Genomic DNA, 55269 nt, shown 5'->3' on the forward strand with positions numbered 1-55269 from the left:
TTATCGGCAGCGAGGGCTAGGCATAAAGGTTAATGCCCGAAGACGCGACATATTGCAGTGGCGTTTCGCTTAGACTCGGCATATCAGCGTTCGCGTCACCGGTAGCGAAAAGCCCACCTTGGGCGTCACCGCGAGAGCCGGGTTGGCCTTGTTGCTCGCCGGATTGCTGCTGGAATTGATCCTGTTCACCGACGGAGGTCTCGCCGAGGGCGATGCCGCTATCGGCCAGGGCCTCACGTAGCTGCGGAATGGCCGCTTCCAGCGCATGGCGCACCGCGCCATGCGGCGAGAAGAACTGCAGGTTGGCTTGCTGCTGGTCGTTCATCTTGAGCGAGACGTTCATCGGCCCGAGCTCGGCGGGGTGCAGCCGCAATTCGACTTGCTGGTCACCGCGCTGTGCCATGCGCACGACCTGCTGTCCCAGCGACTGCCCCCATTCGGCCATGCCGACCTGGGGCGTGAGTGTCGCGGTGGCGGATGCGCCAGCGGCGCTGGCCGCAGCACTGGCATTGGCGGCGGTGCCGGCGGTGGCGTTACCGGAGGCGGCATTGTGGCCCAGATTGGTGAACAGCGATGAGTCGCTGCCTTGGCGTTCCAGGCTCTGCTGGCCGGTCAGCGTGTCGCCACGCTGTGTGTCGGCCACAGCTTGTGCCTGTTGGACCAGGGTGGCACCGAAGGCCGCCGTCGGGGAGACCTGGCCATTGCCTTGTGATGACTGCCCCGTGGCGCTCTGTGCATTCTGCATCAGTTGGGCGAGGGACTGTGTGTCCTGGCCTTTACCTGTGTTCGACGCGGCATTGGTAAGCTGGGCCATGAAGTCCTGTCGTGAGAGAGTATCGCCCGCGCTGTCCTGCATACCGCTGGAGGATTGCGTGCCGCTTGAGGATTGCATGCCGCTTGAGGATTGCTGAATGAGCAGCATGCGTTGTTGGATGTCGTTGAGCGAAAGTTCGCCACTTTGGCTGCCGAGTGCACCGCCGGCTCCTCCCTGAGCTTGCGCGGTGCCCTTGGCATTGGCTGCGGCATTCGTCGGTAGCTGCGCGGCGAGTAACGCCGCCAGAGCGTCGGTGGAGAGTTCCGAATCGCCTTGTGACGCATCACCGCCCATCGCTTGTTGTATTTCCGCCAGGCGTTGAGTGAGGGCGTCGAACTGATCGGCGTCGCCGCTTTCGAGCCAGTCGCTGAGCAGCTTGGCGTCATCGCTGTCTTGCATCAACTCGTTGAGCGCCGCGACGAGGCCGCTACCGTCCTGGCTCGGAGTGTCCTTGGACAGCAAGGCGGTGCTGGCATCGCTCTTGGCATCCGAGCCGCTGCGGGCCTTGCCCAGGAGGCTCGCGAACGGCGAGGCGCTGTCGTCGACATTTCTACCGCCACGCGTCTCGCCCGCGTTGCCGAGGTTGGTCGCGGAGGCTTGTTGACTGCCTTGAAGGTTGGTGAGCAGGGCAATATCCATGAGCATGCCTCGTCAAAAGCGGTTATTGGAATGTGTCGTGTTCGTCGAGGTGGTATCGAGGCCACGGTCGTTTTCCTGCTGGCGCGACATGCGCGCCGACATCTCATCGAAGAGCTGCTGCTCACGCCGCGTGGCGCGTTTCTGCTCGACCTGTTCACGGCGTGACACCAGCGTATCGTAAGTATTGAGCTTGCGCCGCTCGCCTTGCCATGCTTGTTGCTGGCGATCGAGCTGGCGCTGCTGGTCGTTGAGCACCTTACGCTGGCTGGCGATGGCCTGATCGAGTGAAGTCAGAAATTGTTGGTAATTGTGCCAGTTGGCGGGCTCGATGCCCTTTTCCATGCTCTTGTCGAGACGCTGACGGTACTCGTGCCGATAGTTCAAGAGCTGGTCCAGGCGCTGTTGCGTTTCCTGCAGGCTGCGCCGGGAATGCCCCACCGACTGCGCCGCCTGATCGCAGGTTTCCTGCGCCAGTTCCTTGAGTGTGGTAAGCGGTGAGCGTGCGTTCATGAGAACTCCTTACCGCAATGCAGAGTGAATGACATCAACGCGTCTCCGGGAATAGCGATGCCAAGGCATCCAGGGTCGTGGTGACATCGGCTTGTTCGTAGATTCCCTGCTGGAGGAAACCCTCGAGGCGCGGATAAAGGGTGACGGCGCGGTCGAGCTGCGGGTCGTGCCCCGCGGCGTAAGCGCCGACGCTGATCAGGTCACGATTGCGTTGATAACGCGAAAAAAGCTGCTTGAAGCGTTGTGCCCGGCGCTGGTGGGCGCCCTCGGTGATCTCGGTCATCGCGCGGCTGATCGACGCTTCGATATCGATGGCGGGGTAGTGCCCGCTTTCTGCCAGGTCCCGCGAAAGCACGACGTGGCCATCGAGGATGGCGCGTGCGGCATCGGCGATGGGGTCCTGCTGGTCGTCGCCCTCGGTCAGCACGGTATAAAAGGCGGTGATCGAGCCGCCACCGGGTTTGCCGTTACCGGCGCGTTCGACGAGCCCTGGCAGGCGTGCGAAGACGGACGGCGGATAGCCCTTGGTCGCGGGCGGCTCGCCGACGGCCAGGGCGATCTCGCGCATGGCCATGGCGTAGCGTGTCAGGGAGTCCATGATCAACAGGACGTTACGTCCTTCGTCACGGAAGCCTTCGGCGATGCGCGTGGCATAGGCGGCACCTTGCAGACGCTGCAACGGCGAGACATCGGCGGGCGCGGCGACGACCACGGCGCGCTCGCGCCCCTCGGCACCGAGGATATTCTCGATGAAGTCCTTGACCTCGCGGCCACGCTCGCCGATCAGTCCGACGACGATGACATCGGCCTGGGTGTAGCGTGACATCATGCCTAGCAAGACACTCTTGCCGACCCCTGAGCCGGCGAAAAGCCCCATACGCTGGCCACGCCCGACGCTCAACAAGCCATTGATGGCGCGAATGCCGACATCGATGACGGACTCGATGGGAGCGCGGTCGAGTGGGTTGATGGGGGGCGTGCTCAGGGGCGCATGGGGAGCGTGTTCCAGCGAGCCTTTGCCGTCGAGGGCGCGGCCGTTGCCGTCCAGCACGCGTCCGAGGAGTGCATCGCCGAGCGGGAAGCGGCGTGCGCTGGCAGCATCGCGCTGGTTGTTGCCCAGCATCAGTATGCGCGCTCCCGGCACCAGGCCTTGAGTGTCGCCAAGCGGCATGAGAAACAGTCGATCGCCGGCAAAGCCTACGACTTCGGCTTCGGCATAGTCGGTATGCCCATGCTGAGCGAGTTCCACCAGGCAAGCACTGCCCAGGGGCAGGCGCAGCCCCGTCGCTTCGAGTACCAGGCCGGTGGCACGTACGACCTTGCCGTGGGGGCGGCGTGAATCCAGCCCCTCGATACGCTGCGTGACCTTGCCCAAGGCACGCTGCCAATGGGCGCCATGAGAGGTCACGTTGTGTGCGTCGGCAAGGTGCGTTTCAGTCATCACCGGCCTCCTGCTGGCCCGTTGCCGGGGAGGGCGCGACATGGCGCTGACGACGCTGGTTCAACGCGGCCTGCCAGCGGGTCTCGAGCGTGGCGTCGAGTCCGCCGGTGGCGCTCTCGGCACGACAACCGCCGCGTTGCAGCGTGGCGTCTTCATGTAGCGTCCACTGGGCGGTTTCGAGCTCGTTGCCCACGTGCTCGTTGACCAGGGCCAAGTCGTCGGGGTGCAGCCACACTTGGCAGGGGCCATCGAGCACGGGCTCTTCGTGGAGTAGTTGACGGACGAGCGTCACGACATGCTCGGGTGTGGCGTCGAGTGCTTCGTCGGCGAGGTGCTTGCCGGTCAGCATGGCCAACTCGACGAGTTGGTCGGCGAGTTGGGTGTCGATCGTATCCAGTGCGGTGCGGAACTCGCCGGCCAGTTGGCCGAGTGGGGCGAGGGCGGCGTCGAGCTGGCGTTTGGCTTCCTGTTCGCCGGCTTCGCGGCCTTCCTGGAGGCCTTGTTCATAGCCGGCCTGACGACCTTCTTCGAAGCCGGCATCATAGCCTTCGCGATAGGCGCTCTCGCGGGTCTTGTCGTGCAGCGCCTGACGCTCTTCGATGAGGCGCTGACGCTGCTGTCGCCGGCGTTGTTCGAAGCGTTGCGCACGATCGAACTGATCGCCGCCATCGCCACGCGGCAACTCCTCCATGTGCCAGGGGCGCCAGCGTTGGTCGTCCGGCGTATGAATGACGTCGTCGGATAGCGGCTTGTCAGACATAACTGTCGTCCCCTCCGCTGAGTACTATTTCGCCGTTGTCGGCCAGGCGTCGTACCACCTGCAGGATTGCTTTTTGCTCGGTCTCGACCTGGGAAACGCGTACCGGGCCGCGTGCTTCGAGGTCTTCGCGCATCAGCGCGGCTGCGCGTTGCGACATGTTCTGGGTGATCTTGTCGATCAGCGCTTCTTGAGCACCCTTGAGGGCCACCACCAGCGAGTTGGTGTCGACTTCCTTGAGGATGAGCTGGATGCCACGATCGTCGATGTCGAGGATGTTCTCGAACAGGAACATCTCGTCGATGATGCGCTGCGCGAGGTCGTCGTTGTGAGCCCGGACGGCGTCGATGACGACTTCTTCCTGCGACGAGTTCATCAGGTTGAGGATCTCGGCCGCCGTTCTCACGCCGCCCATCTTGCTGCGCTTGACGTTCTGGCCGTCGAGCATGCTGCCGAGCACTTCGGTGAGTTCCTGCAATGCCGCCGGCTGAACGCCGTTGAAGGTGGCGATACGCAGCACGACGTCGTTGCGCAGCTTGTCGTCGAGCTGCTCGAGTACATCGGCGGCCAGGTTGCGATCCAGGTGGATGACGATGGTAGCGATGATCTGCGGGTGCTCGTCGCGGATCAGCTCGGAGACGGTGGTGCTTTCCATCAAGTTCAGCGCGTCGATGCCCGAGGCGGAGCCGGTCGTCTCGAGGATGTCCTCGATCAGGCTGTTGGCGCGCTCGCTGCCCAGCGCCTTGGTGAGCACGGTGCGAATGTGCTCGCTGCTGTGCAGGTTGACGGCAGAGAACTGCTCCACTTCATCGTGGAACTCGCTCAGCGCTTCTTCCATCTCCTCGTGCGAGATCTGGCTCAAGGAGGCCATCTCCAGGCTGATTTCCTGGACCTCCTTGTTGTTCAAGTACTTGAATACCTCGGCGGCGCTGTCCTCGTCCAACGAGAGCAGCAGAATTGCGCTTCGGCGAGCGCCACTCATCTTACTCATGGGAATCCATCCACCCTCTGACGATCATGGCGACGAGACGCGGGTCTTCCTGAGCCATCTCACGTACGTCACGGAGATTTTGTTCGTAGCCGGCCGAACGCCGCTCGCGACGTTTCTGGACCGGCACCTGCGGTTCTTCTTCGGGGCCTGCTGTCTCGGCTTGAGTCGTTGCGTAGGCGTCGGCACCACCGCCCGCACCGGCACCTGTGGCCGCACCTGCGGTCGCACCGGCAGGGCTCGGCGTGGCCGGCGTAAAGGCAGGCCGGTCGGTCTGGCGCTGAATCAGTGGGCGCAGCACCTTGAACCACAAGAACAGGGCGACCAGCGCGATCAGCAGATATTTACCCAGCGTGGCGGCCAGTGACCACATCATCGGAGACTCCCACCATTGCGGCTCGGCCGGTTCCTCGGTGGTGTCGTTGAAGGGCGAATTGACGACCTCTAGCTGATCGCCACGTGCTGCCGAGAAGCCCATGGCCTGCTGCACGAGGCTGCGGATGCTGGCGATTTCGTCATCATCCAAGGGCACTTGCGTCGGGTTGCCGTCTTCGTCGACGCCGTCGCGGTAATTGACCACGATGGCGGCATTGAGACGCTCGATGGCACCTGTCTGGTGCTGAACGTGCTCGACCTCATGATCGACTTCGTAGTTGATGGTGTTGTCGTGGCTGGTACGCCCCTGGGCGGCGTTTTCCTGATCTGCGACGTCTTCGTCACCTTCGGCCTGTGCGTCATCACCTTGAGCGTCGTCGTCTTCGCCATCATCGCCTTCCTGCGGCGCGTTGATGGGGGACGCTGCAGCACCGGGCGGTTGGTTGCTCAAGGCGCCGGGAATCCCCATGGCCAGGTCGGCATCGCCGCTGTAGCTGATGCTCGATTGCTCGCTGCGCACGGCGGCTTCATTGGGCGCCTGGTTGGGGGAGTAGGTTTCGCTGGTGCCTTCGCGCTTGGAGAAGTCGAGCTGAGCGGAGACCTCAGCCTTGACGTTATCCGCGCCGAGGATGGGGGCCAGGATCGACTCGATGCGTTCGGCATAGTTGCGCTCGACGCGGGATACGTAATCCAGTTGTGTGCCGCTGAGTGCGTCGTTGCCATCGCTGGCAGGGGAGAGCAGGCGACCTGCTTGATCGACGATGGATACATCACCGGTCGCCAGCTCGGAAACGCTGCTCGAGACCAGATGCATGATGGCTTGCACCTGGCCTTCGCCGAGAACGCGGCCGCGCTGTAGATCGAGCATGACGGAGGCACTGGCAGGCTCGCTTTCGCGCACGAATACCGAAGGCTTGGCCATGGCGAGGTGAATGCGAGCATGGGAGACTGGACCAAGGTCTTCGATGGTACGCGCGAGTTCGCCCTCGAGCGCGCGCTGGTAGTTAACGTGTTCGGCGAACTGGCTGATACCGAACGACTGCTCGTCCATCAGCTCGTAGCCCACGCCGGAGGCTTCCGGCAGGCCTTGTTCGGCGAGCTGCATACGCAGCTTGTTGACCCTGTCGGCGGGCACCAGCAGCGCCTGGCCGTTCTCGCTGAACTCGTAGGGCACGCCCATGGTGTCGAGCTCTGCGACGATCTTGCCGCCATCTTCCTGGGTGAGCGTCGAATAAAGCACGCGGTAATCGGGCGAGCTTGCCCACATCAACAGCGCTGCGATGACCGCGACGGACGCGGCGGCGGCGATAATCAGCGGTACGCGCGGGTTACTGCGCAGTCGGTCGACAAACGATTGGGCGTTGCCCGAGGCGGCGTTGCCTTGACGTTGTCCTGACGTACCTTGATTGGCCTCGGTCGAGGAGGATGCTGCTGTGCTCATGTCATCCTCCGGCAACGCCGGGGTAGGCACTGAAAAGGTCCAGCGGCAAGCATGGGGGTGTCCAACTCCAAAATTCGGCGCATCGTTTCCTCGTGACGGTGCGATCGATACCGTCACAAGGCGTATGTATGATGACCGCCATTATGTGCAGTCAAGAAAACCCTAAAGGGTGGAAAAGCCGATGTTTTAGGTCTCAATTGCAGATATGATGCAAGCCAGGTTGCTGATAGGGTTCATCAACGTATTCCAGAGCTGTTCGATCAGCGGAGAGGCGGAGAATAGTCATGAGTGCACCGGCCATTTCCCAGGCACTTCAGCAAATGCAGTCCATGGCCAATCAGGCGGGCCAGGCGCCTGGGACCCAGGTCAATACGTCGGTCGGCAGCGGTGGTTTTACCGGCGAATTGCATAGTGCGATTTCACGCATCAATAGCTTAAAGCAGAGCGCCAATACGCAGGCGGAAGCCTTTGAGGCGGGGGCTCCCGGCGTGGAGCTCAACGATGTGATGGTCGATATGCAAAAGGCGAGCATCGCCTTCGAAATGGGCAAGCAGGTGCGTAACCGCGTGGTGACTGCCTATAAAGATGTCATGAATATGCAGGTGTGACGTGCCTGTGGGCATGTATCGCTGATATCGCCTGCGGCACCGTCTTCCCCGACGGTGCGACGCATCGTTGCTCTTTTCGTGAGCCGGTGCCTACCTACCGATAATGCCGCAAGAAGCGCGCATCGATATAGCGCTTGAGCCGCAAGGCCAGGCGACCGCCTCGCCAGCGTTCCCCGTAAAGCGCCAATCCCTTGTCGTGCATGTCCACGATGGCCAGTGCCGTTGCCGGTGGGTGGTAGTCGCGTAGTGGCGTGCCATTCTGCAAGGCAATCAGGTTCTGCAATAGCACCGGGCCTTGACGGACACCTTCGATACCGCGTTTGGGAAGGCTGTGGTCGATCAGCGAGGCGCAGTCGCCGACGGCGAAGATTGTCGGGTGTTCTTCGCTTTGTAGCGTCGCCTTGATACGGATGCCGTTGTCGTCGAGTGCCAGTGGCAGGTCGGCGACGCAGTACGCGGGGCGCAATCCCGTGGCGAGAACGATGTCATCGGGCGAGACATCGAGGCTGTCGAGCCATCCGGCGCCGCCGTCGAGCACCACATCGGGGTACCAGTCGACGCCCAGACGCGCGAGTTGACGGCTGGCCCAGCGGGACGCGGCGTCCGGTGCGGCAGGCAAGAGGCGGGCGTGGCGCGTGACTAGCCGAATGTCGTTGGCGACCCCGAGGCGCTGGCTCAGTCCCGCCAGATTGGCAGCCATTTCCACGCCGGAAGGCCCGCCGCCGACCACGACCATATGCAAAGCCTGGCGTTGCCGTGCGGCATCGAGCACATGCTGGTACAGCGCGTCGAGGCGCTCGATGGGCTTGACGTGCCAGTAGCGTGTGTTTCCCCAACTGGGCACGGTCGCACCGCTCGGGGTTGGCGGGACGACGTCGCTGCCCACATTGAGTGAGAGTACGTCGAAGTCGATATGATGTCCGTCGGCCAGAAAGACATGCTTGGCGTGCACGTCGAGCGCCACGAAGGGTGCTGTGACATGCTCGATGCCATGGCGTGCGGAAAGGGCAGCCACGTCGAGGCTGCAGGCATCGCGCGGCGCACCGCCGAGCAGTCGTGCGGCCATGCCTGAATACCAGAAGCGCGTGGGGGCCACGAGCGTGATGCGATAGCCGGCGCGACGTAACGCGGTCGCGTGTTTCAGCAAGTGGAGGTGCGTGTGACCGGCACCCACCAGCACCAGATGCGTCGTCATGAAGGCGTGTTTCCTCGGGCCAGGCGGTTGTCGCGAGACACGTCGCGGCGACCATGCATTTCACTCTAGACGATATTGGCGCCGTGACGCATGACTTACTTTGCGCCAGCATCCCTGCCTTGCCAGGCGGAAAGCGAATACAGTGCTAGCCCCAACCAGATGAGCACGAAGGTCACGAGTTGCAGGGTGCCCAATGGCTCGCGAAAGATCAGCAGTGCGATCAAGAATTGCAGTGTGGGGTTGATATACATCAAGAATCCCACTGTCGACAGCCGCAGTCGCCGCGCGGCCCCGGCGAAGGCCAGCAATGGCAGAGCCGTCAGAGCACCGCTGGCGATCAGCAGCGTGGTGTTGTGCGCGGTATCCCCGAAATGGGATAGGCCGGCAATCTCGAACCAGGCGACGGCGAGCAAGCCGAGGGGCAGCAATATGAGTGTCTCGACGAACAGCCCCGAAAGGCCATCCAGGCTAATCTGTTTGCGCAATAGACCATAGGTACCGAAGCTTAGCGCAAGACAGATGCTGATCCACGGCAAGCCGCCTAGCCCCACCAGTTGAACGCCGATGGCGATGATGGCAATGGCCACGGCGGCGCCTTGCAGCCGCGACATGCGTTCGCGCAGCACCAGCATGCCCAGGGCCACATTGACCAGCGGTGTCATGAAATAACCCAGGCTGGCCTGGAGGACGTGGTGGGTTTCCACGGCGTAGATGTAAAGCCCCCAGTTGAAGCCAATGAGCAGGGCGCAGCCCAGCACGCGCCCCAGCAGGCGCGGCGCGCGCAAGGCGGCGTTGACCGGTTGCCAGCGTCCCAAAAGGGTGACGACCAGGGCCAGGAACAGGCACGCCCAGAGGATGCGGTGGGTGAGGATTTCCCAGGCGGGCACGCCTTCGAAAAGCGCGAAAAAGAGCGGAAAGCAGCCCCATAGCGTATAGGCGATCACGCCGAACGAAACGCCTTTGACCGCGTCTTTATCGGCGGCGGTCGTCGATGCGAAAGACGTGTCTTGCGGGGCGCGCTCTTTAGCGCTCTCTTTGGCACTTTCTCGAGCCATGGGGACCTCGGTATGGGCGGCAAAACGAATAGGCGAGCGCTAATCTAACATGGGAGATAAGGGACTTGCCGCCGCCCTGAGCTGGCCTTCAGACTGAATCATCAAACCGGGAGGTGTGTGATGAGTGAATTGCGTACGACCCTGGTGCAGGCCGACCTGCGCTGGGAAGATCCCCAAGCCAATTGCCGCATGCTCGAAGAGAGCCTGGGCACGCTCTCGGCGGACGATACGGACCTGATCGTGCTGCCGGAAATGTTCGCCACGGGGTTCACCATGAATTCCCGCGAGATGGCCGAGCCCATGGCGCAGAGCGCCACCGTCGGCTGGATGGTCGAACAAGCCCGCCAGCGTGGTTGCGTTGTGACCGGCAGCGTGGCTGTGGTCGAGGACGGCGAGTATTTCAATCGTCTGATCTGGGCGCGCCCGGATGGCGATATCACGCATTACGATAAGCGCCACCTGTTCCGCATGGCCGGCGAGCATGAGCGCTATGGCATGGGCAGTGAGCGTGTCATTGTCGAGCTCAAGGGCTTTCGCATCCTGTTGAGTGTCTGCTATGACCTGCGATTTCCCGTATGGCTGCGCCAGCAGCCCGCGCCGGGCGAGCATTTCGAGTATGATGCGCTGCTGTGCGTCGCCAACTGGCCCGCGCCCCGTCGTCAGCCTTGGCGGACCCTGCTACAGGCACGTGCCGTCGAAAACCTCTGCTATGTGATCGGCGTCAACCGCGTAGGGGAAGACGCCAAGGGGCTGGCGTACGCGGGCGATTCGATGCTCGTCGACTTCAAGGGCGAGCCCTTGATCGATGAGCCGCGCGACGCGCCTTTCATGCGCACCGATCGCCTGGATCGCCAGGCGCTGAGTGCGTTCCGTGACAAATTTCCGGCCTGGATGGACGCCGATCGTTTCCAGGTCGAGGAGTGAATTTCCTGCATGCGTCTCGACCGTTTTTTAAGTGAAAGTACCGAGCTGACGCGCTCGCTGGCCAAGAAAGCCCTGCACCGCGGCGAGGTCGAGGTGGATGGTGAAGTGATCAAGAATGCCGCCTTTAAACTCGATGACAAACAGGACGTACGCTGGATGGGGGCGCCGTTGGCCCTGGTCGGTGTGCGCTATCTGATGCTCAACAAGCCTACGGGCTATGAGTGCACGACACGGCCTGGACGCTATCCTTCGGTGGTCGAACTGCTGGATGTCACCAAGCGCGAGCGCCTGCACATCGCCGGGCGCCTGGATGTGGACACCACCGGGCTGGTGCTGATCACCGAAGACGGGCAATGGTCGCATCGACTGACATCCCCCAAGCGACGTTGTGACAAGCACTATCTGGTGACGCTGGCCCAGCCGCTGGCGGACGGGGCGGAAGATTCCCTGGCGGCGGGGTTGATGCTGGCAGGGGAAGACAAGCCGACATTGCCCGCGCGTCTCGAGCGACTGCCGACGCCGGCCGAAGACGAGAGGATTCAGGTGCGTCTGATCATTCAGGAAGGCCGCTACCATCAGATCAAGCGCATGTTCGCGGCGCTGGGTAACGAGGTCGTGGCACTGCATCGCGAACGGATCGGCGACATCGTCCTCGACTCAGCGTTAGCGCCGGGCGAGTGGCGAGAAATGACTGAGGTGGAAATCGCTTCCATCTAGTTTATACCGTTATCTATTTTAGCGCTTATCGCTTCTTAACCTGTCGAGCCCGCCACAAGTAGCTAAAAGGTCGTCAAATATCGAAATGCAGTCCCGAAGCGTCGAGGAGGCGCTTCGTATAGGGCGCCTGAGGCTGCTGAAGTAGCGTCTCACAGTCGCCTTGCTCGACGATCTCCCCGTCCTTGAGGACGACGATGCGGTGTGCCATGGCGCGCACCACGGCGAGGTCGTGGCTGATGAACAGGTAGCTAAGCCCGCGTCGTGCCTGGAGATCGCGCAGCAAGCCGATGAGCTGTTTTTGCACGCTGCGATCGAGCGCGGAGGTCGGTTCGTCGAGTACCACCAGATCGGGCTCGAGAATGATGGCGCGTGCCACGGCGATACGCTGGCGCTGGCCCCCCGAGAACTCGTGCGGATAGCGTGCCGCGCAATTCGCCGGCAGGCCGACTTCCTCGAGGGTGGTGGCGACCCGCTGCTCGACTTCCTCATCGCTGAGCTTGGGGTGATGGAAGCGCAACCCTTCGCTGACGATATCCATGACCGGCATGCGCGGCGAGAGCGAACCGTAAGGATCCTGGAAGACGACCTGAAAGCGACGTCGACGACGGCGTAACGCGTTGCCGCGTAACGCATCCAGACGTTCGCCATCGAAGACGATCTCGCCGTCAGCAGCGGTCAGACGTAGAAGCGCCAATGCCAGGGTCGTCTTGCCGGAGCCGGATTCCCCGACCAGGCCCAGGGTTTCACCGCGCGCCAGGGTGATATCCAGTGGTTGGACGGCTACGAACGGAGCGGGACGACGCCCGAACCAGGACTTGCTCCGCGCGAAGGAGACACCGAGGCGGTGTGCCTCGAGCAGCATCGTGCGAGACTCCGGCAGCGGCGCGGCGTGGCCTTCCGGGTTGGCGGCGAGCAGGTGCTGAGTATAAGCCGCGCGAGGGGCGTCGAAGACGCGTGTGACGCTACCGCTTTCGACCAGCCGGCCGTGCTGCATGACATGCACGCTGTCGGCATGGCGGCGCACCAGATTGAGGTCGTGGGTGATGAACAGCATGGCCATGCCATTGGCATCGCGTAACCGGGCCAGCAAGGCCAGGATTTCCTGTTGAACGGTGACATCGAGCGCCGTTGTCGGCTCATCGGCGATGAGCAGTCGTGGTGCGTTGGCGATGGCCATGGCGATCACCACGCGCTGACGTTGTCCGCCCGAAAGCTGATGGGGATGCGCCTCGAGCATTTCGTCGGGACGTGGCAACTGTACTTCTACGAGCAGTTCGCGGGCGCGCTGGCGGGCGTCACGGCCGCGCAGTCCTTGATGAAGACGTAGCGTTTCGCCGAGCTGCTTGCCGACCGTGTGCAAGGGGTTGAGCGAGGTCGTCGGCTCCTGGAAGACGAAGCCGACCTGGCCGCCGCGCAGCGTGTTCCAGCGCCGCGGCGATAGCCCTTCGAGGGATTGTCCGCAGAGCCGGCGTCCGCCCTCGACGCGCGCGCCGGGCGGCAGCAGATCGAGGGCGCCCAAGGCGGAGACCGACTTGCCAGAGCCCGATTCGCCAACCAGCGCCGCGGTTTCGCCACGCCGTATGGTCAGCGACAGGTCCTCGACGACGCGCATGTCGCCGAAGGCGATGCTCAGCGTATCGAGTTCGAAGACGACGTCGTCATTGGCCATGCGCGGTTCTCCCGGGTAGATCGTCGCTATCGGTGGAAGTCGACGGAGTGCTGCTGGGCACGTGGCGCGGGTCGAAGGCGTCACGCAATCCTTCGCCGATGAAGACCAGCAGCGAAAGCATGATCCCCAGGCTCAGGAAGGCCGTGATGCCGAGCCAAGGGGCCTGCAGATTGTTCTTGCCCTGGGCGACGAGTTCGCCCAGCGAGGGCGAGCCTGGCGGTAGGCCGAAGCCCAGGAAATCCAGCGCGGTGAGGGTGGTGATCGCGCCGGTGAACAGAAACGGGATGAAGGTCAGGGTGGCGACCATGGCGTTGGGCAGCACATGGCGCCACATGATCAGGCGCGATGGCAGTCCCATGGCGCGCGCCGCGCGCACGTACTCGAGGTTGCGTGCGCGCAGGAATTCGGCGCGCACGATGTCGACCAGCCCCAGCCAGGAAAACAGCAGCATGATGCCCAGCAGCCACCACAGGTTGGGCTGTACCAGGCTGGCGAGGATAATCAGCAGGAACAGCACCGGCATGCCCGACCAGATCTCGATGATGCGCTGGCCGATCAAGTCGACCTTACCGCCGAAATAGCCCTGTACGCCGCCGAACAACACGCCCAGCGCCATGGAGCCCAGCGTCAGTACCACGGCGAAGACCACCGACAAACGAAAGCCGTAGATCACCCGGGCGAAGACGTCGCGGCCATGGTCGTCGGTTCCCAGCCAGTGGCGTGCCGAAGGCGGTGAAGGGGCGGGCCCCTGCAGCTCGCGATCCAGCGTGTTATAGGAGAAGGGCACGGCCGGCCATAGCATCCAGCCCTGTGAGGCGATGCTTTCACGTACGGCGGGGTCGCGATAGTCGGCCGTCGTGGGGAAAAAGCCACCGAACTCGGTTTCGGGATAATCGAACACCACCGGGGCATACCATTGGCCCTGGTAGTGCATGACAATGGGCTTGTCGTTGGCGATTAGTTCCGCGCCCAGGCTGACGATCAGCAGCAGAGCGAAGGCCCACAGCGACCACCAGGCGCGCCGGTTGCCGCGGAAGATCTGCCAGCGGCGGCGAGCGATGGGAGACGGGTGTGCGCGTATGCGAAGTGTCATCATGCCTCCCGCGTCGCGAAGTCGATGCGCGGGTCGACCCACACATAGGTGAGGTCCGAGATCAGTTTGAGTACCAGCCCGATCAAGGTATAGAGATAAAGTGTGCCGAAGATGACCGGGTAATCGCGCTGCATGACGGCCTCGAAGCCGAGCAGGCCGAGGCCGTCGAGCGAGAAGATGACCTCGATCAGCAGCGACCCGGTGAAGAAGATGCCCACCAATGCCGAGGGAAGCCCCGCGATGATGATCAGCATGGCGTTGCGGAACACATGTCCGTAGAGCACGCGGCCCTCGCTGGCGCCCTTGGCACGCGCGGTGAGGACGTATTGTTTGTGGATTTCATCGAGGAAGCTGTTCTTGGTCAGCATGGTGAGCGTGGCGAAGCTGCCGATGGCCGAGGCCAGCACGGGCAGCGCGATGTGCCAGAAATAATCCTGGATCTTGCCCCACCACGACAGATCGGCGAAGTCGGGCGAGGTCAGCCCGCGCAGTGGAAACCAGTCCAGATAGCTGCCGCCGGCGAATACCACGATCAGGAAGATGGCGAACAGGAAGCCCGGCACAGCATATCCCACGATGATCAGCCCCGAGGTCCAGACATCGAAGCGCGAGCCGTGGCGCAGGGCCTTGCGTATACCGAGCGGTATCGAGATCGAGTACACCAGCAGCGTCGTCCAGAGTCCCAGCGAGATGGACACCGGGAGGCGTTCGACGATCAGGTCGATCACCGGCCGCCCGCGAAAGAAGCTATCGCCGAGATCGAAGGTGGCGTAATCGGCCAGCATGCCAAAGAAACGTTCCACGGGAGGCTTGTCGAAGCCGAATTGCTTCTCCAGTGCCGCTTCGAGACGTGGGTCGATGCCGCGCGCGTTGCGAGTGTCGCCGCTGGAGGTCTCGCCGCCGCCTTCCAGGCGCGTGCTGGCGTTGCTGTCCATGCCCTCGAAGCGCGCCAGCATTTGGTCGATGGGGCCGCCCGGCGCGACCTGCACGATCATGAAGTTGAGTAGCAGGATGCCCAACAGGGTGGGGATCATCAGTAGCAGGCGGCGTAGGACGTAGTTGGCCATGGTCGATATCCTTCCTTAGCGTTCGCCGCGTTGGCGTTGTTCTATCCGCGACGCACGCTGTGGATCGACCCACCAGCTCGATAGATCGAAGGTGTATTCGGGGAAGGGCTGGGGGTAGCCGAACTTGTCCCACAGCGCCACGCGGGTGCCGTCGAGGTGCCATTGAGGAATGACGTAGAAACCCCAGCGCAGCACCCGGTCGAGGGCGTGTGCGGTGGTGTCCAGCTCTTGCCGGCTGTCGGCGCGAATCAAGTTGTCGACGAGGTCGTCGATAGCGGGGTTCTGCAGCCCGATCAAGTTGCGGCTGCGCGGCGCGTCGGCGTAGTCGCTGGTCCAGAATTCACGCTGTTCGTTACCCGGATTGGCGGACTGCGGGAAACTGCCGAGGATCAGGTCGAAATCGAAGTTGCGCTGGCGCGTCAGGAACTGGTTGACGTCGACCACGCGCAGGTTGGCCTGAATACCGAGGCGCTCGAGGTTTTGGATCAGCGGCAGGGTCACGCGCTCGAACTGGGTGTCGTAGAGCAGAAATTCGAGGCGCAGCGGTCGCTGGGTCTCGCGGTTGATCAGGGTGCCGTCTTGGATTTCGTAGCCGGCGTCGCGCAGCAGCCCCAGTGCCTTCTTCAGGCGGGGTCGCAGCCCCTCGGGTCGGGGCGCGGGCAAGGGGGTGTCGAAGACATCCTGCGGTAAGCGGTCCCGGTAGGGCGCGAGTAACGCGCGTTCGGCGTCGCTGGGCAGGCCGCTGGCCTCCATCTCGGAGCTTTCGAAGTAGCTATCGGTTTCCTCGTAGGCGCCGTAGAAGAGATGCGTGTTGAGCCAGTCGAAGTCGGTGGCCAGGGTCAACGCTTGGCGCACGCGGCGATCCTGGAATTTCTCGCGCCGCAGGTTCATGACGAAGGCTTGCATCCCGGCGGGCTGTGCATCGGGGACGACCATGCGCTTGATGAAGCCTTCCTTGCGAGCGGGGGTGTCGTAAGCGGTGGCCCAGTTCTTGGCGCTGCTTTCGCGTCGCAGGTCGAGATTGCCGGCCTTGAAGGCCTCCAGCGCTACGGTCTGGTCCCGGTAGTAGTCGAAGACCAGACGGTCGATATTGTGACGGCCGCGGTTGATGGGCAGGTCGCGTCCCCAGTAGTCCTCGACGCGGCGATAGACGATACGGCGGCCTGGGGACAGGCTTTCGACTGCGTAGGGGCCGGACCCCAGCGGCTTATCCAGCGTCGGCGCGGCGAAATCGCGTGCGGCCCAATAGTGCTTGGGCAGCACCGGGAGCTGGCCGAGGATCAAGGGCAATTCACGTGAATTGTTGTCGCTGAATTCGAAACGCACGGTGTCGTCATCCAGCGCTTCGATCTTGTCGACATCAGCGTAGTAAGCGCGATAGAACGGCTGGCCTTCGTCTCGCAGCAGGCGAAAGCTGAATACCACGTCTTCTGCGGTCACGGGGTGGCCGTCGTGGAAACGCGCTTCCGGGCGCAGGTCGACTTCCATCCAGTGGCGGCCGGGGTCTAGGCGAATGCCCCCCGCCAGCAGCCCATACATGGTGAAGGGCTCATCGGCGCTGGCTTCCATCAAGGTGTCGTAGACGTGATTCAGGCCGTCGGCCGGATTGCCCTGGATGATGAAGGGGTTGGTCGAGTCGAAGCTACCCTGTGCGGCTTGCCGCAATTCGCCGCCCTTGGGGGCATCCGGATTGGTGTAGGGCAGGTGCGAGAAGTCATCGGGCAGCGCCGGCGCGTCGTAGAGCGAAATTCCCGCGACGGTTGGCACGTCGGCGGCCGGTAAGGCCAGCGCCGCGAGGCTAATCGCCCATAGGCAAGAACCCAGCAGCAAGTTGAAAGCGAACGAGGGCATCAACCGATTCCTTGAAGCAAGATGCGCAGAGGCTGGTGAAGCACCGGCCCGCTCGCTAGCCTACCCCAGCGGTGTCGCGCTGAGTAGAGGTATCGCTCAATGCGCTCAGCGCGAGGCCTGGCGCAAGGTCAGGCGTTGCCCGGGTTGCAGATAGGCGCTTCGATCAAGCTGGTTCCAGCGGGCCAGTGCGTCGACGCTGACATCATGGCGCGCGGCAATACGTGACAGGCTGTCGCCCGGTTTGACGGTCACTTCGCGGGTGGTGTCACGACTGGCCAAGCTGGCGGACTGACCAGTGGTCGGGATGATCAGTGATTGACCAATACGCAGCAAGTCGCCGTCGAGGCCATTCTGCTGACGTAGGACACCGACAGGAATGTCATGCCGCGCGGCGATGCCGGAGAGTGTATCGCCGCGTTTGACCACGTAATGCGCCTTGGGCTGACGCTTCTCGGCGGGCAGCGTATCGAGCTTGGCGAGAAAGCGCTGGCGGCTGTCGGCGGGAATTACCAACTTGGCATTCTGATTGGGGCGTGTCGCCTCGCGTCTAAGTGCCGGGTTCAGTTCGCGCAGGCGTTGCTCGCTGACCCCGGCGAGCCGCGCGGCATCGGTCAGCGCGAGTTGGCCTTTGGCTTGTACCTGAGCAATGGCGGGGCGATCGGGAATATCGGGCAGGGTGACCGAATAGCGTTGCGGGTCGGATACCACTGCCGCCAACGCCAGCAGCTTGGGAACATAATCCATGGTCTGCCCGGGTAGCGAGAGGTGCCAGTAATCGATGGGCTTGCCTTGGGCGGCGGCCTGCTCACGCGCACGATTGACCGTGCCCGCGCCAGCATTGTAAGCCGCCAGGGCAAGCTCGAGATCGCCGTCATACCACTGTGTGGCGAGTGTCTGCAGATAATCGAGCGCGGCCTTCGTCGAGGCCATGACATCCCGACGGCCGTCATACCACCAGGTATCGTTGAGCCCCATCGCCTCGCCGGTGCCCGGCATGAACTGCCATAGTCCTGCAGCGCCGCCGGCATGGGCGGCGGTGGGATCGTAGGCGCTCTCGATGAAGGGCAAAAGGGCCAGCTCGGTGGGCATGTCGCGCGCTTCGAGCTGCCGGGTGACCCAGCGTAACCAGGGGCGCGCATTCTGGGCCATGCTCGAGACGTATTGAGGGTGCACGGCAAAATAGTCGAGCCATTCCTTGACGCGCGGATTCTCGATGTCGTGGGGCAGGCCGAAGCCGGTTTTAAGGCGTGTCCAGGTATCGGCCTGTGCGGCGCTTTGAAGCTCCAGTGCTTGCCAGAAGGTCGTATGTTGCGCCGATGTAGCCGCGTCGTCGCCGGTCGGTGAGCCGCTGGCCGCTAGCGCGGGCAGGGGCAAGGTGGTCAGGAAAAGACCTCCCGCCAAGCCAAGGACTTGGCGGCGGGTCGATCGAACGTGCATGGGAAGCAAACCTCTCGAGGACTTAGACGGCAGCCGGTGATGGCGTTGCTAGAAACGGTTTTTCCATTCGCGCAACGTGGCGAAGGCACTGCTGGCGTCGTCGGCGTTACCTTGCTCGGCCACTGCGCTGAGCAGGCCGGGTTGGTCGATGCGCAAGAAGGGATTGATCTGGCGCTCGACGCCGATGTTGGTGGGTAGCGTGGGGCGCTCCAGCCGGCGTGCCTTTTCGCACTCTTCGAGATAGGCATCCCGCGTGGGGTTATCGGGCTCGGCCGCCTGAGAGAAGTGCAGGTTGGCCAGCGTATATTCGTGGCCCGCGAACACCATGGTGTCATCGGGCAATGCAGCAAGGCGCTCGAGCGAGCGTTGCATTTGCGCCGGCTCACCTTCGAACAAGCGCCCGCACCCGGCCGAGAACATCACGTCGCCGCAGAACAGTAGTCCCGGCGTTCCGGGGGCATAGAACGCGATATGGTCGAGCGTATGGCCAGGGACTGCGAAGACTTCGAAGCGCCGACCCTGCACGCGGAAGTCGTCGCCGTCGCCAACGACTTCTTCAACGGCGGGGATGGCCGAATTGTCAGGGCCTATCACGCGCGGCCCGTAGCGTTTGACCAGCGTTTCGATGCCGCCGGTGTGATCGTGATGATGGTGGGTGACCAGAATCGCCACCAGGTTCAGGTTTTCACGCTCCAGGTATTCGATGACGGGTTGCGCATCGCCGGGATCGACGATCGCTACCTTATCGCTGGCATCCTGACGGAGCAGCCAGATATAGTTGTCCTGGAACGCAGGAAGTGGAATCACGGTCAACATAATACGCTAGACCTCGGCAAACGTCGGAAACACGCCTGTCACGCCATGCGCGATGGCGGACGACAGCGTAAAATGCGATAACCTTGGGGGGAATGGGCCGTCGTGTCAAATTCGCATATGCCAATGACGCTGGCGCAAGCCGTCCGCGAGGGGCGCCGCTTCTGGGGCTCTGAAGACGGCGTTGCCTTATGGCAGGCACAGCGTGCGTGTCTGGGGCCGCTCTGTGAATCGCGCTTTGGCTCTCATAGCCTGCAGCTCGGCATGGCGTCGCGGTTGACCGATATGTGCCCTATTCGGCATGCGATGAGTTGGGCGCCGACGCGCGCCTTGGCTCAGGATGACGCCACCTTGGTGTGCGACCCCAGTGCCTTGCCGCTTGCCGATGAAAGCCTCGACCTCGTGCTGGTGCACCATCTGTTGGAGGTGATGCCCGACGCGCACCACCTGCTGCGTGAGGCAGCACGTGTCACGCGCGATGATGGCTTGCTGGTCATGATGGGTTGGAACCCCTTCGGTGCCGATGTTCTGGGGCATTTGTCTCCTGCCAGTCGGCGGCGTTGGCCTTGCAAGGGTCGCTGGCGACGCAGCGGCCGGCTGCGGGAGTGGTTGGCGTTTGTCGATTTCGAGATCGACCGCGTAGACTACTGCGGCTTTCGCCTGCCTGGCGGGCATGTTCATAACCTGGGGCTCGAAACGCTGGGGCGTCGCTATAACCTGCCCTTTGGGGAGTGCTATCTGATCGTGGCCCGGCGTAAGAAGATCCCTGTACAGCCGCTGCGTACCTCGCTGCGCCGCGATTCGATGACGGGCAGTTGGCTCGGCCCTGCCGCGCTTCATCGCGATCACAGCGCGCGCTCGGATCGCGCTACGCACGCCCACGACGATAGGATGGCCGAGGTTGACTGACACTCCCACTGTGGGCGACATGCCCCGCGTGACCATTTATACCGACGGCGCCTGTCGCGGTAACCCTGGCCCCGGCGGCTGGGGGGCGGTGCTGCGTTATGGGCAGCACGAGAAAACCCTCAATGGCGGCGAGGCCGAGACCACCAACAACCGCATGGAACTGACGGCCGCGATTCAGGCGCTGCGGATCTTGACGCGTTCCTGCGAAGTGGCGCTATGGACCGATTCCGAGTACCTGCGCAAGGGGATTACCCAGTGGGTCCATGGCTGGATCAAGCGTGGTTGGAAGACCGCCGCCAAGCAGCCGGTCAAGAACGCCGAGCTGTGGCGTGAACTACTCGAGGAAACTCAGCGCCATCGGATCGAATGGCACTGGGTCAAAGGACACAGTGGCCACGAAGGTAACGAACTGGCCGATACGCTCGCCAACGCCGCCACCGATGATGTTCAGGCGGCTCAGCGGCGGGCCATGGCAGGAGAAGAGTAAGCAATGCGTCAGATCGTACTGGACACCGAAACGACCGGTATCGACCCCAAGGAAGGCCATCGCTTGATCGAGATCGGGGCGGTGGAGGTGGTCAATCGCCGACTGACCGGCAACAACTTCCATCAATACATCAACCCCGAGCGCGATATCGAGCCCGAGGCCGTGGAGATACATGGTATCACCAATGAGCGCGTCGCCGACGAGCCGGTGTTCGCGGATGTCGCCGATGCCTTCTGGGAATACATCCGCGGCGCCGAGCTGGTGATCCACAACGCGGCGTTCGACGTCGGCTTCATCGATCACGAATTCGGCCTGCTGCATAACAAGCGTGGCGGGCCGCGGTTGGGGCCGGTCGCCGAGCACTGCGGTGTGCTCGATACGCTGGGCATGGCGCGCAAGCTGCACCCTGGGCAGCGCAATAGCCTGGATGCGCTGTGCAAGCGGTATGATATCGATAACGGTCGCCGGGTTCTCCACGGCGCGTTGCTGGATGCGGAAATTCTGTCCGATGTCTACCTGGCGATGACCGGGGGGCAGACGGCACTTTCGTTAGCCGGTGTCGAAGCTGCCGCTGGCGACGATGCGGAGAGGGAGAATAGCGTCAGCGGCATACGGCGTGTGGCGCGGGAAGGGCTGACGATAGCGGTGACGCAGCCTAGCGAAGCGGAATTGAGTGCCCATCGAGCCAAGCTCGATAGCATTCGCCAGGCGGCGGGCGAATGTCATTGGGATGCGTTGGACGAGGCGACGCAGGGGCCGTCATGACGACTACGTCGACACCGGCATTCGTGAGAGAGCTTCCCGGCGCGGAGACGCCGCCTTGGGGCTATTGGATTCGTTTCGGTGAAACGGGTATCGCGCCCGGCGAAGAGGGGGGGATTCTGCAGGCGCCCGGTGCCTGGCCGGAGCAGGCCATGCCGCTGGGAATGTGGCAAGGCTTGCCGGTTGCGATGGCGCACGAGAGTGGCGAGGCGAGCTGGCCTGCAGCGCGTGATTGGCTGGCGCGTTTGCCTGCTGCGCAGGGCGATCTACTGGCCACGGCGCTGCAGGTGTCCGCCTGGGCGCGTGATCATCGTTTTTGCGGGCGCTGCGGGACGCCGATGCAGCGTCTATCGCACGAGTTTGCCATGCAGTGCAAGGCTTGCGGTCATCGCAGCTATCCGCGCATCTCGCCGTGCATCATTACCCTGGTTACCCATGGGCAGGATCTGTTGCTGGCACGCAACGGGCGTTTCCCTGCGCGGCGTTATTCCACCCTGGCGGGGTTCATCGAGCCGGGGGAAACCGCCGAAAACGCCGTACGTCGTGAAGTTCACGAGGAAGTCGGCGTCGAGATCGGGCGAGTGCGTTTCTTTCGCAGCCAATCATGGCCGTTTCCGCATTCACTGATGCTGGGGTTCTTCGCCGAAGCGGCCAGCCGACGTATCCGCATCGATGGCGTGGAGATCGCCGATGCTGCCTGGTTCACGCCGCGCCATTTACCGGAGCTGCCCCCCAGCCATTCGATCTCGCGTCAATTGATCGAGACGCACCTCAGCGCGGTGGCGATGCGCTGAGAGACGTGATGGTGTGAAAAGGTGGCGAGGAATTAGCCGCTGGGGAACAGGCTAGTGAGCTTGGTGGCCAGCATGACATTACCGGCGGCCTTCAGTTTGCCGCTCATGAAGGCCTGCATACCGTTGATCTCGCCGCTCATCACGCCTCTCAGCGTTTCGGTGTCGGTGGTTAGGCTGACGGAAGGGTCGTCGTGCTCGCCTTGTTGAACGTCCAGGGTACCGTCCTGAACTTGAAGGTAATAGTCTTCTGCATCGCTGATATGAAACTGGAAAATATCATTCATGCCCCTGGCGGCGGCAGGATCGAAGCGCGACTGAAGTTTTTCGATGACGGTGCTGGCGTCGGCCATGATCGGTCACTCTATGGTGTTGATGGAAGCTCCCAGCCTATTTCAAACAAATGTTTCATACAAGGGCTGTATCGATTGTCATCCAAGCATGAGGAAGCGACGTGATTGAATGGATAGCGGAATACGCCCTGTTCGCCGCCAAACTGGCGACACTGGTCATCGCCCTGGGCGTACTGGTTGTGCTGGTGGTGTCCCTCAAGCAGCGCGCCAGCGGACAAGGCGAGGACAACCGTCTGCGCGTGGTGGCATTGAATGAACGTCAGCGGCGGCGACGTGAATCGCTGCGCTTGGCCGCCATGGCACCAGCACAGCGGCGGCGCGCACAGAAGGCGTTGCGCAAGCAGGAAAAGGCACGCCGAAAAGGGAAGAATGACACGCCTGACGAGGGGCCATCGCGGGTGTGGGTGCTCGATTTCGATGGCGATCTCAAGGCGTCGCGTACTCCACAGCTTGCAGAGCAGGTCTCGCTGTTGCTCGACGAATTGCAGGCCGAGGATGAAGTGGTCGTGCGTCTCACCTCGGGCGGCGGTCTGGTGCATTCCTACGGACTCGCCGCCGCCCAGCTCGACCGGCTACGTGATGCGGGGGCGCATCTTACCGTATGCGTCGACAAGGTCGCCGCCAGCGGCGGTTACATGATGGCCTGCTGTGCGCATCGCTTGATCGCGGCACCGTTCGCCGTTATCGGGTCGATCGGTGTGGTTGCGCAGGTGCCCAATGTACATCGCTTGCTCAAGAAGCACGATATCGATGTAGAGCTGCTCACGGCAGGGCGTTACAAGCGGACCTTGACCGTGTTCGGGGAAAATACCGACGAGGGTCGTGCCAAGTTTCTCGACGATTTGCAGGAAACGCATGATCTCTTCAAACGTTACGTCGGCGAACGGCGTCCGGCGCTGGATATCGACACGGTGGCGACCGGCGAAATCTGGTATGGCCGCCAGGCCCACGAGGATGGCTTGATCGATGAGATCGCTACCAGCGATGGCTATCTTGCGACGCGGATGAAGGAAGCTCGGGTCCTGCATGTGACACTAGAGCCGCGGCATTCGCTATTGCAGCGTGTCGGAGTAGGTGCCTCGATGGGGATCGAGCGTCTCGGGGATCGCGTCATGGAACGCTTGGAAGCCAGCGGTTGGCAGCGGCGCTGAGCCGCTGCCAGAGCTTTATTAGCGAGATTTGCCGTAGAGTGCGATCAGCGAATCGACCACCGTTCGGGCCTCATCGCCCGCGAGGGAGTAGTAGATGGTCTGCGAGGCGCGGCGTGTGACCACCAGGTTCTCGCGGCGCAGGATGGCCAGGTGCTGCGAGAGCGCCGACTGGCTGAGGTTGAGCTTGCGGTTCAGCTCGGTGACCGAAAGCTCTACGCCGTCGAGCAGGCACAGGATACGCAGGCGGTTTTCGTTGGCCATGGCCTTGAGCAGCATCGTGCCCTTGTCGATGGCGCCGTAACCGGCGTCGATCAGGGCGGAGGCAGGCTGGAGCTGGCGCATATTGTCTCTCCTAGATTGGGATTGCGATGGATTGCCGAGAGCGGGGGATGAAGCGCTCACGGCAAAGGGATGCTCTGTGTCGAATGACGGGCGTGTCCGGTGTATCCTTACGCCATTTGGACAAGCTGTCATTCCCTGTTACTCATTCTTGATTTAGCGAATCTTCAATAACTTCGCCAGCCCTGTCCAAGGTAGTCTTAAACGGTATTTAAACGATCAGGGTGGCTGGTTGCTTTTGCTAGCAATGCTGTGAGCACCTGAGATGATTCCAGTTTATTCATAAGGCATTGAAGTTACGCAGTTAGTTCCCATGGTTCATGGTGTCACAGCAGATGATGGGTGATCCACTGGCATCGGCCAGTGGCGTGTGCGCTGGTCGATATCGAGGAGACCCTTTACAATTCTACCGCTTTCGCCCGACGTCTTTCGCGTCGTCCTGCCTTGAGGGTTCCCTTACCCCTCGGCCTCTTTCGGCAACTAAAAAGGTATTACATGTTTGTGCTCGATTCTCGTCAGGCGCGCCGCTTGATGGGGTGGCTCGTGAGTTTCCATATCATCGTTATCGCGGCGAGCAATTACCTGGTGCAATTGCCGTTTTCGATGTTCGGTGTGCACACCACCTGGGGAGCGTTCAGCTTTCCGTTCATCTTTCTCGCCACGGACTTGACCGTGCGTCTGTTCGGAAAAAGCCGGGCACGAACGACCATCGCGCGCGTCATGCTGCCCGCTTTGCTGATTTCCTACGTGGTCTCGGTACTGTTTCAGGATGGTGCCTTCCAGGGAGTCTCGGCGCTGGGGGATTGGAACCTGTTCGTAGGGCGTATCGCCTTGGCGAGTTTCATGGCCTATGTGCTGGGACAGTTGCTGGACATTCACGTCTTCGATCGGATGCGGCGGCTGCGCGCCTGGTGGGTGGCACCAGCGTTTTCGACGCTATTGGGCAACCTGGCCGATACCTTCGCGTTTTTCGCCATCGCCTTCTGGAATGGGCCCAATGACTTCATGAGCGCGCACTGGGTCGAAATCGCCTGGGTGGATTATGCCATCAAGCTGAGTGTCAGCCTGGCTTTCTTCCTGCCGTTGTATGGCGTGCTGCTGGCGGCGGTGACGCGCCGCCTGGCACATGTCGCTGATGACTCCGAAGAGGTGCCGGGACGCAATGCCTGAAACGCCTCTGGTATCATGCCGGCATACTTGAATGGCTGACGAGGCAAATTGTGGAATTACATCATGTCGATACCGGTGGCGCCGGGCGCCCGCTGGTGGTGTTGCACGGCTTGTTCGGAAGCGCCGACAACTGGCGTTCGCATATCAAACGCTGGCAGGAAAGCCGCCGCGTGATCGCCGTCGATCTACGCAACCATGGAAAATCGCCTCATGAAGTCGGCATGGGCTATGCCGCCCAGGCGGCGGACGTCGAGGCCTTGCTGGAGCGTCTGGAGATCGACAACTGCGATCTGCTGGGTCACTCGATGGGCGGCAAGGTGGCCATCACGTTGGCGCGTCAAGCGCCTGAGCGCGTTGCGCGCTTGATCGTCGCCGACATCGCGCCGATTGCTTACGAGCACGGACACGAAGCGATCTTCAAGGCTATGCGTGCGGTCGAGCGGCAGCCGCCTTCGGATCGCAAGGAAGCCGATCGGATCATGGCGGAATTCGTCGAGACCCCGGCGACGCGGCAGTTCCTGGCGACCAATCTGGTTCGTGGCGAGGATGACACGCTGGTGTGGCGCGTGGGACTCGACGAGATTGAAGAAGACTACGCCCATATCGTCGCAGTGCCGGATGGTGAAGGCACCTATACGGGGCCGACATTGGTACTGCGTGGCGAGCGTTCCGATTACGTTGACGACGATGCCTTGCCGGCGGTCGAGTCGGTGTTGCCGGAGGCGCGTGTCGAGACCGTTCCCGATGCCGGGCATTGGTTGCATGCTGAACAACCCGAGGCATTTCGGGAGGCCCTGGCACGCTTTTTAACGCCGTGAAATAGCGTGCCGGCCACCTGCGAGAAACGTTCCCCCGCATGGCCGGCGGCATTGGGGTCAAGGCTGGCTGAGATCGACAGCGAGACGCGACAGCGGGCTCTTGGCCTTGATCTGGCCACGCTCGAGCAGAAACGACTCGAAGGCCTCGTAACGCTGGCCGTCGAGGGCCGCAGGCCGCAAGGCGAAGCGCGGGATGGTGTTGTACCAGGCTTTCTCGTTGACCGGCGTGTCCAGCGCCGGATCGGAGGCTTTGAAGGCTTCCCAGCCCTTATCGGGATGATTGATGATCCACGCCGTGGCTTCCTCGATGGCGGCCATGAGACGGGTATAGGCATCGCGATGTGCATCCAGGGTGTCGCGATTGGCGATGAAGATCAGTTCATCGTAGGTGGGCACGCCTTCCTCCTCGATATAGAAGGCGCGCCCCTTGACGCCTTCCTGCGCCATCTGGGCCAGTTCGAAGTTGCGAAACGCACCGGTGACGGCATCGACTTTTTCGCCGATGAGTGCCGGTGTCAGCGCGAAGTTGACGTTGACCATCTCGACGTCATCCGGCGCTACGCCATTGTGCTCGAGCATGGTATTGAGCAGCACTTCCTCGACGCCGCCTACCGAATAGCCGATGCTTTTGCCGGCCAGGTCTTTCATGCTTTCGATATCGCTGTCGGCGCGCACCAGCGTGATGTTGAGGGGCGTTGCGATCAGCGTGCCCACGCGTACCAACGGCAAGCCCTGATCGACTTGTAGATGCAACTGAGGTTGGTAGCTGATAGCCATGTCGATCTTGCCGGCGGCAACCAGCTTGGGAGGGACGCTGGGATCGGCGGGTGAAATCAATTCCACGTCGAGTCCGTGACGTTCGAAGATGCCGCGTTGCTGGGCGATGACCAGAGGGGCGTGAGATGGGTTGGTGTACCAGTCGAGCATGACCTTCAGAGATGTCGTCTCCGAGGTGTCGTCGTCATCTGTGGCCCATGTCGGGCCGGGAGCGATCAATGCCAGCGCAAGGCATGCTCCCATGAGGCGTCGAGTCAAACGTAGCATGTGATGTTCTCCTGCGGATCCCCGCTCGTTGAAGCGTGGCGGGCATTATCGTTATCGCCGTGAAAGGCGGTGTATGGAACGTTGCCACGCGATAGCGTGCGCTGTCCCTTGGGTGGTTGTCAGCTAGTGGCGCCGGTACGGTCTTCGTGCCAGGGCATGAGGCGTCGCATCACGGCATCGGTGGTGAAGTAGAGCGCGACCCCGAAGGTGACGAGAATCAGTAGGGCGGCAAACATCAGGTCGACCTGCATGCGCGCGTTGGCATCGAGCATCAAGTAGCCCAGGCCTTGGCTCGAACCGACCCATTCGCCGATCACCGCGCCGATGGGGGCGGCGCTGGCGGCCATGCGCATACCCGACGCCAGCGCCGGCAAGGCGGCGGGCAGTTGGATGCGCAACAGTCGGCGTCGACGGTTGGCCCCTAGTGTCTGGGCTAGGTCCAGCCATCCTTGAGGCGTCTGGCGCAGGCCGTCGTAGCATGTCGAGGCGACCGGGAAATAAATGATCAACGTGGCCATGACGATTTTCGCGGTCATCCCGTAGCCTAGCCATAGCATGAGAATGGGTGCGAGGGCGAACAAGGGCACGGCTTGGCTGATCAGCAGGATCGGCAGCAAGGTACGTCGCAAGCCGTGAAAGCGTGCCAGGGCCAACGCGGTGCCTAGTCCGCTTAGGCACCCGATGAGCAGCCCCGCGACGATCTCGATCACCGTGATACCGGCATGATGCCACAACAGTTGCTGATGCGCCGCGAACGCTTGCATGACGGCCAGCGGTGAGGGCAGTACATAGCCGGGAACACCGGTGATGACGACGAGTGCTTGCCAAAGCCCGAGTAGGGAGAGAATCCCTAAAAAAGCGGGCCAGAAACGCTTGAGTATGCTCATGAGACGCTCCCCTCGGGATCGCCATGGGGCGCATGGAGGCGCGCCACCAACTGCGATTGCATGCGTTGCACGTCGGGGGCATCGAGGGCACGCGGACGTTGCCCGTCGGGAACCTCGAAGTCGCGCAACGAGGCCGGCTGGCCGCCGAGTATCAGGATATGATCGCTCAGGCGCAGGGCTTCGAGGGGATCGTGCGTGACTAATAATACGGTGCGACCGGCCAGCAGGCGCGCGGCGAGCTCATGCAGTTCCAGACGCGTAATGGCGTCGACGGCGGAAAAGGGCTCGTCCATCAATACCACCGGCGCATCCTCGAAAAGCGTGCGCGCCAACGCTACTCGCTGTCGTTGCCCGCCGGAGAGCGTCTTGGGCCATTGTTCGGCCTTGTCGCTTAGGCCGACGTCGTCGAGCAGGGCCATGGCGCGTTGACGTTGCGCCGCCGTGGGGCGCCCGCGCAGCGCAGGACCGAGCAGTACGTTGTCGATGACCTTGCGCCAGGGAAGCAACTGATCCTGTTGGGCCATCCACGCCAGGCGGCCGGCCAACGGGCGCTGATCCCCGGTGGAGAGGGCCAAATCATGGGTATCGGGAATGGGCAGGTCGGCGATCATGCGTAGCAAGGAGCTTTTGCCACTGCCACTACGGCCGAGCAGCCCCGTCCAACTGCCGGGTGCGAAGTCGGCCGAAAGGCCATCGAATAGCCATTGCCCCGAGAAGGCGAGCCGTGCCTGGGACAGTGAAAAACCGAGGGACGTCATCAATGCTCCATGAATGGGGCGAAGGACGTGCCGACGGCACGCTCTGGTATTTCCTCCGCCGGTGCTAGCCGGGTCAGGTTCCAGGGTTGCGCGTGGCGCTCTCAGCCCATTGCGTGGTGGGCACCCCTATCCAGAGACGGTTATTGTATCCTGATACGATGGTGACTGCCCAGTCGTGCAGGGGTCGCCGTCTCGTTATCCCTTGGGCTGTCAGGAGTGTGCATGTATCCCGATCCCGCATTGACGCATCGCGTCGAGGTCTTCACCGGTCATGCGCTTGCCCCGTTGCCACTGGCCTGGGATGACAGCGCCAACTGGCTGTGGTGTACATGCAATGAAGCGCCGCAGTTGCTCAAGCTGGCACGTACGTATCCCGCTCGGGACCCATTCTGGCAGGGGATGGAGCGACTCTTCGGTTTCGATCGTTGGCGCTGCCCCGAGGCACTGACGCGTTTGGCCGGTGCCTTGCCGACACATTTGCCTCTGCCGCCATTACCCTTGACGTATCTGGGCGCGCTGCACCAGACGCCGCTCTGGAGCCTGCCCTGGAGCGATGGTACGTCGGCCCGGATGGGAGAAGCGTTCGCTGAACTTTTGGGGAGTCAGTTGGGGTATCTGCATCGCGAAATGGTGTCGGGCTGGGGGCATCCTCTGGAGACGGTCTGGCCGCTCTCGCAGTGGCCGCGCCGGGCGCACGATTTTTTGAGGCACCACCCACGTTGCGCCGATTGGCAGACGCTGCCCGATTTTCCCGTGCCGTCACGCGCGGTGTGGTGCCTGCCCGATTTGCGTGCCGATCAGTTCCTGTGCGGCGCCACCGGTTGGCTATGGAGTGATTGGGAGGCGCTGGTATGGGCGCCGCTCGAGTTCGATCTATGCGTGGCCGAACTGCTGATGACTGGATCCGCTGAGCGAGATGCTTTTGTCACTGCCTACCGACGGCAGTCGCCGGATGTCGCGCTTGGCGAATACCGCATGGGAATGCGCGCGCTTATCTGGGCCATGCGGTTACAGGGCGATATCGACTGGCATATCTTGAAATCGCAGCCCGCCTGGTTGATGTAGGTAGCAGCATGGATCGTCGGAACATGGCATACTAGGTCCTTGAATTCAGGGAGATAGTCGTTAGTCGTGGATACCATCAACAGCCTTTTTTTATTTTCAGGGTTCCTGATCGCGTTGAGCATCGTGGCGAGCCGTGTCTCGTCGCGCATCGGCGTGCCGCTGCTGGTGCTGTTCCTTGGGTTGGGCATGATGGCCGGCGAGGAAGGCGTGCTGGGCATCGAGTTCGACGACTATTCGCTTGCCTACCTGATCGGGCATCTGGCGCTGGCGATGATCCTTCTCGACGGCGGCTTGCGCACGCGACTCAAGACGTTCCGCGTGGGGCTCAGGCCGGCGCTTTCCCTGGCGACATTGGGAGTCTTCGTGACCAGCGGGCTCGTCGGCCTGTTTGCGACCTGGATATTCGATCTTTCCCTGGTGGAAGGTTTGCTGGTCGGTGCGATTGTGGGCTCCACGGACGCTGCCGCAGTCTTTTCGATGCTCAGCGGTCAGGGTGTGACGCTCAACGAACGAGTGGGCGCGACGCTGGAGATCGAGTCGGGCACCAACGATCCGATGGCGATTTTCTTGACGATTACCCTGGCTGAAGTGCTGGTAAACGGTACCAGCGGTGTCTGGCATACGCTGATGACGTTCGTCTCGCAGTTCGGGCTGGGCTTGTTGTTCGGGGTCGGGGGTGGCTGGTTGGCGGCCAAGCTGCTGCGCTGGCTCGACCTGGCGTCGGGGCTTTATTCACTATTGGCGCTGGCGTTGGGCTTTTTAATCTTCGGTTTGGCCAGCGCGACTGGCGGTAGCGGTTTTCTGGCGATTTATCTGGCGGGCTTGATGATCGGCAACCAGCCGGGGCGGCATCTCACGCATATTCTGCCGGTTCACGATGGGTTGGCGTGGTTGAGCCAGATCGGGCTTTTCCTGGTGCTAGGATTGTTGGTGACGCCCAGCGAAATGATCGATTACGCCGTGCCGGGGGCTGTCTTGGCGTTAGGCTTGATCTTTGTGGCGCGCCCGTTGGCCGTGCTGGTAGCGCTCAAGCCATTCTTCAGTTTTCGCTGGCGAGAGCTTGGTTTCATTTCCTGGGTGGGCTTGCGCGGTGCAGTGCCTATCGTGCTGGCCATTTTTCCGGTGATTGCCGGTGTCGAGAATGCGACGCTGTATTTCAACGTCGCCTTCTTCGTGGTGCTGATGTCGCTATTGATGCAGGGTGCCTCCTTGGCGAGGATAGCGCGTTGGATGCGCGTCGAAGTACCCGCTGGCACAACGCCCAATCGTCGCGGCGCGTTGGGCGTGCTACCGGAAAACGATTATGAAATGTTCGTCTACAAGGTCGAGAACGAAGCGCTCGAGGATGTGCCTATTCGCTTGTTGCGTTTCCCGTCGGGGGCCTTGATTTCCGGTCTGTTTCGCAAGCACACCATGCTGCATGCCAAAGGCAGCACGCGGCTGAAACTTGGCGATGTCATTTGCGTCATCGGGCGCAGTGAGGATCTGCCGGCGCTCAATCGCTTGTTCAACGGAGATGCCACGCTCAAGCGTGAGCGCGCCTTCTTCGGTACCTTTACACTGGATGGTGAAGCCATCATGAGCGACGTGGCGGATGCCTATGGACTGACCCTGAGCGCAGGGGAGCAGAACATGACTCTGGGCGAGTTCGTGTCGCTGCGCGTCGGTGGTCATCCCGTGGTGGGGGACGATGTCGATTGGCATGGCTTTCACTGGGTCGTCAGCGCGGTAGAAGGCAATCGGATAACAAGGGTCGGTTTGAGGCTTTATCACTGAGCCAGAGAAGTGAATTCAATAGCGCGTAGCGCGTTATCTTGTTCTACGCTGAATCGACTGTTTTGTCCTGCGGAGTTTGACATGTCCATGCCCCACCGGCGCCTTTATCGTTGTCGCGCTTGTCAGGTCGAAGTGTTCATCCAGGCAACGCGACGGCCGCTGGAAGCAAGGTGTCCGGAATGCGAAGCGCGTGACTTCGAGAGCGTCGAGATGGCCGGGCCGCATCGGCGTGCCAGCGTCGATGAGCTGCTGGCGAAAGCACTGGAGCGAGAGGGTATCGACTCGCGTTATGATCTTCGGCACGTTGAAAAGCCGACGTTTCGCGATATTTAATCGATCCGCGTGGTGTTCTTCAGTCGATAAGGAGCCGTTTGCGTGATTCAACGGCACGATCCCAATGAGCACGGCCGCGATTTCATCGTCGGTGATATACACGGCCAACTGGCGTTGCTTCATGACAAGTTGAGTGGGGTCGGTTTCGACCGTCAACGAGATAGGCTGTTCAGCGTCGGGGATTTGATCGATCGTGGTGCCGAGAGCCTCCAGTGTTTGTCTCTCGCCCTCGAGCCTTGGTTTTACGCCGTGCGTGGCAATCATGAAATGCTGGCGCATGACGCGTTGCTGGGCGAGGAAAGGGGCAGTCTTAAAACGCGTGATGCCTGGATGATCAACGGCGGTACCTGGGCCCTGGAAGCGGGGTTGGCCGAGGTGCAGATGTTGCTCCAGCACGTCTTGCCATGCATGCCCTATGCGCGCGAAATATCAGTCGCCGGTAAGCGTCTCGGTATCGTTCACGCCGAACCACCCGCGGACTGGCGGAATGTCGCGACGCCTTCGCAGGAACTGCTCTGGGGAAGAACGCGCATCCGACGTGGCGACGAGACGCCGGTCAGGGGTATCGATGCCGTGGTGGTGGGGCATACTATTGTGGAGCGCCCTATATGTCTGGGGAACGTCCACTACATCGACACCGGCGCCTTCACCACGGGAAGGCTGACGCTCATCGAAGCCCGCACCCTGTTGAGCGGTATCGAATCGTCGCCGTTGTAACCACGCGATGTAACATCCCGAACGAAAACGCCCCGAGACCAGTAAGTTACTGAAACTCGGGGCGTTAAGATGTAATGGCGGAGGGACAGGGATTCGAACCCTGGGAAGGCGCAAACCTTCGCCGGTTTTCAAGACCGGTGCATTCAACCGCTCTGCCATCCCTCCGGCTTACGGCGGTGTATACTACCAGCATTTACTGAGTCGTCAAGACTTTTGTGCTTTCAATGAGTTAAAACAACGCCGGGGCGTTGAATATCCATCTTGCAGTGGGAACTCAAGCGGGGCATCCTAGGTCTTACAAATGTTTTCAGCGCCACCGAGGAGAGAAATCCCATGGCATATCGTACTTCTCAGATTGCTGACCAGCAGACGACGCGGTCGGAAATCAGTACCAACAAGGTGTTGCGCAACACCTATATGCTCCTGGCCATGACGCTGTTGTTCTCCGCCGTGATGGCGGGAACCGCGATGGCCATGGGCATCGGGCAGATGAATATCTTCATCTTCATGATTGGTGCCTACGGCTTGATGTTCCTGGTTCATAAGACCGCGAATTCGGCGGCGGGCATTTTGTCGATCTTCGCTTTCACGGGCTTCATGGGCTTCACGTTGGGGCCGATGTTGAGCCTCTACCTGTCAATGCCCAATGGCGCGCAACTGGTGATGACGGCGCTGGGGATGACGGGCGCGACGTTCATCGGGCTATCGGCCGTGGCCTTGATTACCCGCAAGGATTTCAGCTTTTTGGGTAACTTCATGATCGCCGGGGCGATCGTGCTGGTGCTGGCGATGGTCGCAGCGATGATCTTCAATATCACCGCTTTGGCGCTGGCCGTCTCAGCAGGCTTCGTGCTGTTCTCTTCGGCGGCGATTCTGTATCAGACCAGTGAGATCATCCATCGCGCAGGGGAAACCAACTACATCTTGGCGACCATTACCCTGTTCGTGTCGATCTACAACCTGTTCATTAGCCTGTTGTCCCTTCTTGGGTTCATGTCTAACGACTGATTCGGCACGTGGCGCGACTGCGCGCCTGTTTGGCAAAGGCCCGCACCTCGAAAGGTGCGGGCCTTTTACGTAGGGCATTTTCATCCTCGCCAGAGTTGCAGCAGAGGCTCGGCGAACCCATGCCAGCGGGTGTAGAAAATCGCGCGGCGTCGGGTGTTGGCGATATCTTCGGTGTCGAAAATGTCATGCCAAAGATGCGGGTCATGCCGAAGGCGCGCCAGGCAGCCTATCTCGCACTTGGGCGTTGAGCACGAGAAGGCCACTCTATCGCCATGGGTGATCGACAGCGTGGATGAGCAGGTCGTTTCGGTCGGCGCCAGCGACGCTGGCGGACGTTTAGTCGGGGAAAGCAGGGCAACGCTCATGATCGTAACCTCCACGAATCAGCAGGTGTGCCGGTACATTACGACACAGACACTTTCAATTTAGCTGGATTTCGTAACGGCTAAAGAGGATTCGCACAAACCCTGACGGCGCTCATATGAGTCGCGTCTGTTGCGGTGCGGCATAAAAAAAAGCCGCCTAGAAAGGCGGCCAAAGTTTGGGGATATCAACAGATCAGTATCGCTAGCTAAAGATGTGCTATACGTTAGCTTGTTAAAAATATACTCGCTAACATGGTTGGCGTCAATGATTGTCTGACTCGATGGCGCGTGGTGCTTCCAATGATTTGCCTGACCTCGCTACGTCGAGGACAATAGCGCTATTCACTATGTCCGTGATGGGAGACTCTCGATGCGTTACGCCTTACTCGTGCTAGGAGGTCCGTATAGCCATCAGGCCGCGCACTCTGCATTGCGTTTCGCGCATGCCGCCATCGCACGGGGGCATCGTGTCGGTACGGTGTTCTTCTATCACGATGGGGTCTATAACGCTGCGCACTTCGCGGCGCCGCCGCAGGACGAGCCGCATCTCGTCGATGCCTGGCGTGAGTTACAGCGCACGCAGGGAACCGTCTTGCAGGTCTGCGTGGCGGCGGCACTGCGTCGTGGGTTGCTCGATGCCCGCGAAGCCGAGCGTCACGGCAAGAGCGGGGCAAGTCTCGAATCTCCCTTCGAGTTGACGGGGCTGGGTCAGTTGCTCGATATCGGCCAGACACACGAGCGGCTGATCACCTTCGCGCCCTGAATAAGGCGTCGCTCATTCATGTCACGGGGAATTGTCATGTCCGAGATAACCGAGGCATCGCACGGCGATCTTCTGGTGATGCTACGCCATGCGCCGCACGGCGGTTTATGGCTACGCGAGGCCCTCGATCTAGCATTGGTGGGCGCGGCCTTCGGTCAGTCCGTGTCGTTGTTGCTGATGGGAGATGGCGTCTGGGCATTGCTCCAGGGCCAAGGCTCGGGGCCGCTGGGGCAGAAGGGCTCCCAAAGCACCTTCGAGATGCTGGAGATGTATGATATCGAGCGTTTATATGTCGATGTCGACTCGCTCGCGGCGCGTGGGCTGACTCGCGACGATTTGCTCTTGCCGGTGATTGAAGTGTCGACGCCGGAACTGTCGACGGTGCTTGCCGGTCACCGTCAAATCTTCAATTTCTAAACGTTGCCCGTACCGAATGCTAGCTGGGTAGCGCTGTGAGGAGACACCTGCGAATGTTGTTGCACTTGCTCAATCGTGCCCCGAGTTCGAGCTCCGTTCATCAGGACGTACTGCGCGCGATGGGGGAGGAAGATGGCTTGATGCTGATCGAAGATGGCGTGTTTGGCGCGGTGAGTGCACAGGTACAACATTTTCCCGGTCTGGAAGGTCGCCTGTTCGCCCTGCGCGAGGATCTGGAGTCGCGCGGTCTGGCGGGGCGCTGCGATGCCCGCGTGATCATCGTCGACATGGATGGTTTCGTGGCACTGACCGAGGAAGCGCAACGCACGGTGAGCTGGTTCTGATGGCGACCACGCAAGCGACACGCTATATCACGGTGGAAGGCCATGACATCGGGCTCGATCCCGAAGGGTTCGTGGTCGATCTGACGGCCTGGACGCCGGCCGTGGCCGAGGCGCTGGCCGCCGAGGACGGGCGCGAACTGACGCCTGAACACTGGGAGGTTCTCGAGGTATTGCGGGACTTCTACGCACGCTATGAGAACGCCCCGGCGATGCGGCCCCTGGTCAAGGCTGTCGGCCAGGCGCTGGGGCCCGATAAAGGCCGCTCCCTGCACTTGATGCGGTTGTTTCCCGATAGTCCTGCCAAGGTGGGGGCGCGCCTGGCGGGATTGCCCAAGCCGACCAATTGTCTTTAAGAACTGTTTTTAAGAACTCTCTTTAAGAATGGTCTCTACGAACCGTCTTCAAGAACTCTCTCTAGGTCTTCGATGAATTTTCTTGCGCATGGCTGGCTGGCACGTGGTGGCAACGACGCCTTCTTGTACGGCAACTTGATTGCCGATGGCGTCAAGGGTGACCCTGACGGCGACTGGCTAGCGGAGATCGCGCGGGGCATTCGTCATCATCGTCGCGTGGATGCCTGGGTCGACGACCATGCCGTGATACGTGGCGTGCGTGAACGTGCACCGCGTCCCCAGCGGCGTGTCGTGGGCATCGCGCTGGATTTGGTGTGGGACCATTTCGTGGCGCGCGACCATGCCGATGCGATGCTGATCCGGCGTTGCTATCGGGTACTCCAGGCCCAGGGGCGAGCCCCCAATCGCTTGGCACCAATGATTCCTGCTCTTATCGAAGACGACTGGTTGAGTCGTTACGCTGACTTCGATTTCACCTGCCAGGCGATCGTAGGCCTCGGGCGCCGTCTAAGCGGCCCCAATCGCCTGGCGGAACTGGTGCCCTGGCTGCGCGCCGACTACCCCACGCTGGAGCATGATTTTCAGCGACTCTGGCCGGCGCTCAATCAGGCGTTGAGCGCTGACTAGGCCTTGTCTTCAGTGGCATTAGTCCGTCAGCCACAGGCACTCTACGCGCTCGCCTTCGTGGAGGGTGGTGTGCTCGGGTACCACCGCGAGGGCATCGGCCTCGAGGCACGAGGACAGCACCGCCGAGTTCTGGTCGGCGAAGGCGTGGGCGACGATGCCATCGGCGGTGAACTCGAGCCCCACACGCATGTAGTGGCGACGCGCCTGCGTATGTGTGGTGAAGGCTGCGCGCGCCCACAGGCGGGGCAGCGCGGCCATGCGCGGACAACCCAACAGGGCGCCCATGAGGGGGCGGAGATACACCCAGGCGCCGACGAAGCAGGACACAGGATTGCCGGGCAGGCCCACCAGTCGCGCCTGGCCGATGCGTCCCAGTGCCAATGGCTTGCCGGGGCGCATGGCCAACTGCCATAGATCCAACTGACCCAATGATTCCAGCGCGTGCTTGACGTGGTCTTCTTCGCCGACGCTGACGCCGCCGGTGGTGACGATGACATCGGCGCGCTCGGCGGCCTCGTGCAACAGGCGCTGGGTCGTCGCGAAGTCGTCGGGCACGTGTTTGCGCATGACCAACTCGGCGCCGAAGCGCTCGAGCAGGCGCGAGAGCATGGGCCGGTTGGAGTTATGAATCTGCCCCGCTGCGAGCGGTTGACCGGGGTCGACGATTTCATCGCCGGTGGAGAGCAGCGCCACGCGCGGGCGACGATACACGTCGACCTGCGTGATGCCCTGGCCGGCCAGGTGCCCCAGGGCGGCTGCCTCCAGCCGAGTGCCCGCTTCCAGAAGTGGGGTGCCGGCTTCTACGTCGCGGCCACGGCGACGCAGGTTATCGCCCAGCGTGATGTCGCCGGGAATATGCGCCTGGGCGTCTTGCGTCTCCACGCGTTCCTGCATCACGACCGTGTCGGCGCCTGGAGGCATCTCGCCACCGGTGAAGATGCGTACACAGGTGCCCGGTGCCAGCGGTTCGGGCGCGTGGCCGGCGGCGATGCGCTGGCTGACGGGCAACCACCGGCCGGTATCGGCATGGCGTAGTGCATAGCCATCCATGGCGCTGTTATCGGCGGGCGGCACGTCGAGGCGGGCGGTGACCGACTCGGCCAGCACGCGGCCCGCCGCCGCCTCGCAATCGATGCGTTCGATATCTCCCGCCTTCACGTCTTTCAACAACGCCTCCAGCGCGCGCTCGACGCTTTGCAGCTCAGCCATGCTGACCTCTCCCGGGAATCACCAGGTTGGCGAAGTTGCACGGCTGATGGCGGCTGTCGAGTTGTTCGTGAAGGATGCCGTCCCAGGCGCTACGGCAGGCGCCGGTGGAGCCGGGCAGACAGAACACCACGGTGGCGTTGGCCAGGCCGCCGAGGCAGCGGCTCTGCACGGTGGAACTGCCGATTTCCTGCCACGACAGATGGCGAAACAGCTCGCCGAAACCTTCGATGTGCTTGTCGAGCAGCACTTCGACCGCCTCGGGAGTGGAGTCACGCCCGGTGAAGCCGGTGCCGCCGGTGGTGACGATGACCTGGACGCTTTCGTCGGCGATCCACTGAGCGACGAGCGCACGGATACGATAGACATCATCGACGACGATGCGCTTGTCGGCGAGTTCATGTCCATCGCGTTCCAGGCGTTCCACCAGCGCGTTGCCCGAACGGTCGGTTTCCTCCGTGCGGGTATCGGAGACGGTCAGCACGGCGATCTTGAGGGGAACGAACGCGGCCTCGCTCATGCGTGTGTATCCTTCTTGCGCTGCTGACGGGCATCCAACGCTTCGAGCTGTTCAGGGGTGGCAGGTGCCTGATAGAGCTCTTTCCATTCGCTGTAGGGCATGCCGTAGACGTACTCTCGGGCGGTCTCGTAGTCGAGCTCGATACCCCGCTCGCTGGCGGCGGCCACCAGCCATTTGGAGAGGCAGTTACGGCAGAAGTCGGCCAGGATCATCAGGTCGATGTTCTGCACGTCCTTGTTGGCGTCCAGATGGTCGAGCAACTGGCGGAAAGCGGCCGCCTCGATCTCGGTGCGCGTGTCAGCGTCGATATGTTGCATGGGAGGGCCTCCTCGCTGGGCATGTCATTATGGAATGGTTCTAGGCATTGTCCGGAAAGTGCCTAGCATAACAAAGAGCGACACCGCCCGGGGGCGGTGTCGTCTCGAACGCAAGTGCTAGTTGGGTCGGTGTGCCGTCGCTGTGTCATCGCCGACGGGCGGGTCGCTTTGCTGGGGTTGTCCGGCGTTGTCCTTGACCTCCTCGTACCACAGGTTGTGGTGCTGCTTGGCCCAGGTTTCGTCGACATAGCCGGTCGCCATGCCTTCCAGCGCGCCTTCGGTGCCCAGAGTGCCGATATAGATGTGCCCGAGCGCCACGGTCATCAGGATCAACGATGTCACACCGTGGAACATGTTGGCCCACTGCATGTTGTCGCGGGTTTGCCCGAAGATCGGAAAATCGAGCACCAGGCCACTGATCACGACCAGCAGGCCGACACTGGCAAGTATCCAGAACCAGGCTTTTTCGCCCGCATTGGCAAAGCCGGCATCGGGATGTTTGTCGCCCACCATGCCGCCACCTTGCTTGAACCACTCCCAGTCATGCTTCTTGGGTAGATTGACCTTGAGCCACTTGGCGAGGATGACGATCAGCAGGATGCCGAAGACAGGCCCCGCATAGTTGTGGATCAGCTTGGAGCCCATGATCATGTTGGCCCAGAAAACATCGCCGAAGATGTGCCGGAAGACGAACTTGCCATACAGCAGGTTCAGCCCGGTCAGCGATAGGGCGATGAACAACGTTGCCACGGTCCAGTGCAATGAGCGCTCGAAGACCGTCCAGCGCAGGATCTTGCGTCCCGTGCGCTCATGGTCGAGATCGTTGCGCCCGACGATCAGATAGAAGATTATCAGGATCGCCAGCATGCCGCCGATGGCGATCAGGCCGGCGGGCGATATCCACTCGTTACGGATCTGACGCCAGGTCTCGCCGCTGGGGTTGATCAGGTTGTAGGTCGAGTCATAGCGTGAGTCGACGAAGTTCTCGCCGCTTTTGACCTGCCGCCAGGTGTCGGCGTCCACGGTGCCGACTGCCTGTCCTATTTCCTCGTCGGGTTCAGCCGCCGATGAGGGTGGGGCCAGGCTGGCGGCCAACACCGCCAGCAATAGCACCACACCGACCATACGCAGCCGCCACAGGCATTGCATGAGTGTGTGCATGAGCTTTCTCCTCACCCTTCACGTGTGGCGCGGGTGGCGTCGTAGGCCATCTCGTCGAGATTGCCCGAGACATCCGGACCCGACATCTGTGCTTTTTCCACCGATGACCAGCCGCCATCTTCATGACCGCGATAGACCACACGCTCACGAAAGATATCGGAAATGGTCTGGGCATCACCGGCCAGCAGCGCCTTGGTGGAACACATCTCGGCGCACAGCGGGAGCTTGCCTTCAGCGATACGGTTGGCGCCGTACTTCTCGTATTCTTCTTCTTTGGTCTCGGCGGGGCCGCCGGCACAGAAGGTGCACTTGTCCATCTTGCCACGTTCGCCGAAGGCTTCTTCCTTGGGAAACTGCGGTGCGCCGAAAGGGCAGGCGTAGAGGCAGTAACCGCAACCGATGCAGATGTCCTTGTCGTGCAGAACGATGCCGTCATCGGTCTTGTAGAAGCAGTCGGTGGGGCATACCGCCATGCACGGCGCGTCGTCGCAGTGCATGCAGGCCACCGAGATCGAGACCTCGGAGGGTTTGCCGTCGTCCAGGGTCACCACGCGGCGACGCTGGATGCCCCAGTCGGTTTCGTTGGCGTTCTTGCAGGCCGTGACGCAGCCGTTGCATTCGATGCAGCGTTCGGCGTCGCATAAAAATTTCATTTGAGCCATGGTGTTCTCCTCTGGCCGGCGAGGTACGCGACCTCACCGGCGTTTCAAGCATCGTCGATCAGGCGGAGGCTTTCTCGATCCGACATAGCGTACATTTGGTTTCCTGCATCTGTGTCACTATGTCGTAGCCATAAGTGGTCGCGGTATTGGCGGCCTCGCCGAGTACATAGGGTTGTGCGCCTTCGGGGTACTTGTCCGCCAGGCTTTCACCTTGGTAGATACCACCGAAATGGAAGGGCATGAACGCCACGTCACGGGCCACGCGCGGCGTCACCATGGCTTTGACCTTGACCTTGCCGCCCTCGGGGCCGTGAACCCAGACCATGTCATCGTTCTTGATGCCCAGGTCGTTGGCCTGTGCCGGATTGATCTCGACGAACATCTCCTGCTGTAGCTCGGCGAGCCATGACATGGAGCGAGTTTCTTCGCCACCGCCTTCGTACTCGACCAGGCGTCCCGAGGTCAGGATGATCGGGAAATCCTGGCTGAAGTCCTGTTCCTGAATCGAGCGATAGAGCGTCGGCAGACGATAGAATGACGCCACGTCGTCCCAGGTTGGATATTCCTCCACCAAGTCGCGCCGGCTGGTATAAAGCGGCTCGCGATGCTTGGGCACCTCGTCGGGGAAGGTCCATACCCGGCAGCGTGCCTTGGCGTTGCCGAAGGGCGCGCAGCCATGCTCGATCGCCACGCGTTGAATACCGCCGGACAGATCGGTTTTCCAATTCTTGCCTTCCGCAGCGGTCTTTTCTTCGGCGGTAAGATCGTCCCACCAGCCCAGGTCCTTGAGCATGTCGGCGGTGAACTCGGGATAGCCGTCGTTGAGTTCGGAACCCTCGCTCGCAACCCCGTCGGCAAGCAGATCTTCGCCGTCGTGTTCGACGCCGAAGCGGGCCCGGAACGTGAGCCCCCCTTCTTTAACGGACTTGCTCATATCGTAGAGCAGAGGCGTGCCGGGATGGTTGAACTCGGGCGTCCCCCAGCAAGGCCAAGGCAAGCCATAGAAGTCACCATTGGCGGGGCCGCCTTCCGCTTTCAGCGTATCGAAATTGAAGGTGTGCCAATTCTGCTGGTGCTCCTTGAGGCGTTCGGGACTTTGCCCGGTATAGCCCACGGTCCACATGCCCGCGTTGATCTCGCGCAGTACATCCTCGATTACCGGACGGCCGTCTTCGATGGCGTAGTTGCGCGTGAATTCATCGCCGAAGCCGAGTTTCTTCGCCATGAGATACATGATCTCGTGATCGGGCTTGGAGTCGAACATCGGTTCGACGACCTGGTCGCGCCATTGCAGGGAGCGGTTGGTCGAGGTCACGCTGCCGGTTGTTTCGAACTGGGTCGCAGCGGGCAGCAGATACACGCCGTCCGTGCGGTCGTTCATCACGGCGGCGACGGTGGGATAGGGATCGACCACGACCATCAATTCGAGCTGACTCATGGCCTTTTTCATTTCCGGACCACGGGTCTGCGAGTTGACCGCATGTCCCCAGTAGAACATCGCCTTGAGGTTGGTGCGCTGGGCGATATCCTCGTCGTTTTCCAGAACCCCATCGACCCAACGCGAGACGGTGATGCCATTGGAGTTCATGGGCAAGCTACCGTTATATTCGCTCTGATCGAAACGCTTCTTGATCCACTCGTAATCGACATCCCATATCTTGGCCCAGTGCTTCCATGCGCCTTCGGTCAGACCGTAATACCCAGGGAGTGAATGCGACATCAACCCTAGATCGGTAGCGCCCTGCACGTTGTCGTGGCCACGGAAGATGTTGGCCCCGCCACCGGAAACACCGATATTACCCAGTGCCAGCTCGAGAATGCAGTACGCGCGGGTGTTGTTGTTGCCGGTGGTGTGCTGGGTACCGCCCATGCACCACACCACGCAGCCGGGACGATTCTCGCTGATGCGCTTGGCGACGTCGTACATGTCGGCCTCGCTGACGCCGGTAATGCGCTCAACGACGTCCGGAGGGAACTCGGCAACTTCGCGACGCACTTCTTCCATGCCGAAGACGCGCTGATTGATGTACTCCTGATCTTCCCAGCCATTGTCGAAGATATGCCAGAGCAGGCCCCAGATGTAGGCCACATCGGACCCCGGCCGCAGGCGGACGTACTTGTTGGCCTTGGCGGCGGTGCGCGTGAAGCGCGGGTCGACGACGATGACCTGCGCGTGGCTACGCTCCTTGGCACGCAGGATGTGCTGCATGGCCACCGGGTGTGCTTCGCTGGGGTTGGAGCCGATGAACAGAATCGACTTGCTGAAGTGCATGTCGTTGAGCGAATTGGTCATCGCCCCGTAGCCCCAGGTATTGGCCACGCCGGCGACGGTGGTGGAGTGGCAGATGCGTGCCTGGTGATCGGTATTGTTGGTACCCCACAAGGCTGCCAGCTTGCGCATCAGGTAGGCTTGTTCGTTGCTGAACTTGGCCGATCCCAGCCAGTAGACGCTGTCCGGGCCGTGCTGTTCGTTCAGCTCCAGCACCTTGTCACCGATCTCCTCGATGGCCTGATCCCATTCGAGGCGCTGCCATTTGCCGTCGACCAGCTTCATCGGGTATTTCAGGCGCCGCGTGGAATGGCCGTGTTCACGTAGCGAAGCGCCCTTGGCGCAATGCGCACCCCGATTGATCGGGTGGTCGAACGCGGGCTCCTGCTTGGTCCAGACCCCCTCTTGCACCTCGGCGTAGACGCCGCACCCCACCGAGCAGTGGGAGCAGACGGTGCGTTTGGTTTCGACGGGAGCATCGGAATACGCCGTTTTTTCCTTGGCGTTGGCGGCCTGCATCATGCCATGGCCCATGAAGCCGGCGGCGGCGAGACCACCCGTCGCCACGCCGCTGCGCTGCAGGAATTGCCGGCGGCTGATGCCCAGCCCACCCTGGCTGGCGGGTTGGGAGGATTTTCGAGTCAATCGCATGGTTATGTCCTCAGTTCCGGTTCTCTCGACCGTTTAGTTAGTCGCGCAAGGTGGCGTAGAACGCCTTGACGTGTTCGGTTTCGCGATACGTCGTTTCGTCGGCATCGGCGGCGTCTTCTCCTTCATCCGACTGTGCCTGCGCCAGGGTGACATGGCCGACGGCCATCGCCGCACCCGCAGCGACCGTGCCCAGTCCGATGTTGCGCAAGAAGTGACGCCGGGCGGGGTTGTTCGACGTTTTATCGTGAGACTCTTTCATGGGGCGACTCCTGTGGTCACTGCGCACCGTGATACGTCATTGGTGCAGGTCATGAGTGGGTGTCCCCTTCACTAAGCTGCGTCCCGCTGAGTGTCGAGGGGGAGGGCGAAAACGTGACGACCTGCGCGTCGGGATCGCTTTGCAGTTGGTTATCCTCGCGGGAGAGAAAGGCCTCTCCTAGTGATCCGACGCTGGCATAGAACGGGTCTTCGACCTGGGCCAGGTCACGCATGAAACGTAGCGCCCAAGGGCTCAGGTGACGCTTGAAGAAGACTGCCTGTGTCTCGGCCTGAGACTCGATGAGCATGGCCATGACTTCGCACATCGCCGAGAAATGATCCTCCGGTTCCTTGACGTGCGCGGCGCGCTCGAAGCCCAGGTGCTTGAGGTCATGGCGCAACGCCACCAAGGGCATTTCCATCAGCGAGCCGGTCAGGTACCAGGAAGCATATGGCACGAGCTGGCCCTGGATTACCCCGACCAGCAAACCGAAATGTACGTCGTGCAGCGTTTCGGGATGCGCGTGTTGGGCGGCCAGTGACAACGAGGCCCAGTGGCGCTTGAGTGCCGAGTTCTCGTCGTCGGGTTCGAGTGCGGCGAGAAAGTCGAGCAGCTCGGCGTTGGGCGCCTCGCGGACCAGGCGGGCCAGCAATAGATAGACATCGGCACGCAGGGCGTTACGCTCCTCGAGCGCCGCAGTCAGCGATGCCGGGGAATGATGGGTATCGCTATGCTCGGGTGTCGTCATGGTCATACCTTGAGCTGAGCGTTGGGGTCGCGCGCCATGTCGTGCCAGATATCCTTGACGCGGCAGTCTTCGCACATTTCCAGGCGCTTGATGGCGTCGCCGGCAAAATACGGGTGATCGGCGAGTTTCTGCTTGATCGAGGCGATGGTGCTGGCGGTCGCGAACGGCTTGCCGCAGCTGATGCATTCGAACGGCGCTTCTTCCTTGACTGTCGCAACCTGGTTGCGGGTCTCGGGAGCGGCCATGAACCCGGGATGCAGGGCAATGACCTGTTCGGGGCATGCGGTTTCGCACAGCCCGCACTGCACACAGGCACTTTCCTGAAGCTGCAGCGCCGGTGACTGGCCGGGACTGCTCAGTGCTTGTGTGGGGCAAACGGCGACGCAGGCCATGCACAGCGTGCAGTGGTCGGTGTCGATAGCCAGCGTGCCGAAGGGAGCACCTTCAGGCATGGCTATGCGCTCTTCACTGGGCGTGCCCCTTGCCGCGAGAAAGTCGAGGATGTCGTTGAGAGCTTCACGCTTGCCGTGCGGGCGCGGCGCTTCCAGGCGTTCGCCGAGGGGCGGCACGATCGGCAGTGCATCGCGTATGGCGGTATTGCCTGCATCGATCAGGCTCAGGCGTCGGGGATCGTGTCCCAATGATTCGAGCAGGGTAATGGCCTGTGCATGCTGGTCGTGTACCAGGTGCGCCAAAGAGGGCGGCAGGGCGTCATGCATGACGATGCGGACTTCGGCAGCGCCGCGTGCAATGGCGCCGAGCCAATGGTCGAGCCCTGCTGCGCCGAGTTCCTCCAGTGGCACGTCAAGGACATGTCCCGCTGCCTCGGTGGTTTCGCTGGCCTGCGTCTCTTGATCCAGAAAGCGTACCACGGCGGTATCGCCACCTTCGGTGTGGTAGGTAGCAAGCAGGCGCGCGATGTAATCGTCGAGGCGCTCGGGCGTAGGCAAGGCGTAGCGAATGGCGCCGGTGGGGCAGACGCTGGTGCAACTGCCCGCGCCGTGACAACGAAACGGGTCGATGACGATTTCCTGCTTGACGCTCGAGATGGCATCGGCGGGGCAGACATCGAGACAGCGGGTACAGCCGCTTTGGCCACGCCCGGCATGCGCGCATAAATCACTTTCGATCTGAAAATAGCGCGGTTTTTCGAATTCGCCGATGCACGCTTGAAGATCCTGAACGGCCTGCTCGAGGGGTGTCGCTTGTGTGACGCGGTGGTACCCCGGCGGCGGCAATTCGTACTGCAACAGCGCCGGTGTGCCGAGATCGAGAATGGCATCGAAATGATCACGCCCGAGGCTGGCCTGTGAAAGGGACTCGCCGCCATCACGGGAGGTCAGATGGAATGCGCCCAGATAACCTTCCAGGTGGGGGTGGGCGCAGGCGATATAGCGCACATCGGCGCTATTCGGCGCAGTGTCATGATCATGCGGTAATGCGGATTGCGTCGTGACCAGTGTGATACTGGCGAGTTCGCTGTCCGTGAGTACCTTGGCAGCACGTTGCAAGGCCTCTGCCGGCCCTACAATGGCGACATGGCCGTGGCTGACGTAGCTCACGGTGGGCGGGGCGAGGTTCTGCGGCCATGAAACCTGCTGCAGGGCAGCTTCACGGGCGGCTACATTACGAGCGTCGCCGTTCAGCGCGCGCGTATCGATGAATTGGGGCATGTCACCTCATCAACTTGTCGGTCTTGCCACGGGGCTTTGAAGCTTGTCGTGCCAATCGTGTGGCATCTCGTCGCGGTCTTCGCCGGACTTTATATGATGTTACTACTTGCAGGTAAGGTTCCCATTCCTGCCGCAAACGAAGGGCTTGCCAGGTAAGATACGGGAGCGTTTGGGCGGTATTGATAACCTCGGTGGGTCAACTTGACGCACCCGAGCGGTCGTGTGGGTCATTTGGCGCCTCTTCTTCGGACAGGCCTGTCTCGTTCGGCTGGTCTGTCTGCACCGCTTCAGATGCGTCGTCCGTATCCTCGTCGGGGGACGTGTCGGATGGTAGCGTCTTCGCGTCGTCATGCTGTTCCGAGTCTTGGGGCTCCGGCTCTTGTGCCTGGCGCAGCCATTGGCGCATCCGTGCACTGACCTCGGGCATCATACGTCTCAATTGCGAATAATCCTCGTCGTAATCGTCGAGACCGTCGCGCACATTGTAGTTGCCGACCTTGAACATGCGGCGTAGGGCGCGGCGTTTGAGGAGTTCGCTGACCTCGGGCAGCATGAAAGCTCGGAAGTCGTCACCGGCACCGAGTCGTTCCGGCTCGGGGAGTTGCTCATCGAGTGGGCGCTGCGGGTCGTAACCGGGAATCAAAGCTGCGGCGCGTGATGATGTTTCGTTCGCTTCGCTCGGGGCCGTCGCTTGTGTTTGCTCGGGTAGGGACGCAGGTGTTTCTTCGCTCGGCGTCTCGGGCGACGGCTCATTGCCATGCTCGCGTTTGCGCTGTGACCAGCGTTGCATGAAGCTCATGACATCACTCCTGACTGGCGCGTCCGGCGCCGGCACGTTTCTTCTTTCGCCCAGCTTCGACACGTTCACCATGGCGCGCCAGATAGGCCTCGATCCAAGCCTGGATCGCCAAGGGCATGGGGGTGTCGAGGACCTGGGTGTCACCATCCATCCAGTTCGCCGCGACCTCTTGGCTGGCGGTCAGTTCGCGCGGCGCGGGGCCGTCGTCGGTCGACTCGCAGCGCACGAACAGGCAAGGGTGCTGGGAGTTCAAGTTGAAACGATAGGCTGTACGCTCGGTGAGAAAGAGCGTCAGCGGCAGGACGTGAGGGCCGCGATCATGGCACCCCATGTCGGCAATGTACCAGGCCAGGGACGTGAAGCCCTTGACCATCTGGCGCTGGAACGCCAGCTCGAAGCTTAAATGTCTCAGGTTGTCGTCGGCTGCCATCGCGGTTGCCTCCCTGTGAGATGAAACATGGCACGCTGTATCTCCATCATATAGCAAGCCGCGTGCCTGATAGTCCGGAAAATAGGACATTGCTGCATATTTCCCTTGGGCATGCGTGTCGCGCTTTGGGTATCCTGTCGCCACAATAAGGGAGGTGAGCATGTCCAATGTAGTGCTGAGTCGGGCGCGGATGCCGACAACACTCGAGATTTCAGTGACCGATGAATATGGCCAACGCCGACAACAGGCGATCGCCGCCGAGCGTGCCTTGACGGTGTACTTGAATCGTCAGGAGATCGTCACCTTGATGACGCTGGGGTCCGAGCCGGAAGCGCTGGTGCTGGGTTACCTGCGCAACCAGGGGCTCCTGGTGCGCGCCGAGGACGTCGAGGCGCTGCAGGTCGACTGGGACGTGGAGGCCGCCGCCGTCGTGACGCGTGCCTTGCCCGAAGATCTTGACGCGCGCCTGGCCCAGCGAACCGTGACGACTGGCTGCGGACAGGGGACGGTCTTCGGGCGCTTGCTCGATGCTACCGATCTGCGCCCCTTGCCCTGTGAGCCGTTATCTCAGGCGGTGCTGTATCGCATGCTCGACAATCTGGGGCAGTTCAACGAGACCTATCGCAATGCCGGGGCCGTGCATGGCTGCGCGCTATGTCGTCAGGATCGCGTGCTGGGGTTCGTGGAAGACGTGGGACGTCATAATGCGGTGGACACGCTGGCCGGTCGCCAATGGCTGGCGGCACTGGACGAAGGCACGCCGGAAGACGCCGAGCTGGCCACGGCGGATATTTTCTACACCACGGGACGGCTGACGTCGGAAATGGTGCTCAAGGTCGCGCAGATGGGAATCAGCGTGCTGGTCTCGCGCTCGGGCATGACACAGAAGGGCGTGGAACTGGCGCAGCGTTTCGGTGTGTTGCTGGTAGCGCGTGCCAAGGGACGTCATTTCCAGGTCGTCGACGAACAGGCACGCCTGGTACTGGATGCCATGCCGGCGCCCCGCCCGGGGGACAAAAAGGCGTCTCGACATAAGGGCACCTCATGAGCGATTCATCCTCCAGCGATTCATCCTCCACGTCGCCGTTTCTCAACGTGCATCAGGTCGCCGAGCTGCTGCATCTCAACGAGAAGAAGATTTACCAGTTGGCCAGCGATGGTGCTATCCCCTCCACCAAGGTGACCGGCAAATGGCTATTTCCCCGGCGCCTGGTCGAGCAGTGGATTCTGGAGTCCTGCCACCATGGCGTGCTGGCCGATCGTCTGATGGTGACCGGCAGTGACGACCCGTTGCTCTCGGCATTGATCATGCGACTCAATCAGCAGCAGCAGGGGCATGCCTTCTATGGCTATAGCGTGACCGGGACACAACTGGGCTTGTCGCTGCTCTCGCAAGGTCGCGCCGATGTGTGTGCCATTCACTGGGGGCGTGCCGAGGAAAGCGAGTTGCGCCATCCCGCCCTGGTGAGAAGTCAAAGCGGCTATCGTCACTGGGTGCTGGTACGCCTGTTCCGCCGCAGTCAGGGGCTGATCATTCGCTCGGAGGACCGTCACCAGCCGCATGATCCCTCGGGGCTCTTCGGCGCCAATCGGCGTTGGGCGATCCGTCAAGAGGGCGCCGGGTCGCAGCGCTTCCTCAAGGAATGGTTGGCGGGCCATCAGTTGCGACTCGACCAGCTCAATACCCAGGTAGTTGCGTATAGCGAGCGCGAGGTCGCCTCGCTCATTGCGCGTCACGAGGCCGACATCGGCCCGGGTACGCTGTCGGCGGCCAATGAATTTGGCCTGGGCTTCATCCCCATCACCGAAGAAGCGTTCGACCTGGTGACACCGCGCAACGTGTATTTTCGGTCGCTGTTGCAGCAGATGTTCGATTATCTACACAGTGCTGCCGGCTTGACCCTGGCCCAGTCTCTGGGCGGCTACACACTCGATGAATGCGGCAAGTTGTTGTGGCGGGGCGACGACGTTCAGCATACCTAGCCTTATCATCACCGCTTATCCTCATTGCGTGGAAAAAACGGATATTGCCTCCTGTCCTGGGTTGTCTCGTTCCCTGTGGTCCATTATCTTTCCTTTTGGTGTGCATTATATGAAACAAATGACGCCTTATAGATGCACGATATAAGCACTCTCAACAACACCGTTTTCAATAAACGAGTATCGCGATGAATCGAACAACATCTTCCAAAGGGGCAAGTGAGCTGACGCGGGTACTTGCGCGCAAGGATGTACTCGCGTTGGCGTTCGGCGCCATGGTCGGATGGGGCTGGATCGTCATGACCGGCAACTGGATCCAGTCAGCAGGGAGTCTAGGGGCCATTCTGGCCTTTGTCATCGGCGGCATTGCCATCGTATTGGTGGGATTGACCTATGCCGAGCTGGCCTCAGCCATGCCTCAGGTCGGTGGCGAGCACGTATACAGTTATCACGCTCTGGGGCATTTCGCCTCGTTTCTTTGCACCTGGACCATCGTGCTGGGTTACATGAGCGTGGTGTCCTTCGAGGCCGTGGCGTTGCCGACGGTATTCGAGAATTTGTTTCCCGGTTATGCCGTCGGTGACCTTTGGACGATTGCCGGCTGGGACGTCAAGGCTACCTGGGTGGCAGTCGGCGTCGTCGGCTCGCTGGTCATGATGGCGATCAACTACATCGGTATTCGCACGGCGGCACTGGTGCAGAAGCTGGTCACCGTGCTGATTCTGGTGGTGGGCGTGATGTTCATCACGGGGGCACTCTTCACTGGTGAGACCGCCCACATGGAACCGCTGTTCAACGTCGAGAACGGGCTTGTGGGCGGTATCATGACGGTCATGATCATGGTGCCTTTCATGTTCGTGGGCTTCGATGTCATCCCGCAGACGGCCGAGGAAATCAATCTGCCATTTCGTGATATCGGCAAGGTCCTGATGATCTCGGTCATCCTGGCGGTGTTCTGGTATGCGCTGATCATTCTGGGCACGTCGCTGATGCTCGACCCCCAAGCCTTGAGTGCCTCTCATCTGGCGGTACCGGATGCCATGCAGGCCGTGTTCGCGGCTTCCTGGGCCGGCAAACTGATGGTGCTGGCGGGCATCGCGGGCATTATCACTAGCTGGAACGCCTTCTACATCGGTGGTTCGCGTGCCATCTATGCGCTGGCCCATGCGGGCATGCTGCCGGCGTTTCTGGGCAAGCTTCACCCTCGTTACAAGACCCCCAGCAACGCGATCATCATGATCGGCGCGGTATCCTGCCTGGCGCCATTCTTCGGGCGTCCGATGCTGGTCTGGTTGGTCGACGCCGGTGGGCTGGGCATCGTCATCGCGTATTTGTTCGTGGCGCTGTCGTTTGTGGTGATGCGTTACAAGAACGCCGATATGCCGCGTCCTTTCAAGGTGCCTTATGGCAAATTAGTCGGCATCATTGCAGTGGCGTTGTCGCTGGGGATGGTGAGTCTCTACCTGCCAGGTAGCCCGTCCGCACTGTTGCCGATCGAGTGGCTCGTCTTCGGGGCCTGGATGCTGCTCGGACTGGTAATGTACCTGTGGGCGCGCAAGCGCTATGGCGTGGCGTACAGTGACCGCATGATGGCCCGTGAGCTTTCCGGTGACAGTGCCGTCAAGGATATCGACTGAAGGTGGCGGTAGGGGCTCTCGACATGCCCCGCGTGAAGGAAGTAGCAGAAGTGCCCGGCCTCGAGCCGGGCACTTTCATTCATGAGGCATCACGCGTTCTCGCCGCGCGTGCATACGGAGAGCACCACGGCGTCCGATTCGCTGACGGACACCAGGGCGTGGCCCATGTCGCTATCGAAGTAGATGCTGTCGCCGTGGGTCAGGCGTAGCGGCTCGTAGAACTCGGTATACAGCAGGATGTCGCCGTCGAGCACCATCAGGAATTCTTCTCCGTCATGACGCACCCACTCCTGGAATTCATCGAAGCTGCGGGCACGGACGATGGTCTTGAAGGGAATCATCCGCTTCTGTGCGAGCTGCCACGATAACAACTCGTGCTCATAAGTCGGTGTGGGGTGTTGCTTGCCCTCGCCGACGCGCGTCAGATCGCGGCGCCCGAGAGTGTGCGATTGCGGTTTGGGCGGCGTCAGCAGTTGCGGCAGATCGATCCCGAGGCCGCCGATGAGTTTCTGCACGGCGCTGAAGGTGGGCGAGATCTGATCGTTCTCTATCTTGGACAGCGTCGAACGCGCCAAGCCGGTCCGTTGGCTGACGTCTTCCAGGGTCCAGTGGTTGGACAGGCGAATTTCCTTGAGGCGATCACCCAGACGTAGCGGCTCGACGAACGCTTTGCGTCCGGAGGCGATGCGCAGGGCGGCGTCGCTATCGGTTTGGGTAGCCATGGAGTCCACGATAGGAAATAAAGTTTCCGTTAGGATACCACAGCTCGCTGGGCGCGGGGCTAGCCGGGCGTCGTTAAGGGGGCGCTCATGGGTCGCCGAGAGGCAAGCCCAGCAGCGCCTTGAGATGTGCCTCGACACTGGTGCCCAGGGCATCCAGGTGGTAGCCCCCTTCGAGTACCGAAACCAGGCGTCCTTCGGCGTATATGCGCGCGATGTCCAGGGCGAGTTGCGTCACCCAGAAATAGTCGGGCTCAAGGAGTTCAAGCTCCGCCATGGGGTCGTCGCGATGAGCATCGAACCCCGCCGAGAGCACGATCAACTGCGGTTTGAAGGCTTGTAGCGCGGGGAGCCACTGTGCTTCCACGTCGCGTCGGAATGCGGTGCCATCGTTGCCGGCCGCCAAGGGCGTGTTGACGATGTTGGCCCATGTGCCGTCCTGATAGCGCCAAGGGTAGAAAGGCGATTGGAAGCTCGAGCAGACCAGGACGCCGGGGTCGTCCTTGAAGATATCGATCGTGCCGTTGCCCTGGTGGACGTCGAAATCCAGCACGGCGATGCGTTCGACGCCATAACGCTGGCGGGCGTGAGCCACCCCGATGGCGACGTTGTTATAAAAGCAAAAACCCATTGCCGAGCAGCGTTCGGCATGGTGCCCGGGCGGACGCACCGCGCAGAAGACGTTGTCTGCCTGATGGCGAAAGACTTGGTCGACGCCACGTACGACCGCGCCGGCGGCGACGCCCGCAGCGGCTAGTGTGTCCGGGTTCATGTGGGTCTCGCCGTCGAGTTCGCTCAAGCCTTCCCGCGGGGTGTGAGCCGCGAGCATCTCCAGATACTGCGGACAATGGGCAAGCGCGAGCGTCTGCGCATTTACCGGCCGTGCCTCGGATTGCATGGTATGCGTCAACACACCGCTCAACGCCAGGCGTGCGCGTATGGCTTCCAGGCGCTTGGGGCTCTCGGGATGGCTCGGCCCCATGAAATGCTGCATGCAATCGGGATGGGTAATATACGCAGTGATCATGGGAACTCCATCCAGAGGATGTCTATCGGCTGAGACGATGGGGGCATGCTGTCTGCGGGAACCTTAAGGCCTGATAGGATGTAAAAACAGTGCCCATAGGTCGAACGATGCCATGCCATCGCGGCCGTGACGAGAGGCCTGCATCACGCTCTGTCTGAAAAATGTCCACGCTCGCCGACTCTTCAGGCAGACTCACGTTTAGGCCGCCCGCGTCCGATGCTGAGCGGCAAGGTCTGATCAAGCGGGAGAGATTGCTGTGGGAACGCGTTTTCTGCGTCACTTCTTCGAGCCACATAGCGTGGCAGTAATCGGCGCTTCGGAAAAGCCGCATTCGATGGGCGGCATGGTGCTTGGCAATCTCCTCGAGGCGGGATTTGCAGGCACGCTTTGGGCGGTGAATCCACGCGGCTATGATGCGGTGTACGGTGTGGCTTGTGTAAAGCGAATTGCGGATTTGCCTGCCGTGCCGGACCTGGCGATTCTCTGCAATCCGGTGGAAGGCGTGCCGCGAAGTATCGAAGCGCTGGGCAAGCTGGGCGCGCGCGCGGCTTTGGTGCTTTCCGGGGGCTCCTATCTCGACGACCGTACGCAGGATGGTGGCTCGTTGCGTGAGCGTATGCTCAAGGCGGCGCTGCGCTCGGGCATTCGTGTGCTAGGCCCGGAATGCTTGGGGATCGTAGTGCCTGGCAGCAAGCTCAATGCCACTTATGCCAGCCAGCCGATCAAGGCAGGGCGCGTCGCCTACCTGGGGCAGTCGGGAATGCTCGGTAACGCCATGATCGATTGGGCGGCGGGGCGCGGCATCGGTTTTTCGCATCTGGTGACATTGGGCGACAGCGTCGATGTAATGCTGTCCGACCTCATGGACTACATCAACCAGTACTCGCCGACACGCGCCTTGTTGTTGCATCTGGAGCGGGTTCACGACGCCCAGCATTTCATGACCGCGTTGCGCGATGCCTCGCGCCACCGGCTGGTGCTGGCGATCAAGAGCGGACGCTCGGTGCAGTCGACATTGACGCATGAACCGCAGACGCCGGGACTCGACAATCGCGACGTGGTGTTCGATGCGGCACTGGCGCGCGCGGGGGTCGTGCGCGTGGATGATTCCGATGAGTTGTTCGATGCACTGGAGACACTGACGCGGATGCGGCCGCTGCGCGGTGATCGTTTAGCGATCGTGGCGAATGGTCTGGGACCGGCGCTGTTGGCGATCGACAAGTTAGTGATCGCTGGCGGTAAGCTGGCGGAATTGACCGATGTTACTCGTGATGCGCTGGTGCAAGGGGAATTCGATGTCAGTCTGCCAGGGCGCAATCCCGTCGATTTGGGCGGTAACGCCTCGCCCGAACGGTTCGTCGATGCGCTGGAAATCGTGGCGGCCGATGCCAACGTGGATGCCGTACTGGTAGTGCACGCACCGACTCGTCTGGCGCCTTCCAAGGCCACGGCCCAGGCGTTGATCGCCAATCGTAAACGCTTCAAGCGCAACCTGCTGACCAGTTGGATGGGGCTCGAGGAGGCGCTCAAGGCACGCCATGAGTGCAACCTGGCAGGCATTCCCACCTATATCTCTCCGGAAAAAGCGGTCAAGGCCTTCATGCACATGGTCGATTATCAGCGTGTGCAGACGCTCTTGCAGGAAACGCCGCCGAGCCTACCTTTTACGACGCAGCCCGAGATCCGCGACCGCTGCCATCGCTTGATCGCCTCGGCCAAGCAGCGTGAGCGCGATCGGCTGACGCATCAGGAAACCGCCCAGGTCCTGGCCGCCTATGGCATCCCCTCGGCCCCGAGCCAGTATGTCTTCGGCCCCGAGGAAGCACGCCAAGCGGCACGCGGAGTCGACGGCCCCATGGCACTGAAAATCGTGCATGCACATAACTGCGTGCCGTTTCGCTACCGCAAGCACCCGCATAAGCTTTCTGCGGGCTTGCTGCAAGACCTCGAGACGCCCGAACAGGTGGCCGATGGCGTACGGCGTCTGGGTGATACGGTCCGCGAAAAATTTCCCGAAAGCCCGATTTTCAGCTATTGCCTGCAACGCATGCAGCGCGGCAAGGCGTCGATGCAGCTCTGTGCGGGAATCACGCGTGATCCGGTGTTCGGGCCGGTCATTGTCTTCGGCATCGGCGGTTACAAGATCAATGTGCTGGCGGATCGTCAGGTTGCCTTGCCACCCCTGAACATGACCCTGGCCAATGAACTGGTATCGCGTACTCATGCGTATCGGCTGATTCGTGAGCATGCCTCCGATCCTGAACAGGACGTCGAGCGCCTCTGCGAGTTGCTGGTCAAGCTCTCGCAGATGGCCTCGGATTTGCCTGAACTGCAGGGATTGGAGCTCAATCCATTATTGCTCAACCGCGATGGCGTCATGGCGGTGGATTTTGCCATGGACCTGGGGCAGCCCGCGCGCCATGCGATCATGCCGTATCCCGAAGAATTGCGTGAATGGCGAGCATTGGGCAATGGCATGGATGTCGAAGTGCGCCCGATCCGAGGAGAGGACGCGCCGCTGATCACGCTATTTCATGAGCGGCTTTCCGAGGAAAGCATTCGCTTTCGTTATTTTCACCA

The 55269-nt window shown here is 61.6% G+C and carries 57 protein-coding genes and 1 tRNA gene (1 of these 58 cut by a window edge); 24 read left to right on the plus strand and 34 right to left on the minus strand.

What is annotated here, in order from left to right; all coding sequences use genetic code 11:
• Positions 1-16 precede the first annotated feature (16 nt).
• The 6 genes from L1073_RS07335 to fliF are packed head-to-tail and all read right to left on the minus strand — an operon-like array spanning position 17 to position 6965.
• Entirely contained in the window at positions 17-1453 is a 1437-nt protein-coding gene (locus tag L1073_RS07335) for a flagellar hook-length control protein FliK (protein WP_246898029.1), read from the minus strand.
• A gap of 12 nt (positions 1454-1465) precedes the next feature.
• Positions 1466-1963 carry a flagellar export protein FliJ gene (gene fliJ / locus L1073_RS07340; protein ID WP_246898031.1) on the minus strand — a complete coding sequence of 166 codons (498 nt, stop codon included), beginning with the start codon at positions 1961-1963 and terminating at the stop codon, positions 1466-1468.
• 34 nt (positions 1964-1997) lie between these two features.
• A complete protein-coding gene (gene fliI, locus L1073_RS07345; RefSeq protein ID WP_246898033.1) occupies positions 1998-3404 on the minus strand; it encodes a flagellar protein export ATPase FliI in 1407 nt (468 codons plus the stop codon).
• Positions 3397-4164, minus strand: a complete 768-nt coding sequence (locus L1073_RS07350) for a flagellar assembly protein FliH (protein ID WP_246898034.1) — start codon at positions 4162-4164, stop codon at positions 3397-3399. The genes fliI and L1073_RS07350 overlap by 8 nt, the downstream gene beginning before the upstream one ends.
• The gene (fliG, locus tag L1073_RS07355; protein WP_246898036.1) at positions 4157-5152 is read right to left on the minus strand and encodes a flagellar motor switch protein FliG; all 996 of its coding nucleotides are present in this window, start codon (positions 5150-5152) and stop codon (positions 4157-4159) included. Before fliG ends, L1073_RS07350 begins: the two co-directional genes overlap by 8 nt.
• Positions 5145-6965 (minus strand): flagellar basal-body MS-ring/collar protein FliF, encoded by a 1821-nt coding sequence (gene fliF / locus L1073_RS07360; protein ID WP_246898038.1) that lies wholly within the window; start codon positions 6963-6965, stop codon positions 5145-5147. Before fliF ends, fliG begins: the two co-directional genes overlap by 8 nt.
• 284 nt (positions 6966-7249) lie before the next feature.
• Between fliF and fliE the strand changes: the two genes are divergently transcribed.
• Positions 7250-7573 (plus strand): flagellar hook-basal body complex protein FliE, encoded by a 324-nt coding sequence (gene fliE / locus L1073_RS07365; protein ID WP_246898039.1) that lies wholly within the window; start codon positions 7250-7252, stop codon positions 7571-7573.
• A 94-nt stretch (positions 7574-7667) separates the two neighbouring features.
• On the opposite strand, the gene L1073_RS07370 is transcribed toward fliE, so the two are convergent.
• Both L1073_RS07370 and rarD read right to left on the minus strand, forming a co-directional pair.
• Entirely contained in the window at positions 7668-8768 is a 1101-nt protein-coding gene (locus L1073_RS07370; protein WP_246898041.1) for an NAD(P)/FAD-dependent oxidoreductase, read from the minus strand.
• Positions 8769-8863: 95 nt separating this feature from the next.
• Complete coding sequence (rarD, locus tag L1073_RS07375) at positions 8864-9823, minus strand: EamA family transporter RarD (RefSeq protein ID WP_246898043.1); 960 nt, start codon at positions 9821-9823, stop codon at positions 8864-8866.
• 120 nt (positions 9824-9943) lie between these two features.
• Between rarD and L1073_RS07380 the strand changes: the two genes are divergently transcribed.
• Positions 9944-10747, plus strand: a complete 804-nt coding sequence (locus L1073_RS07380) for an amidohydrolase (protein WP_246898045.1) — start codon at positions 9944-9946, stop codon at positions 10745-10747.
• Positions 10748-10756: 9 nt separating this feature from the next.
• Positions 10757-11464 (plus strand): 16S rRNA pseudouridine(516) synthase RsuA, encoded by a 708-nt coding sequence (gene rsuA / locus L1073_RS07385; protein WP_246898047.1) that lies wholly within the window; start codon positions 10757-10759, stop codon positions 11462-11464.
• 73 nt (positions 11465-11537) lie between these two features.
• Here the strand turns inward: rsuA and L1073_RS07390 are convergent, their stop codons facing one another.
• The 6 genes from L1073_RS07390 to gloB all read right to left on the minus strand — a co-directional run bounded on the left by L1073_RS07390 (position 11538) and on the right by gloB (position 19397).
• Complete coding sequence (locus tag L1073_RS07390) at positions 11538-13133, minus strand: ABC transporter ATP-binding protein (RefSeq protein ID WP_246898048.1); 1596 nt, start codon at positions 13131-13133, stop codon at positions 11538-11540.
• Complete coding sequence (locus L1073_RS07395; protein WP_246898050.1) at positions 13123-14226, minus strand: ABC transporter permease; 1104 nt, start codon at positions 14224-14226, stop codon at positions 13123-13125. The genes L1073_RS07390 and L1073_RS07395 overlap by 11 nt, the downstream gene beginning before the upstream one ends.
• On the minus strand, positions 14226-15293 hold the full coding sequence (locus tag L1073_RS07400) for a microcin C ABC transporter permease YejB (RefSeq protein WP_246898051.1): 1068 nt from the start codon (positions 15291-15293) through the stop codon (positions 14226-14228). The genes L1073_RS07395 and L1073_RS07400 overlap by 1 nt, the downstream gene beginning before the upstream one ends.
• Before the next feature lie 15 nt (positions 15294-15308).
• Positions 15309-17144 (minus strand): extracellular solute-binding protein, encoded by a 1836-nt coding sequence (locus tag L1073_RS07405; RefSeq protein ID WP_246898053.1) that lies wholly within the window; start codon positions 17142-17144, stop codon positions 15309-15311.
• A 105-nt stretch (positions 17145-17249) separates the two neighbouring features.
• Positions 17250-18581: a LysM peptidoglycan-binding domain-containing protein gene (locus L1073_RS07410; protein ID WP_246898054.1), complete on the minus strand. Its 1332-nt coding sequence runs from the start codon at positions 18579-18581 to the stop codon at positions 17250-17252.
• Between the two features lie 48 nt (positions 18582-18629).
• Positions 18630-19397, minus strand: a complete 768-nt coding sequence (gene gloB / locus L1073_RS07415; RefSeq protein ID WP_246898056.1) for a hydroxyacylglutathione hydrolase — start codon at positions 19395-19397, stop codon at positions 18630-18632.
• Positions 19398-19499: 102 nt separating this feature from the next.
• Here gloB and L1073_RS07420 point away from each other — a divergent pair, with 102 nt between their 5' ends.
• Genes L1073_RS07420 through nudC form a run of 4 tightly spaced genes read left to right on the plus strand, consistent with a single transcriptional unit; the run spans position 19500 to position 22346 of the window.
• Positions 19500-20303, plus strand: a complete 804-nt coding sequence (locus L1073_RS07420) for a methyltransferase domain-containing protein (protein ID WP_246898058.1) — start codon at positions 19500-19502, stop codon at positions 20301-20303.
• A 19-nt stretch (positions 20304-20322) separates the two neighbouring features.
• Positions 20323-20790, plus strand: a complete 468-nt coding sequence (rnhA, locus tag L1073_RS07425; RefSeq protein ID WP_246898294.1) for a ribonuclease HI — start codon at positions 20323-20325, stop codon at positions 20788-20790.
• A gap of 3 nt (positions 20791-20793) precedes the next feature.
• Positions 20794-21555: a DNA polymerase III subunit epsilon gene (dnaQ, locus tag L1073_RS07430; protein ID WP_246898060.1), complete on the plus strand. Its 762-nt coding sequence runs from the start codon at positions 20794-20796 to the stop codon at positions 21553-21555.
• Positions 21552-22346 (plus strand): NAD(+) diphosphatase, encoded by a 795-nt coding sequence (nudC, locus tag L1073_RS07435; protein ID WP_246898062.1) that lies wholly within the window; start codon positions 21552-21554, stop codon positions 22344-22346. Before dnaQ ends, nudC begins: the two co-directional genes overlap by 4 nt.
• A gap of 32 nt (positions 22347-22378) precedes the next feature.
• Here the strand turns inward: nudC and L1073_RS07440 are convergent, their stop codons facing one another.
• The gene (locus tag L1073_RS07440; RefSeq protein WP_246898064.1) at positions 22379-22696 is read right to left on the minus strand and encodes an SCP2 sterol-binding domain-containing protein; all 318 of its coding nucleotides are present in this window, start codon (positions 22694-22696) and stop codon (positions 22379-22381) included.
• A gap of 101 nt (positions 22697-22797) precedes the next feature.
• On the opposite strand from L1073_RS07440, the gene sohB reads away from it, so the two are divergent.
• Positions 22798-23847 carry a protease SohB gene (sohB, locus tag L1073_RS07445; protein ID WP_246898066.1) on the plus strand — a complete coding sequence of 350 codons (1050 nt, stop codon included), beginning with the start codon at positions 22798-22800 and terminating at the stop codon, positions 23845-23847.
• 18 nt (positions 23848-23865) lie between these two features.
• On the opposite strand, the gene L1073_RS07450 is transcribed toward sohB, so the two are convergent.
• The gene (locus tag L1073_RS07450) at positions 23866-24189 is read right to left on the minus strand and encodes an ArsR/SmtB family transcription factor (protein ID WP_246898068.1); all 324 of its coding nucleotides are present in this window, start codon (positions 24187-24189) and stop codon (positions 23866-23868) included.
• Positions 24190-24681: 492 nt separating this feature from the next.
• Here L1073_RS07450 and L1073_RS07455 point away from each other — a divergent pair, with 492 nt between their 5' ends.
• Together L1073_RS07455 and L1073_RS07460 are read left to right on the plus strand one after the other, a co-directional pair.
• Positions 24682-25356: a 7-cyano-7-deazaguanine/7-aminomethyl-7-deazaguanine transporter gene (locus L1073_RS07455; RefSeq protein ID WP_246898070.1), complete on the plus strand. Its 675-nt coding sequence runs from the start codon at positions 24682-24684 to the stop codon at positions 25354-25356.
• A 50-nt stretch (positions 25357-25406) separates the two neighbouring features.
• Positions 25407-26174, plus strand: a complete 768-nt coding sequence (locus tag L1073_RS07460) for an alpha/beta fold hydrolase (RefSeq protein ID WP_246898072.1) — start codon at positions 25407-25409, stop codon at positions 26172-26174.
• Between the two features lie 57 nt (positions 26175-26231).
• Here L1073_RS07460 and L1073_RS07465 read toward each other — a convergent pair whose 3' ends face one another.
• From L1073_RS07465 to L1073_RS07475, 3 genes are all read right to left on the minus strand, one after another.
• Positions 26232-27218 carry an ABC transporter substrate-binding protein gene (locus L1073_RS07465; protein ID WP_246898074.1) on the minus strand — a complete coding sequence of 329 codons (987 nt, stop codon included), beginning with the start codon at positions 27216-27218 and terminating at the stop codon, positions 26232-26234.
• Between the two features lie 119 nt (positions 27219-27337).
• Entirely contained in the window at positions 27338-28105 is a 768-nt protein-coding gene (locus L1073_RS07470; RefSeq protein ID WP_246898075.1) for an ABC transporter permease, read from the minus strand.
• Positions 28102-28863: an ABC transporter ATP-binding protein gene (locus L1073_RS07475; RefSeq protein ID WP_246898077.1), complete on the minus strand. Its 762-nt coding sequence runs from the start codon at positions 28861-28863 to the stop codon at positions 28102-28104. Before L1073_RS07475 ends, L1073_RS07470 begins: the two co-directional genes overlap by 4 nt.
• Before the next feature lie 222 nt (positions 28864-29085).
• On the opposite strand from L1073_RS07475, the gene L1073_RS07480 reads away from it, so the two are divergent.
• The 4 genes from L1073_RS07480 to L1073_RS07495 all read left to right on the plus strand — a co-directional run bounded on the left by L1073_RS07480 (position 29086) and on the right by L1073_RS07495 (position 32754).
• Positions 29086-29928 carry a hypothetical protein gene (locus L1073_RS07480; protein ID WP_246898078.1) on the plus strand — a complete coding sequence of 281 codons (843 nt, stop codon included), beginning with the start codon at positions 29086-29088 and terminating at the stop codon, positions 29926-29928.
• 66 nt (positions 29929-29994) lie between these two features.
• Positions 29995-31704 carry a potassium/proton antiporter gene (locus L1073_RS07485; protein ID WP_246898079.1) on the plus strand — a complete coding sequence of 570 codons (1710 nt, stop codon included), beginning with the start codon at positions 29995-29997 and terminating at the stop codon, positions 31702-31704.
• 81 nt (positions 31705-31785) lie between these two features.
• Positions 31786-32037 carry a hypothetical protein gene (locus tag L1073_RS07490; RefSeq protein ID WP_246898081.1) on the plus strand — a complete coding sequence of 84 codons (252 nt, stop codon included), beginning with the start codon at positions 31786-31788 and terminating at the stop codon, positions 32035-32037.
• 42 nt (positions 32038-32079) lie between these two features.
• Positions 32080-32754, plus strand: coding sequence for a metallophosphoesterase (locus tag L1073_RS07495; protein ID WP_246898082.1), 675 nt, complete (start codon positions 32080-32082; stop codon positions 32752-32754).
• 75 nt (positions 32755-32829) lie between these two features.
• Here the strand turns inward: L1073_RS07495 and L1073_RS07500 are convergent.
• Positions 32830-32919, minus strand: a tRNA-Ser gene (locus tag L1073_RS07500).
• Positions 32920-33087: 168 nt separating this feature from the next.
• Between L1073_RS07500 and L1073_RS07505 the strand changes: the two genes are divergently transcribed.
• Positions 33088-33762: a Bax inhibitor-1/YccA family protein gene (locus L1073_RS07505; protein WP_246898083.1), complete on the plus strand. Its 675-nt coding sequence runs from the start codon at positions 33088-33090 to the stop codon at positions 33760-33762.
• A gap of 80 nt (positions 33763-33842) precedes the next feature.
• Here the strand turns inward: L1073_RS07505 and L1073_RS07510 are convergent, their stop codons facing one another.
• A complete protein-coding gene (locus L1073_RS07510) occupies positions 33843-34127 on the minus strand; it encodes a hypothetical protein (RefSeq protein ID WP_246898085.1) in 285 nt (94 codons plus the stop codon).
• Between the two features lie 370 nt (positions 34128-34497).
• Here L1073_RS07510 and tusD point away from each other — a divergent pair, with 370 nt between their 5' ends.
• The 5 genes from tusD to L1073_RS07535 all read left to right on the plus strand — a co-directional run bounded on the left by tusD (position 34498) and on the right by L1073_RS07535 (position 36631).
• Entirely contained in the window at positions 34498-34890 is a 393-nt protein-coding gene (gene tusD, locus L1073_RS07515; protein WP_246898088.1) for a sulfurtransferase complex subunit TusD, read from the plus strand.
• 36 nt (positions 34891-34926) lie between these two features.
• On the plus strand, positions 34927-35307 hold the full coding sequence (gene tusC / locus L1073_RS07520; RefSeq protein WP_246898090.1) for a sulfurtransferase complex subunit TusC: 381 nt from the start codon (positions 34927-34929) through the stop codon (positions 35305-35307).
• A 53-nt stretch (positions 35308-35360) separates the two neighbouring features.
• Positions 35361-35651: a sulfurtransferase complex subunit TusB gene (gene tusB / locus L1073_RS07525; RefSeq protein ID WP_246898092.1), complete on the plus strand. Its 291-nt coding sequence runs from the start codon at positions 35361-35363 to the stop codon at positions 35649-35651.
• The gene (locus L1073_RS07530; RefSeq protein ID WP_246898093.1) at positions 35651-36004 is read left to right on the plus strand and encodes a TusE/DsrC/DsvC family sulfur relay protein; all 354 of its coding nucleotides are present in this window, start codon (positions 35651-35653) and stop codon (positions 36002-36004) included. Before tusB ends, L1073_RS07530 begins: the two co-directional genes overlap by 1 nt.
• Positions 36005-36076: 72 nt before the next feature.
• On the plus strand, positions 36077-36631 hold the full coding sequence (locus L1073_RS07535) for an acyl carrier protein phosphodiesterase (protein ID WP_246898095.1): 555 nt from the start codon (positions 36077-36079) through the stop codon (positions 36629-36631).
• An 18-nt stretch (positions 36632-36649) separates the two neighbouring features.
• On the opposite strand, the gene L1073_RS07540 is transcribed toward L1073_RS07535, so the two are convergent.
• The 11 genes from L1073_RS07540 to L1073_RS07590 form a co-directional block, all read right to left on the minus strand.
• Positions 36650-37840, minus strand: a complete 1191-nt coding sequence (locus tag L1073_RS07540) for a molybdopterin molybdotransferase MoeA (protein ID WP_246898096.1) — start codon at positions 37838-37840, stop codon at positions 36650-36652.
• Positions 37833-38357: a molybdenum cofactor biosynthesis protein B gene (gene moaB, locus L1073_RS07545; RefSeq protein WP_246898098.1), complete on the minus strand. Its 525-nt coding sequence runs from the start codon at positions 38355-38357 to the stop codon at positions 37833-37835. The genes L1073_RS07540 and moaB overlap by 8 nt, the downstream gene beginning before the upstream one ends.
• Positions 38354-38674, minus strand: coding sequence for a DUF1244 domain-containing protein (locus L1073_RS07550; protein WP_246898100.1), 321 nt, complete (start codon positions 38672-38674; stop codon positions 38354-38356). Before L1073_RS07550 ends, moaB begins: the two co-directional genes overlap by 4 nt.
• A 117-nt stretch (positions 38675-38791) precedes the next feature.
• Complete coding sequence (locus tag L1073_RS07555) at positions 38792-39835, minus strand: formate dehydrogenase subunit gamma (protein WP_246898101.1); 1044 nt, start codon at positions 39833-39835, stop codon at positions 38792-38794.
• 11 nt (positions 39836-39846) lie between these two features.
• Positions 39847-40497: a formate dehydrogenase FDH3 subunit beta gene (gene fdh3B / locus L1073_RS07560; protein WP_246898103.1), complete on the minus strand. Its 651-nt coding sequence runs from the start codon at positions 40495-40497 to the stop codon at positions 39847-39849.
• A gap of 58 nt (positions 40498-40555) precedes the next feature.
• Positions 40556-43417 carry a formate dehydrogenase subunit alpha gene (locus L1073_RS07565; RefSeq protein WP_246898104.1) on the minus strand — a complete coding sequence of 954 codons (2862 nt, stop codon included), beginning with the start codon at positions 43415-43417 and terminating at the stop codon, positions 40556-40558.
• 37 nt (positions 43418-43454) lie between these two features.
• The gene (locus tag L1073_RS07570) at positions 43455-43676 is read right to left on the minus strand and encodes a twin-arginine translocation pathway signal (protein WP_246898105.1); all 222 of its coding nucleotides are present in this window, start codon (positions 43674-43676) and stop codon (positions 43455-43457) included.
• Positions 43677-43725: 49 nt separating this feature from the next.
• Positions 43726-44424 carry a TorD/DmsD family molecular chaperone gene (locus L1073_RS07575; RefSeq protein WP_246898107.1) on the minus strand — a complete coding sequence of 233 codons (699 nt, stop codon included), beginning with the start codon at positions 44422-44424 and terminating at the stop codon, positions 43726-43728.
• Between the two features lie 2 nt (positions 44425-44426).
• Positions 44427-46097 (minus strand): 4Fe-4S binding protein, encoded by a 1671-nt coding sequence (locus tag L1073_RS07580; protein ID WP_246898108.1) that lies wholly within the window; start codon positions 46095-46097, stop codon positions 44427-44429.
• 196 nt (positions 46098-46293) lie between these two features.
• Positions 46294-46896, minus strand: a complete 603-nt coding sequence (locus tag L1073_RS07585; RefSeq protein ID WP_246898110.1) for a DUF3306 domain-containing protein — start codon at positions 46894-46896, stop codon at positions 46294-46296.
• Between the two features lie 4 nt (positions 46897-46900).
• Positions 46901-47326, minus strand: coding sequence for a DUF3305 domain-containing protein (locus L1073_RS07590; protein ID WP_246898112.1), 426 nt, complete (start codon positions 47324-47326; stop codon positions 46901-46903).
• 160 nt (positions 47327-47486) lie between these two features.
• On the opposite strand from L1073_RS07590, the gene L1073_RS07595 reads away from it, so the two are divergent.
• From L1073_RS07595 to L1073_RS07605, 3 genes are all read left to right on the plus strand, one after another.
• Entirely contained in the window at positions 47487-48374 is an 888-nt protein-coding gene (locus L1073_RS07595; protein WP_246898114.1) for a formate dehydrogenase accessory sulfurtransferase FdhD, read from the plus strand.
• Positions 48371-49309 (plus strand): helix-turn-helix transcriptional regulator, encoded by a 939-nt coding sequence (locus tag L1073_RS07600; RefSeq protein WP_246898116.1) that lies wholly within the window; start codon positions 48371-48373, stop codon positions 49307-49309. Before L1073_RS07595 ends, L1073_RS07600 begins: the two co-directional genes overlap by 4 nt.
• Positions 49310-49494: 185 nt before the next feature.
• Positions 49495-50943, plus strand: coding sequence for an APC family permease (locus tag L1073_RS07605; protein ID WP_246898118.1), 1449 nt, complete (start codon positions 49495-49497; stop codon positions 50941-50943).
• Between the two features lie 89 nt (positions 50944-51032).
• On the opposite strand, the gene L1073_RS07610 is transcribed toward L1073_RS07605, so the two are convergent.
• Together L1073_RS07610 and L1073_RS07615 are read right to left on the minus strand one after the other, a co-directional pair.
• On the minus strand, positions 51033-51665 hold the full coding sequence (locus tag L1073_RS07610) for a helix-turn-helix domain-containing protein (protein ID WP_246898120.1): 633 nt from the start codon (positions 51663-51665) through the stop codon (positions 51033-51035).
• 85 nt (positions 51666-51750) lie between these two features.
• Entirely contained in the window at positions 51751-52689 is a 939-nt protein-coding gene (locus L1073_RS07615) for a histone deacetylase family protein (protein ID WP_246898122.1), read from the minus strand.
• 256 nt (positions 52690-52945) lie between these two features.
• Between L1073_RS07615 and L1073_RS07620 the strand changes: the two genes are divergently transcribed.
• Positions 52946-55269 carry the 5' portion of a bifunctional acetate--CoA ligase family protein/GNAT family N-acetyltransferase gene (locus L1073_RS07620; RefSeq protein WP_246898123.1) on the plus strand. 424 nt of this gene lie beyond the right edge of the window, so only the first 2324 of its 2748 coding nucleotides appear in the window; its start codon is at positions 52946-52948; its stop codon lies beyond the right edge, outside the window.

The organism is Chromohalobacter nigrandesensis (assembly GCF_023061285.1).
In the GTDB taxonomy this organism is placed as follows: Bacteria; Pseudomonadota; Gammaproteobacteria; order Pseudomonadales; family Halomonadaceae; genus Chromohalobacter; species Chromohalobacter nigrandesensis.

Bases quoted from the DNA above. Each gene is read 5' to 3' on its own strand.
- L1073_RS07335 (WP_246898029.1), bottom strand. From the start codon at position 1,453: ATGGATATTGCCCTGCTCACCAACCTTCAAGGCAGTCAACAAGCCTCC.
- L1073_RS07605 (WP_246898118.1), top strand. From the start codon at position 49,495: ATGAATCGAACAACATCTTCCAAAGGGGCAAGTGAGCTGACGCGGGTA.
- L1073_RS07475 (WP_246898077.1), bottom strand. From the start codon at position 28,863: ATGACGTCCCTCGGTTTTTCACTGTCCCAGGCACGGCTCGCCTTCTCG.
- L1073_RS07590 (WP_246898112.1), bottom strand. From the start codon at position 47,326: ATGGCAGCCGACGACAACCTGAGACATTTAAGCTTCGAGCTGGCGTTC.
- fdh3B (WP_246898103.1), bottom strand. From the start codon at position 40,497: ATGGCTCAAATGAAATTTTTATGCGACGCCGAACGCTGCATCGAATGC.
- gloB (WP_246898056.1), bottom strand. From the start codon at position 19,397: ATGTTGACCGTGATTCCACTTCCTGCGTTCCAGGACAACTATATCTGG.
- nudC (WP_246898062.1), top strand. From the start codon at position 21,552: ATGACGACTACGTCGACACCGGCATTCGTGAGAGAGCTTCCCGGCGCG.
- L1073_RS07600 (WP_246898116.1), top strand. From the start codon at position 48,371: ATGAGCGATTCATCCTCCAGCGATTCATCCTCCACGTCGCCGTTTCTC.
- tusC (WP_246898090.1), top strand. From the start codon at position 34,927: ATGTCCGAGATAACCGAGGCATCGCACGGCGATCTTCTGGTGATGCTA.
- L1073_RS07565 (WP_246898104.1), bottom strand. From the start codon at position 43,417: ATGCGATTGACTCGAAAATCCTCCCAACCCGCCAGCCAGGGTGGGCTG.
- tusD (WP_246898088.1), top strand. From the start codon at position 34,498: ATGCGTTACGCCTTACTCGTGCTAGGAGGTCCGTATAGCCATCAGGCC.
- L1073_RS07395 (WP_246898050.1), bottom strand. From the start codon at position 14,226: ATGACACTTCGCATACGCGCACACCCGTCTCCCATCGCTCGCCGCCGC.
- L1073_RS07410 (WP_246898054.1), bottom strand. From the start codon at position 18,581: ATGCACGTTCGATCGACCCGCCGCCAAGTCCTTGGCTTGGCGGGAGGT.
- L1073_RS07575 (WP_246898107.1), bottom strand. From the start codon at position 44,424: ATGACGACACCCGAGCATAGCGATACCCATCATTCCCCGGCATCGCTG.
- L1073_RS07530 (WP_246898093.1), top strand. From the start codon at position 35,651: ATGGCGACCACGCAAGCGACACGCTATATCACGGTGGAAGGCCATGAC.
- L1073_RS07380 (WP_246898045.1), top strand. From the start codon at position 9,944: ATGAGTGAATTGCGTACGACCCTGGTGCAGGCCGACCTGCGCTGGGAA.
- L1073_RS07505 (WP_246898083.1), top strand. From the start codon at position 33,088: ATGGCATATCGTACTTCTCAGATTGCTGACCAGCAGACGACGCGGTCG.
- rnhA (WP_246898294.1), top strand. From the start codon at position 20,323: ATGCCCCGCGTGACCATTTATACCGACGGCGCCTGTCGCGGTAACCCT.
- L1073_RS07465 (WP_246898074.1), bottom strand. From the start codon at position 27,218: ATGCTACGTTTGACTCGACGCCTCATGGGAGCATGCCTTGCGCTGGCA.
- L1073_RS07450 (WP_246898068.1), bottom strand. From the start codon at position 24,189: ATGCGCCAGCTCCAGCCTGCCTCCGCCCTGATCGACGCCGGTTACGGC.
- L1073_RS07400 (WP_246898051.1), bottom strand. From the start codon at position 15,293: ATGGCCAACTACGTCCTACGCCGCCTGCTACTGATGATCCCCACCCTG.
- L1073_RS07390 (WP_246898048.1), bottom strand. From the start codon at position 13,133: ATGGCCAATGACGACGTCGTCTTCGAACTCGATACGCTGAGCATCGCC.
- L1073_RS07470 (WP_246898075.1), bottom strand. From the start codon at position 28,105: ATGAGCATACTCAAGCGTTTCTGGCCCGCTTTTTTAGGGATTCTCTCC.
- L1073_RS07535 (WP_246898095.1), top strand. From the start codon at position 36,077: ATGAATTTTCTTGCGCATGGCTGGCTGGCACGTGGTGGCAACGACGCC.
- L1073_RS07405 (WP_246898053.1), bottom strand. From the start codon at position 17,144: ATGCCCTCGTTCGCTTTCAACTTGCTGCTGGGTTCTTGCCTATGGGCG.
- L1073_RS07550 (WP_246898100.1), bottom strand. From the start codon at position 38,674: ATGCAACATATCGACGCTGACACGCGCACCGAGATCGAGGCGGCCGCT.
- fliJ (WP_246898031.1), bottom strand. From the start codon at position 1,963: ATGAACGCACGCTCACCGCTTACCACACTCAAGGAACTGGCGCAGGAA.
- L1073_RS07540 (WP_246898096.1), bottom strand. From the start codon at position 37,840: ATGGCTGAGCTGCAAAGCGTCGAGCGCGCGCTGGAGGCGTTGTTGAAA.
- fliE (WP_246898039.1), top strand. From the start codon at position 7,250: ATGAGTGCACCGGCCATTTCCCAGGCACTTCAGCAAATGCAGTCCATG.
- L1073_RS07570 (WP_246898105.1), bottom strand. From the start codon at position 43,676: ATGAAAGAGTCTCACGATAAAACGTCGAACAACCCCGCCCGGCGTCAC.
- L1073_RS07615 (WP_246898122.1), bottom strand. From the start codon at position 52,689: ATGATCACTGCGTATATTACCCATCCCGATTGCATGCAGCATTTCATG.
- L1073_RS07480 (WP_246898078.1), top strand. From the start codon at position 29,086: ATGTATCCCGATCCCGCATTGACGCATCGCGTCGAGGTCTTCACCGGT.
- fliI (WP_246898033.1), bottom strand. From the start codon at position 3,404: ATGACTGAAACGCACCTTGCCGACGCACACAACGTGACCTCTCATGGC.
- dnaQ (WP_246898060.1), top strand. From the start codon at position 20,794: ATGCGTCAGATCGTACTGGACACCGAAACGACCGGTATCGACCCCAAG.
- moaB (WP_246898098.1), bottom strand. From the start codon at position 38,357: ATGAGCGAGGCCGCGTTCGTTCCCCTCAAGATCGCCGTGCTGACCGTC.
- rsuA (WP_246898047.1), top strand. From the start codon at position 10,757: ATGCGTCTCGACCGTTTTTTAAGTGAAAGTACCGAGCTGACGCGCTCG.
- L1073_RS07610 (WP_246898120.1), bottom strand. From the start codon at position 51,665: ATGGCTACCCAAACCGATAGCGACGCCGCCCTGCGCATCGCCTCCGGA.
- fliF (WP_246898038.1), bottom strand. From the start codon at position 6,965: ATGAGCACAGCAGCATCCTCCTCGACCGAGGCCAATCAAGGTACGTCA.
- L1073_RS07350 (WP_246898034.1), bottom strand. From the start codon at position 4,164: ATGTCTGACAAGCCGCTATCCGACGACGTCATTCATACGCCGGACGAC.
- L1073_RS07455 (WP_246898070.1), top strand. From the start codon at position 24,682: ATGTTTGTGCTCGATTCTCGTCAGGCGCGCCGCTTGATGGGGTGGCTC.
- fliG (WP_246898036.1), bottom strand. From the start codon at position 5,152: ATGAGTAAGATGAGTGGCGCTCGCCGAAGCGCAATTCTGCTGCTCTCG.
- rarD (WP_246898043.1), bottom strand. From the start codon at position 9,823: ATGGCTCGAGAAAGTGCCAAAGAGAGCGCTAAAGAGCGCGCCCCGCAA.
- L1073_RS07440 (WP_246898064.1), bottom strand. From the start codon at position 22,696: ATGGCCGACGCCAGCACCGTCATCGAAAAACTTCAGTCGCGCTTCGAT.
- L1073_RS07555 (WP_246898101.1), bottom strand. From the start codon at position 39,835: ATGCACACACTCATGCAATGCCTGTGGCGGCTGCGTATGGTCGGTGTG.
- tusB (WP_246898092.1), top strand. From the start codon at position 35,361: ATGTTGTTGCACTTGCTCAATCGTGCCCCGAGTTCGAGCTCCGTTCAT.
- L1073_RS07490 (WP_246898081.1), top strand. From the start codon at position 31,786: ATGTCCATGCCCCACCGGCGCCTTTATCGTTGTCGCGCTTGTCAGGTC.
- L1073_RS07370 (WP_246898041.1), bottom strand. From the start codon at position 8,768: ATGACGACGCATCTGGTGCTGGTGGGTGCCGGTCACACGCACCTCCAC.
- L1073_RS07595 (WP_246898114.1), top strand. From the start codon at position 47,487: ATGTCCAATGTAGTGCTGAGTCGGGCGCGGATGCCGACAACACTCGAG.
- L1073_RS07510 (WP_246898085.1), bottom strand. From the start codon at position 34,127: ATGAGCGTTGCCCTGCTTTCCCCGACTAAACGTCCGCCAGCGTCGCTG.
- L1073_RS07585 (WP_246898110.1), bottom strand. From the start codon at position 46,896: ATGAGCTTCATGCAACGCTGGTCACAGCGCAAACGCGAGCATGGCAAT.
- L1073_RS07580 (WP_246898108.1), bottom strand. From the start codon at position 46,097: ATGCCCCAATTCATCGATACGCGCGCGCTGAACGGCGACGCTCGTAAT.